The organism is Bradyrhizobium acaciae (assembly GCF_020889785.1).
In the GTDB taxonomy this organism is placed as follows: domain Bacteria; phylum Pseudomonadota; class Alphaproteobacteria; order Rhizobiales; family Xanthobacteraceae; genus Bradyrhizobium; species Bradyrhizobium acaciae.
In genome coordinates, this window is sequence record NZ_JACMYK010000051.1 from 1 (window position 1) to 46,202 (window position 46,202).

A 46,202-nucleotide genomic window follows, 5' to 3' on the forward strand; every position below is an offset into this window, starting at 1 on the left:
CCGCCGCCAAGCTCGCGCCGGTGGCGCCGCCGCCGCTGCCGGCCGCGCCTGACAAGTTGCCGCTCGCCAAGCTGAAGGTGCCGGCCGGCTTCAATGTCGAGGTCTATGCCGCAGGGATGGCCAATGCGCGCTCGCTGGCGCTCGGCGACAAGGGCACCGTGTTCGTCGGCAGCCGGCTCGTCGACAAGGTCTATGCAATCGTCAACAAGGACGGCAAGCGCTCGGTCAGGGTGATCGCCTCCGGCCTCTATCGCCCGAACGGCGTCGCCTTCAAGGACGGCACGCTCTACATCGCCGAGCTGTCGAAGGTCTCCAAGATCGACAAGATCGAGGACAATCTGGACAACCCGCCGAAGCCGACCGTCATCTACGACAAGCTGCCGAAGGACGAGGCGCATGGCTGGAAGTTCATCGCCATCGGTCCCGACAACAAGCTCTATGTCCCGGTCGGCCAGCCCGGCAACAACGTGCTGCATGACGCCGACCACGGCCAGATCCGCCGCATGAATCTCGATGGCTCCGGCGCCGAGGTCTATGCGCTCGGCGTGCGCAACTCGGTCGGCTTCGACTGGAATCCCGAGACCAAGCAGATGTACTTCACCGACAACGGCCGCGACTGGCTGTCGGAGACGGTGCCGGAAGACGAGCTCAACCGGGTCACCAAGGCGGGCGAGGATTTCGGCGCGCCGTTCTGCTACCAGGGCAACATCATCGACCAGGAGCTCGGCTGGGGCAAGAACTGCAAGGACTATACGCCGCCGGTCGGCCTGATGGGCCCGCATACCGCCTCGCTCGGCATGCGCTTCTACACCGGAAGCATGTTCCCGAAGACCTACAAGAACGTGATCTTCGTCGCGCGTCACGGCTCCTGGAACAAGTCGCAGAAGCAGGGCGGTGACGTCGTCGTCGTCAGGCTCAACAAGGACGGCACCGTGAAGTCGATCGAGCCGTTCATGACCGGCTTCCTCGAGGACAACAAGTATGTCGGCCGCCCGGTCGACGTGATGCTGCTGAAGGACGGCTCGCTGCTGGTCTCCGACGACTGGAATGGCGCGGTCTATCGCGTCAGCTACGGCAAGCCGAAGGTCGCCAACCAGTAAGTTGAAACCAGCGATCGGGGGCAGCGCGTGCTGCCCCCGATTTTCTTTTTGAACTGCATGCAAGGATGGACCGATGCGCAAGCTCGCAATCGTCGCGGCGCTGGCCGCTCTCAGCTTTTCCGCCAATGCCGAGACCATCCAGGAGCGTGCTGCTGCGTGCTTCGCCTGCCATGGCGAGCACGGCACGTCGGAAACCGAGAACACGCCGTCGCTCGGCGGCCAGCAGGCGCCCTATGCGCTGATCCAGCTGTTCATGTTTCGCGAGAAGCTCAGGGTGTTCGACCCGATGAACGAGATGGCGAAGTCGATGACCGACGACGATCTGCGCGCCTTCTCCGATTTCATCGCCACCTTGCCGAAGCCCACGCCGCCCACGGATGCCGGCGATCCCGCGCGGATGGCGCGTGGCCAGGCGCTGGCGCAGCAGAACCGCTGCAACACCTGCCACAACACCGATTTCTCCGGCAAGGAGAACGTCCCGCGGATCGCCAACCAGCGCGAGGATTACCTCGCCAAGACGCTGGCCGAATACAAGGACAACAGCCGCCACGGCTACGACGCCACCATGGCCGACGTGATGCAGACGGTGGCCAAGGAGCAGATCGGCGACCTTGCCCATTACATCGCGCATGTCCGCTGAAACATCGGGCGGCGGGAAGCTGGCCTTGCCCTTCGTGTGGGGCTAAAACGCCTGCGTCATACGGAGTGTCTCATGCAGGATATTTGGCGTCTGTCGGCGGCCGAGCTCGCCTCCCTCATCAAATCCAGGAAGGTCTCGGCGAAGGAGGCGGCGGAGGCCGGGCTCGCCCGGCTCGACGCGGTCAATCCGAAGATCAACGCGGTGGTCGATCACCGGCCGGACGACGTGCTGGCGCAGGCTGCGAAGATCGATGCGGCAATTGCGCGCAATGAGGCGGTCGGGCCGCTCGCCGGCGTGCCGATCACCATCAAGGTCAATGTCGACCAGGAGGGCTACGCCACCACCAACGGGCTGAAGGCGCAGCGCGACCTGATCGCCAAGGTCGACAATCCGGTGGTCGCCAATCTGCGCAAGGCCGGCGCGGTGCTGCTCGGCCGCACCAATTGTCCGGCGGTGTCCTATCGCTGGTTCACCACCAACCTCATTCACGGCGACACCAAGAACCCGCGCGATCCCGGCATCACGCCCGGTGGCTCGTCGGGCGGCGCGGGCTCCGCGGTCGCGGCCGGCATCGGCCATATCGCGCACGGCACCGATATCGCGGGCTCGGTCCGCTATCCGGCCTATGCCTGCGGCGTGCACGGCCTTCGGCCGAGCATGGGCCGCATCCCGGCCTTCAACCCGGCATTGCCGGAGCGGCCGATCGGGCCGCAGATCAGCGCGGTCTCGGGCCCGCTGGCGCGAACCGTCAACGATCTGCGGATCTCGCTCGCGGCGATGTCGGCGCCTGACTATCGCGACCCCTGGTACGCGCCGGTGCCGCTCGAGGGACCGCCGCGCGAGAAGCGCGTTGCGATGTGCCTCAATCCTGACGGCCTCAACCCGGTGCCGGAAGTGGTCGCCGCGGTGGCCGATGCCGGCAAGCGACTGCGAGAGGCAGGCTGGATCGTCGAGGAGATCGACGACACCCCGTCGCTGCGCGAGGCGGCCGAGATCCAGACCCGGCTCTGGCTCGGCGACGGCTACGAGGCCCAGCTCGCCTTCGCCGAGCGCGAGGGCGATCCCGGCGCGCTGGCCTGCCTCCGCGGCGTTCGCGCCCGCGTGCATCCGTTCGACCTGTCGCAGGCGCTGACCCGGCGCGCCACGCTGACGCGCGACTGGTTTACTTTCCTCGACAAATATCCGGTGCTGCTGATGCCGGTCTCCGGCGAGCTGCCGTTCCCCGATCATCTCGACCGCAAGGACGAGGCGTCGTTCGCGCGGGTGTGGCACGCGCAGCTGCCGCAGATCGCGATCCCCTTCATGGGGCTTCCCGGGCTCGTCGTCTCCACCGGCTTGGTGGGACGGATTCCGGTCGGCGTGCAGTTGGTGGCGGGCCGCTACCGCGAGGATCTCTGCCTTGCGGCAGGCGAGGCGATCGAGGCCGGCGGCACGCCGTCCTCTCCAATCGATCCGGTGGTCTAGCGCATGATCCGGAAAAGTGGGTACCGGTTTTCCCTCGCGACAAACGCGGAACGCGTTTGCGCGGAGATCATGCGCAAATAAGAGAGGAACGATGGCGACGGTCTACGATTTCACCGCAAAATCGCTCGCCGGTGAGGACATGCCGCTGCGGCAGTTCGAGGGGCAGGTGCTGCTGATCGTCAACACGGCGAGCGCCTGCGGGTTCACGCCGCAATACAAGGGCCTCCAGGAGCTGTACGCCGGTCTCTCACCGCGCGGCTTTGCCGTGCTCGGCTTTCCCTGCAACCAGTTCGGTGCGCAGGAGCCTGGCGATGCGAAGCAGATCGCCACGTTCTGCGAGACCAACTACGCCGTGACGTTTCCGATGTTCGCCAAGATCGACGTCAACGGCAGTGGCGCGCATCCATTGTACGAATACCTGAAACGTGAGAAGTCGGGCCTGCTCGGGCCGTCGATCAAATGGAACTTCACCAAGTTCCTGGTCGATCGCTCCGGCAAGGTCGTGGCGCGGCATGCGCCGACCGCCCGGCCCGAAGGATTGAAGAAGGACATCGAGGCGCTGCTATGAGCGACGACACCACCAACGACGAATTCCCCGACCGCCTCTCGGTCGATCCGAACAGCCCGTATTACAACGCGGAGATTCTTGCCCGCGATGTCGGCATCCGATTCAAGGGTGCCGAGAAGACCAATGTCGAGGAGTACTGCATCAGCGAAGGCTGGGTGCGGGTCACCGCTGGCAACGCCAAGGACCGTTACGGCAATCCGCTGACCATCAAGGTGCACGGGCCGGTCGAGCCGTATTTCAAGGACAAGGCGAAGTCCTGATTACTCGCTTTTTGACGTCATCATGGCCGGGCTTGTCCCGGCCATCCACGTCTTGGGACGTCACCGGCGAAAGACGTGGATGCCCGGGACAAGCCCGGGCATGACGAGAAGCTAAGCACTCACGCGTCAAAGGATTGAGCCCATGTCCGTCCGCATCGTCGACGTCCGCGAGGTGACGAAACCGATCTCCTCGCCGATCCGCAACGCCTATATCGACTTCACCAAGATGACCACGAGCCTGGTTGCCGTTGTCACCGATGTGGTGCGCGACGGCAGGCGGGTGGTCGGCTATGGCTTCAATTCCAACGGCCGCTACGGGCAGGGCGGTCTCATCCGCGAGCGCTTTGCGGCGCGCCTCCTGGAAGCCGATCCGAAATCGCTGCTCGATGCTGATGGCGCCAACCTCGATCCGGACAAGGTCTGGTCGACGCTGATGTCGAACGAGAAGCCGGGCGGCCATGGCGAGCGTTCGGTCGCGGTCGGCACCATCGACATGGCGGTGTGGGACGCAGTCGCAAAGATCGCAGGCAAGCCGCTGTTCCGATTGCTCGCCGAGCGCCACGGCCTGACTGCCAATCCGCGCGTCTTCGTCTACGCCGCCGGCGGCTATTACTATCCGGGCAAGGACCTCGGCGCGCTGCGCAAGGAGATGCGCGGCTATCTCGACCGCGGCTACAACGTCGTGAAGATGAAGATCGGCGGCGCGCCGCTCGCCGAGGATCGCGAGCGCATCGAGTCCGTGCTGAAGGAGATCGGCACCGAGGCGCAGCTTGCGGTCGATGCCAACGGCCGTTTCGATCTGGAGACCGCGATCGCCTACGCCAAGATGCTGCGGGAGTATCCGCTGTTCTGGTACGAGGAGGCCGGCGATCCGCTCGATTATGCATTGCAGGCCGCGCTGGCCGAATTCTATCCCGGCCCGATGGCGACCGGCGAGAACCTGTTCAGTCACCAGGATGCGCGCAATTTGATCCGTTACGGCGGCATGCGGCCGGACCGCGACTGGCTGCAATTCGACTGCGCGCTGTCCTACGGACTCTGCGAATATCAGCGCACGCTCGCGGTGCTGAAGACCCACGGTTGGTCGCCGAGCCGCTGCATCCCGCATGGCGGCCATCAGATGTCGCTCAACATCGCGGCCGGCCTCGGCCTCGGCGGCAATGAGAGCTACCCCGACCTGTTCCAGCCCTATGGCGGGTTCCCGGACGGTGTGCGGGTCGAGAACGGCCACATCGTGATGCCGGAGCTGCCGGGCATCGGCTTCGAGAGCAAGTCCGACCTCTATGCGGAAATGAAGGCGCTGGCCGACTGATCCAGCCCGGCCGGTGCGGATCGGCGGCCGCAGGAGGGTTGAGTTCGCTCGCAAAATTATGTGAGCGGCGCTCAAGAAATAATTGAACGTTGCTCACGTTGCGCTATACTCATTCGGGAGGGCGTGCTGTCCGGATCCCCGGAAGGCGCCTGGAACCGGTCATGAGGATCGCCGCATGCCATATTCAGCAAAGAATCTCCGGGAAGCCGCAGATGCCGGGGTGATCAGCGCGGCTGATCTGGAGCGGCTGCTCGCCTTCCTCGCCGGCACTGCCGGGCAAGGCACGGCCGATGACGCAAGCCCGCCAGCCAGGTTCGATGCCGCTCACGTGCTCTGGTATGCCGGCGCGCTGATCGTGATCGGCGCCATGGGCCTGTTCTCGACCCTGGCCTTCACCCAGATGGGCGGTCGGGCGCTCACGGCCTGCGCGATCGCCTACGCCACTGCATTCGCCGTGGCGGGTCATCACCTCTGGTACGGCAAGAATTTGCGGGTTCCCGGCGGACTGCTGATCGCGATCGCGGTCTCGATGGCGCCGCTCGCGGTCTACGGCATCCAGGACGAACTCGGCTGGTGGGGCAAGTTCGGCAAGCCCGGAACCGTGCAGGACTTCTATGTCTGGGTGAAGGGCAGCTGGATATTCATGGAGATCGCAACAATTGCCGCCGGCATCGTCGCGCTGCGCTACTACCGCTTCGCCTTCATCGTCGCGATCATCTCGGTCGCGTTGTGGTTCATGTCGATGGATCTGGCGCCGTGGTTCAGCGGCACCGCCTATGCCGATTTCGAGATGCGGCGTCGGGTGTCGGTGTGGTTCGGATTGGCCGTCCTCGCGGTGGCGTGGATCGTGGATTATCGCAGCCGCAACGGCGACTTTGCGTTCTGGCTGCATCTGTTCGGCCTGATGGCATTCTGGGGCGGCATCAGCGCCTCCGAAGGCTCGACCGAATTGAGCAAGGCGATCTACTGCCTGCTCAACATCGGTCTCGTCGCGATCGCCGTGATCCTGATGCGGCGCGCCTATGCGGTGTTCGGCGCGTTCGGCATCTGCCTCTATCTCGGACACCTCGCCGACGTCGTCTTCAAGGACTCGCTGTGGTTTCCGTTCTCGCTGTCGCTGATCGGAATTGGCGTGATCGCCGCGGGCCTGCTCTACCATCGCAACGAGCGCGCGATCGCGGCCTGGCTCGAAGCGCATCTGCCGGCGGGGTTGCGGCCGCGATCCGCGACCGCGTGATGCAGGCGGCTGCTTACGACAACCGCATGTCCAGCAGCCGCCGGCCTTCGCCCTTCAAGAGCTTCTTCACCGCGCTCGAGGCGATCACCTCGCCGTTGTTGGCATAGGCCTCGTGGTTCTTCTCGATGTCGTCGAGGCGGTAGAGGTAGTTGACCATGACGCCGGCGGATTCGCGCAGGCCCTTGGGCGAGAGGTCGCCGAGCCAGTTGATCCGCTCCAGCCGCGCGCCATTGCCGAGATGGAAGCGCGCGACCGAATCGATCAGCCGGCCCTTCGGCGTGCGCGCTCTCAGGAAATAATAGGCGGCGAGTGGCTCCAGCACGGCGCGCAGCTGCGTGGCGAGCTCGGCGTTCTCGAACCAGTCCGGCTTGCCGAGGCTTTCCAGCAGCTGGCGGTCCTCATCGGTGAGCGGCACGTCGTCGGCCTGCTTGACCCACTGCATGAAGCCGGGCACCGGCGACAGCGTCACGAAATTGTCGAGCTTGGGCAATTCGCGGCGCAGCTCCTCGACCACCTGCTTGATCAGGAAGCTGCCGAACGAGATGCCGCCGAGGCCGCGCTGGGTGTTGGAGATCGAATAGAACACCGCGGTGCGGGCCTTCTCGACCGGAACCGGCTCGCGCTCTTCGGCAAGCAGCGGTGCGATCGCGCCCGGGATGGCCTCGGTCAGCGCGACCTCGACGAAGATCAGCGGCTCGTCGGCCAGCGCCGGATGGAAGAACGCGTAGCAGCGGCGATCGATCGGATCGATGCGGCGGCGCAGGTCATCCCAATCGCGGATCTCGTGCACGGCCTCATAGCGGATGATCTTCTCCAGAATATTGGCCGGAGACGACCAGTCTATCCTGCGCAGCACGAGGAATCCCCTGTTGAACCAGGACGAGAGCAGATGCACCACGTCGCGATCGAGCGCGGCGAGGTCCTTGTTGCCCTTCATCAATGAAAGCAGATCCGAGCGAATCGACACCAGCTCGCCGGTGCCGCCCGGCGCGCGATTGAGTCGGCGGATCAATTCCTGGCGGCGCGGCTCGGAGGCGAAATGCAGGTCGCTGGCGTCCTCGCCATCGGTTTTGGCGCGCCAGGCGTCGATCGCCTGCGCCAGCCGGGCGTGATCGGGTCCGAAATCGCGCGCCAGCGTCTGGAAGAACGACAGCCGTCCGGCGGCATCGAGGTGGTGGTACCGGTCGAGCACTTCGCGCGCCATCGCGGTGCCGGAGGCCTCGCCGCGGCCGGACAGCAGCGCCTCGCACAATTCCAGAAGTTCGGAAGCATCCTGCTTGTCGTCGGCCGGGCTGGCGCGGCCGAGCAGGACGCGGCCGCGTTCGGAAATCGTCGAGAGCAGGTCGGAGAAGAAGGCGTTGGCCATGTGTCGGTCGTATCCAGCAGGTCGTATCCAGTGAAGCCGGACCTTACACGGGATTTAAGGTCGGGAGGACTGCAATCAAGCGCATGGATCGTACGGAAATATGTCGCAGCTAGATAGCTCGTCATGGCCGGGCTTGACCCGGCCATCCATCTCTTTGGAAAGAATTTCTTTGAAGGTTGATGGATACGCGGGTCAAGCCCGCTATGACGAGCGTCACTGCTTCTCCGCGAACGCGGTCGGTGTCTTGCCGGTAACCTGGCGGAACGCGTGCGAAAATGCCGGCACGCTGGCATAACCGAGGTCGGAGGCGACCTGCTTGACCGAGACGTTCGCGCCGGTCGACAGGCGTTCGATCGCCGCTGCGATCCGGGCGCGCTGGCACCAGCTCTTGAAGGAGAGTTGCGTCTCCGCCGAGAACAGGCGTGACAGCGTCCGCGCCGAGGTGCCGACCATGCGTGCCAGTGCATCGATCTCATGGTCCCTGGTCGGATCGGCCAGCACGATGTCGGCGGCGCGGCGGCAGCGCGGTTCCTGCGGCAGCGGGATGAAGGTCGCGGAATCCTCGGCCTGGTGCAGCTCCAGCATCACGAGCCTGATCAGCAGGTCGGTGCGCTCGCGTCCGCATGAGGCGTCGAACAGCGCTAGGATCGCCTGATGCACCAGCGGCGAGACCCGCACCACGAATTCATGGTCGAGGCTGCCGCTGCGTTGTTCGCGCGCGAGCCAGGCCTGGTCGAAATACAGCGTGCGCATCTCGATGTCGGCGAGCACGTCGATCGCGTGCGGGAGCAGGGCTGGGACCCACACCGCGCGATCCGGCGGCACAAGCCAGCGGCCCTTCGGTGTCGTCACCTGCATGGTACCGCTGGCGGCATAAACCAGCTGCGCCTCGCGATGCATGTGCGGGTCGAGGCGGATGCCCTTCGGGTAGTTGCGCGCGACCATGTGGACGCCGTCGCCGGTGACGCGCCGGTCCTGGTGCAGGGCTCTTATTGGCGGCTCAGCGATAGTCATTGGCGACATCCCGTCAGGACAAGCACCTATAACCTATTTTCGAGCAATGGAAGAATCGCGTGAGAGACGTGCCATGAATAGTCCCAGCCGGGTGATCACCTTCGTCAACGCCGGCCATTTCATCGATCATTATGCGATGCTGATTTTCGCCGCCGCCGTCATCATCATGGGCCCGGCGCTCGGCATGGCCTATTCGGAGCTCCTGCCCTATGCGACGCCTGGCTTCATCGCCTTCGGCGCCGGCTCGTTGATCACGGGCTGGCTCGGCGACCGCTGGAGCCGACGCCACATGATGGTGATCTTCTTCGTCGGCATCGGCCTGTCGATGATCTCGGTCGGTTTCGTGCAGACGCCGCTGCAGCTCGGCGCGGCGCTGCTCGCGATCGGCATCTTCGCCTCGATCTACCATCCGGTCGGTACCGCGATGATCGTGTCCTACGCCGAGAAGCTCGGCGCCCAGATGGGGATCAACGGCGTCTGGGGCAATCTCGGGGTTGCCTCCTCGGCGCTGGTCACCGGCGTGATCGGCCAGTATCTCGGCTGGCGCTGGGCCTTCATCGTGCCCGGCGTGGTCACCGTGCTGATCGGCATCGCCTTTGCGATGACGGTGGTGCATGAGGACCGCAAGGGCTCAAGGCAGGCCGCAGCGCAGGCGCGGGTCGCCAAGGAAGACATGTGGCGCGTGGTGCTGTCGCTCGTGATCGTGGTGATCGCGATCTCGACCACGTTCAACGCGGTGACGGTGGCGTTGCCCAAGCTGTTCGCGGAACGGCTCGCAGATCTGACCAGGAGCCCGGCGCTGCTCGGCGTGATCGCGGCCGGGGTCTATGTGTTCGGCGCGATGACGCAGTACACGATCGGCAGGCTGCTCGACAAACATTCGCTGAAGACGGTGGCGCTGCCGCTGTCGTTCATGCTGGCGCCGTTCCTCTATTTCGCGGCGAGCCTGTCCAATCTGCCGCTGATCGTGGTCTCGATCGGCATCGTGATGGGCGCGTTCGGCCAGGTCACGGTGAACGATGCCATGGTCGGAAAATACACCACCGAGGAATGGCGCTCGCGTGCCTATGCGGTGCGCTATTTCGTCGGCTTCACCGCGGCGGGGGCATCCGTCGGCCTGGTGGCCTGGCTGTATGACCAGGGCGGCTTCTCCATGATGCTGCGCGCGTTCGCGGGGCTATGCCTGCTGGCGATTGCGGCCGCGATCATCCTGCCGCGCGAGATCCGCACGCCGGCCGCGCAAGGGGGCTGATACCGAGCGTTTTGCGCCCACTTGCCATGGCGCGATGCGCACCCGCCGGCTGGCGGGCGCGCTGCTCTGTGCTGCGGTATCCGTGACTTGGTCACGCTTCAACAACTTTGTTCCGACCCGCAGCTGTGGTAAATTGAGCCGGGCCTCGGGGACGAAGGCGCCGGTTGCGCCGCGAGCACGTAATTTGTGGAGCAGCCGGAGCGCCATGGGCGAAATTCGCGATTTCAAGTCAGGCCGGTCACAGTCCGACAATACACAGCCGCCCGGAACTTCGATGCCGCGGCGCCTGGCGGCGATCGTTGTCGGCGATATCGCCGGCTACAGCCGGCTGATGCAGCTCGATGAGGAGGGGACGCATACCCGCGTCAAGCGGGCCGAGCGCGATCTGATCGAGCCGACCATTGCCGAGCACCATGGCAAGCTGGTCAAGACCACCGGCGACGGTTTTATCGCGATGTTCGACAGTCCGGTCGAGGCGGTCCGGTGCAGCATCGTGATCCAGCAGAACATGATCGGCCGCAACGCGGCGGTCGCGCGAGATCGCTGGATCGAGTACCGGATCGGCGTCAACCTCGGCGACGTCATCATCGAGGCCGACGATATCTATGGCGATGGCGTCAACGTGGCTTCGCGCCTGGAAGGGATCGCAGCGCCGGGTGAAGTCTTCATCTCCGGTGGCATCTACGAGCAGATCAAGCACAAGATGGTCTGCGGGTACGAATCGCTCGGTGACAAGAAGGTCAAGAACATCACCGATCCGGTCCGGGTCTATCGCGTGTTGCCGGACGCTGCCGCGTACCAGAGGACGCGCCGGCGCCGCGAGTCGATCCTGCTCACGCTGCTCGGACTGGCGGTCTCAGTCATCGCGGGCGGCGTGCTGTGGTACATGCTGGCGCAACCGCGCAGCAAGCCGATCGACGTCGCGCAGGCGCCTCCGGCATCGACCGCCGCGCCGCAGGCGGCACCGAGCCCGGCGCCGGTGCAAACCGCAAGTCCGAGCCCAAGCGCCGCACCGACCCAGCAGGCGTCACCCCAGGCCGCCCCCTCGGCCAGTCCCGCACCGTCCGTGCTGGAGCCCGAAATGGTTGCGCTGCAGGGCGGCAGCTTCTCGATGGGAAGCAATGACGATCCCTCCGAGCGGCCGATCCGAAAGGTTACGGTCAAGCCGTTCGCGATGGGCAAATATCCGGTCACCGTGCGGGAATGGAATGCCTGCGCGGCAGCCAAGGCCTGCGGCTTCACGGCCAGTGGCAAGGACGACCTGCCGGTCACCAATGTGAGCTGGAGCGATGCGAAGCAATATGTCGCCTGGCTCGCCGAGGGGACCAAGAAGGCCTATCGGCTGCCGAGCGAAGCCGAATGGGAATATGCGGCGCGTGGCGGAACGCAATCGAAATACTGGTGGGGCGACCAGGTGCAATCGGGCCACGCCGGCTGCAAGGATTGCGGTGGTGATGCTGCCGCCGAACAGCCGGTCAAGGTCGGCAGCTTCAAGCCGAATCCGTTTGGTCTTTACGACATGGGCGGCAGTGTCGATCAGTGGGTCGAGGATTGCTGGCACAGGAACTACCAGGGCGCGCCGGCCGACGGTGCGGCGTGGCTCGGTGGCGACTGCGGCTCCCATGTCATTCGTTCCGGCTCCTGGAAGAACGACGCGCGCTATGTCCGTCCGGCCAATCGCGACAATTACGACACCAATGTTCGCTACCCGACCCACGGTTTCCGGGTCGCGCTGTCGCCCTGACAGATCGTCTGTAACCGCCAGGTTTCATGGAGGGGCTATGAAGAGTGCATGCTTGATCACCCTGGCTGCGGCGCTGACATTGTTCGCCGGTCCGGGCACAGCGCAGAACAAGCCGGCGGGGAAAGACACCAAGCTGTATTTCATCTGGCCGCACAACGGAACCAAGCTCAAAAGCCCCTTCGCGTGCCGCTTCGGGCTGCGCAACATGGGCGTCACCCATGCCGGCGACGAATATCCGAACAGTGGCCATCACCATCTTCTGATCGATGTGGATGAGCCGTTGAATCCGAATGAGCCGATCCCGTCGGACAAGTCTCACCAGCACTTCGGTGCGGGCCAGACCGAGACGCAGCTCGATCTGGCGCCCGGCAAGCATACCTTGCAGCTGGTGCTGGGCGACGCCAAGCATTATCCATTCAACCCGCCGGTGGTCTCCGAAAAAATCACCATCCGCGTCAAATAGGCCGATACGGATAGCTTCCTTGCGCGAACCGCCGCTTGCGCAAAGCGGCCTCGTGCGGTTTGTTGCGCGCCGGCCGGGTGCAAGACCCGGCGTGGAGGACGTCCGATGTTGTCTCGACTGATGCGTCTGGCCGGCCTCGTTCTGGGAGTGATTGTCATGGCCACGTCCGCCAACGCCGATGCCTTGAAGGATCAGATCGCACCGACCGGAAAGCTCCGGGTCGCGATCGCGATCAGCCCGGCGGGCGGCGCGTTCTGGTGCACCAGGACCGAGAACGGTTATGCCGGCGTGCCGGTCGATCTCGGCCGCGAGATGGCGGCGCAGCTCGGTGTTCCCGTTGAATACGTCGTGCACCAGAATTCCGGCCAGATCAGCGAGGCGGCGGCCAGCAACACCTGGGACATCACCTTCCTGCCCCGGGATCCCGAGCGCGAGACCAGGATGACCTTCGGGCCGATCTACGAGGTCGCCGATGCCACCTATATCGTCAAGCCGGGCTCGACGATTGCGAATTTCGCCGCGCTGGATCAGGACGGCGTCAAGGTCGCGGCCGTCAATGCCACCACCACGATGCGCGGTGCGATCGCGCATCTCAAGCACGCCAAGGTCACCGGCTATCAGACCTATGACGAGATCTTCAATCTGTTGAAGAGCGGCGAGGTCGATGCGTTCGCGTTGTCGCGCGATCAGCTCAATGCGATGGCCAGGAAGATCCCGGGCACCCGCGTGCTCGACGAGACCTTCAAGCAGACCGTCACCGCGGTCGCAGTGCCGCTCGACCATCCGCTGGCTGCGGCGTTTGCCACGAAATTCATGACGGATGCGATCGCCAACGGCACGCTGCGCAAGGCCTACGACAATAACGGGCTGAAAGGCTCGCCGGTCCGCACCGAGGTGAAGTGAAGTAGCGGCGCGCATCGACCTATCTGACCTTTCTCCCCGTCATCCTGAGGTGCGAGCGGAGCGAGCCTCGAAGGATGAATCGGCCCCGCTGGTGGCCGTCGATCCTTCGAGACGCCGCTTCGCGGCTCCTCAGCATGGCGGGGATGGAGAGGCGCGTCCCTTGGGTGACATCTGGGCATGCTGCATAATTCCGCGCCATCGCGCCGAATGGTTCTCATGCCGGTTATCTAACTCATTGTATTGACGTAGATTTCAAGCCTGTCGCCGGTTGGCATATCCATTGCTTTTGATTGCATTGGTCAATGACGACTGCCGTCCTCCGGATTGCCGAAGCCAGCGAAGGCCGAGGTGAGGGGATCAAGGCGCCCGGCCCGGGCGTCTCGAGCAATCGTTGCACCCCATCTCCCCGAACGGACGAGCATTTCAACCAACCCGCGTCGCTTCCGGCAGGCAGCCGGCGCGGCCGAATTGCGCAAGGGGACTTTACGAATGGCCTATCTCGCACCGTCCGAATTCGTCACCAAGATGGTGGACGCCGGCGAATCCAAGATCTTCATGTCGACGCGCGACACCGTGATCCGTGCCTACATGGCCGGTGCGATCCTGGCGCTGGCGGCCTGGTTTGCCGTGACGATCAACGTCAACACCGGCCAGCCGCTGGTCGGCGCATTGCTGTTTCCGGTCGGCTTCGTGATGCTCTATCTGCTGGGCTTCGATCTCTTGACCGGCGTGTTCGTGCTCTCGCCGCTCGCGCTGCTCGACAAGCGCCCCGGGGTCACGCTCGGCGGCGTGCTGCGCAACTGGGGCCTCGTCTTCGTCGGCAATTTCGCCGGCGCACTCACGGTGGCGTTCATGATGGCGTTCGTGACGACCTTCGGCTTCACGCAGGAGCCCGACAAGGTCGGCATGACCATCGGAAATGTCGGCGAGGCGCGAACGCTGGGCTACGCGGCGCATGGCGCGGCGGGCATGGCGACCCTGTTCATCCGCGGAATGCTCTGCAACTGGATGGTCTCGACCGGCGTCGTCGGCGCCATGATCTCGACGACCGTGCCCGGCAAGGTCATCGCGATGTGGATGCCGATCCTGGTGTTCTTCTACATGGTGTTCGAACATTCGGTGGTGAACATGTTCCTGTTCCCGTCCGGACTGATGCTGCATGCGAAGTTCTCGATCATGGACTATTTGATCTGGAACGAGATCCCGACCGTGCTGGGCAACCTCGCCGGCGGCCTCGCCTTCACCGGGCTGACGCTCTACACGACGCATGTGAAGACGGCGCCGAAGCGCCAGCGCCTCGCGGCTTGATCCTGGCCGGCTTATGGGTCTCTCCTGTCAGGGAGAGATCCACTGGGCCTGCATGAGGCGATGCCGCGCGCGCTGAACATATCGGTCGGGCAATTCACTGATCAGGGCCGCAAGGACACCAATCAGGATTTTCACGGCGTCTTGATCCCAGAGGAGCCGCTGCTCGGCTTGAAAGGCATCGCCGTGGTGCTCGCCGACGGCATCTCCTCGAGCAGCGTCAGCCGCGTCGCCGCCGAGTCCGCGGTCAAGAGCTTCCTGACCGACTACTACTGCACCTCGGAATCCTGGTCGGTGAAGACCTCGGCGCAGCGGGTGCTGGAGGCGACCAATTCCTGGCTGCACGCGCAAACCCGGCGCAGCCAGAATCCCTACGACAAGGACAAGGGCTACGTCTGCACGCTCAGCGCGCTGGTGATCCGTTCGACCACCGCGCATCTGTTCCATGTCGGCGACAGCAGGATCTACCGTGTCGCCGGCAGCAGCCTCGAGCTACTGACCAACGACCACCGCGTCGTGATCTCGTCGCAGCAGAGCTATCTCGGCCGCGCGCTCGGCGTGAACCCGCAGCTCGAGATCGACTATCAGAACCTTCCGCTCGAGCGCGGCGACACCTTCCTGCTGGTGACCGACGGCGTCTACGAGCACGTTCCGGCGCGGCAGCTCGCGAAGACGATCAGGGACGGCGCTGCCGACCTCGATGCTGCGGCGAAATCGATCGTCGAACAGGCCTATGAAAACGGCAGCGCGGACAATCTCACCGCGCAGATCATCCGGATCGACGAATTGCCCGACGGCGATGCCAGCGAGGTGTTCGGCCAGCCCACCGAGCTGCCGCTGCCGCCGCTGCTCGATGCACGGATGCTGTTCGACGGCTATCGCATCGTGCGCGAGCTGCATGCCTCGCACCGCAGCCATATCTATCTCGCGGTCGACGAAGAGAGCGGCAGCACGGTCACGATCAAGATCCCCTCGATCGACCTGCGCGACGATCCGGCCTACCTGAAGCGCTTCGTGATGGAGGAGTGGGTCGCTAGAAGAATCGACAGCGCGCATGTGCTGAAGCCGTTTCTCCCGCAGCGCAGGCGCAACTTCCTCTACGTCACGATGGAATATGTCGACGGCCAGACCCTGACGCAGTGGATGACGGACAATCCGGCGCCGGCGCTGGAGACGGTGCGCGACATCACCGAGCAGATCGCGAAGGGCCTGCGCGCGTTCCACCGCAAGGAGATGCTCCACCAGGACGTCAGGCCCGACAACATCATGATCGACAGCACCGGCACGGTGAAGATCATCGATTTCGGCTCGACGCGAATCTCTGGTGTCGCCGAGGCGGTACCTGTGGGCGTCGAGGATATTCTGGGCACCCAGCAATACACCGCGCCGGAGTATTTTCTCGGCGAGGGCGGCACCGCGCGTTCCGACCTGTTCTCGCTCGGCGTCGTCACCTATCAGATGCTGACCGGCCGCTTGCCCTATGGCGCACGGATCGCGCGTGCGCGAACACGATCCGATTTCAACCGGCTGGTCTACCATTCGGCCGCACATGGCGGCCGCGCGATCCCGAACTGGGTCGACGGCACGCTGGAGCGCGCCGTGCACATCAATCCGCTCAAGCGCTACGAGAGCTTTTCCGAGTTCTTGTTCGACCTGCGCAATCCCAACGTAAAATATCTGACGACGTCATCGACCCCGCTGATCGAGCGCAACCCGGTGCTGTTCTGGAAGTCGACCACGCTGCTGCTGGCGCTGGTCGTGGTGCTGCTGCTGGCTTACGGCGCGCACCATTTGCGGTAGGGGCTCGACTCCGTCACCAACACCGTCATCCTGAGGAGCGCGTAGCGCGTCTCGAAGGATGAATCGGCCTGGCTGGTGGCCGTGCACCCTTCGAGGCTCGCCCAGCGTCGCAAGTGCGCCGCTAGGCTCGCACCTCAGGGTGACGGGGAAACAGTGGCGCTACGCGCGGCTAATGCGTCGCACCCGCTGCGATCGGATCCAGCCCGCTCTTGACCAGCGCGTCATGTGCGTCCGGCGAGGCGAGGAAGCTGATCAGCGCCTTGCCGGCGTCGGGCTCTTTTGAAACCGACGCGATGCCGGCGGAGAACACCGTGATCTTCTGCAACGGCTCCGGCAGCGGACCGACGATGTCGATGCCGCTGACCGGCTTCAGCTCGGAGATCTGTTGCAGGCCGATCTCGGCCTCGCCCTTGGCGACGATCTCGCCGACTGGAGTTGCCGGGATCATCCGCGCCTTGTCCTTCATCTGGTCGGCGATCCCTAGCTTCTGGAACATCTCGGTCGAGACATAGACGCCGCTGGCGCTGTCGGAATAGGCGACCGATTTCGCCGCTAGCAGCGCCTGCTTGACGGTGTCGGCCGAACTGAGGTCCGGCTTCGGTGCGCCTGATTTGACCGCGATCCCGATCGGCGATTTCACGAGGTCGACGCGGCTGTCGGCCGCCACCTTGCCCTGCTTGATCAGGTCACCCAGCGCATAGCCGACCATGATCAGCACGTCGGCCGGTTCGCCGCGCGCCAGCCGCACGGGAATGGCGTTGGTCGTCGTCCCCATCGATGGCCCGAAGGCGGTCACCACCTTATGCCCGGTCTTGCGCTCGAATTCCGGCACCAGCGCCTTGTAGGCCGCGGTCAGCCCGCCCGAGATCATGACATGGACTTCGGCGGCAGACGCGGCTGACGTGAACGCGAGGGCGCCGACGAAGGCGAGCGTGAGGGCACGTAAGGCGGTCAAGGCGCGCATGGAGTTTCTCCCTGGACGATTCTTGGGAAGGGGTCGTCGTGGGCGGGGAGACTATCGCTCGGGAGAAGACGTGGCTAGTCGCCACTCGTCATTGCGGGAGCGTAGCGACGAAGCAATCCATCGTTCCGCATGCATGGACCGATGGATTGCTTCGCGGAGCCTGTCATCGGGCGCGCGTTCGCGCGACCCGTTGGCTCGCAATGACGGGAAAAAGCGTCGCGTAGCGCTCACGAATTCACATGCACGAAATCGCGCAGCAGCGGATAGATCTCGTTGTTCCAGCGCTTGCCGGAGAACACGCCGTAGTGGCCGACGCCAGCTTGCATGTGATGCACCTTGCGATAGGTGCGGACGCCGGTGCAGAGGTCCTGGGCGGCGAGGGTCTGGCCGATCGAGCAGATGTCGTCCTTCTCCCCCTCCACCGTCATCAGGCCCATGCGCCGGATCGCCGCCGGGTTCACCGCACGGCCGCGATGCATCAGCATGCCCTGCGGCAACAGATGTTCCTGGAACACGTCGCGCACGGTCTCGATGTAGAACTCCGCCGGCAGATCCATGACTGCGAAATATTCGTCATAGAAGGTCTTGATCAATTCGGCCTTGTCGGTCTCGCCCTTGGCGAGATGGTCGGCGAGGTCGATGTGCTGCTTGATGTGGCGCTCCAGGTTCATCGACACGAACGCCGTGAGCTGCACGAAGCCGGGATAGACCTGACGCAACGCGCCCTTGCACTGCATCGGCACGTAATTGATCAGATTGTCCTCGAACCACTTGATCGGCTTGCTCTTGGCGAATTCGTTCACCTTGGTCGGCTGGATCCTTGTGTCGATCGGCCCGGCCATCAGGGTCAGCGACGCCGGCCGCGCCGGATGATCGTCTTCCGACATGATCGCAGCCGCCGCCAGCGCCGAGACGGAAGGCTGGCAGATCGCCACCATATGCGCGCGCGGGCCGAGCTGGCCGAGGAAGTCGATCAGATGGTCGGTGTAGTCCTCGAGCCCGAAGCGGCCCTCGCTGCGCGGGATGTCGCGCGGATTGTGCCAGTCGGTGATGTAGACGTCGTGGTCCTGCAGCAGCGTCTTCACGGTGCCGCGCAGCAGGGTGGCGAAATGCCCGGACATCGGCGCCACCAGCAGCAGCCGCGGCTGCTCCGGTCCGTCCACCTTCCTGAAATGCAGCAGCGAGCCGAACGGCGTCGCATAGGCGACCTCCTCGGTCACCTCGTATTCCCGGTTGCCGGAGGACACGCTGCCGATGGCGTAGTCGGGGCGGGCGTAGGTCAGGGTGGAGCGGGAGATCAGCTCGAGCGCGGCGGCGAGCCGGCCGTACACCCGGTCGGCGGCGCCCTGCGGCACCAGATTGAGGTATTTCAGCGCCGCTGCGGCCCCGGTCCGCCACGGCGCCGTGAGGTCCATGTGGTTCTGATAGGCTTGGTACATCATTGACATCATACGCATCCGCCCCTGGCCCGGCTGGATATGCAATATCGACGCCAGAGAGGGGGCGGGCTGCCCGGCAAATTGGCACGTGGCTTGCTGCAAAAACGAAAGGCTCCGGGGCGCGGCGGCTTGGAAAGACGTGCGGCGGCCGGGAGCGGGATGTGTTCAGGGCGTGAGGCAAGGGCATGGCGAAAGCGACACTCACCATCAGCAGCAAGAATTACTCGTCCTGGTCGCTGCGCGGCTGGCTGCTGGCGAAATTCGCCGGGCTGGAGTTCGAGGAGGTGGTCACGGCGCCCGATGACCCCTCGGCGCGGGCCGAGCTGCTGCTGCTGTCCTCGTCGATCCTGGTGCCCTGTCTGCGCCACGAGGGCGCGACGGTCTGGGATACCTTGGCGATCGGCGAGTATCTCAACGAGATCATGCCGCATGCCGGGCTGCTGCCGGAGGACCGCATCCAGCGCGCCCATTGCCGCTCGATCTCGGGCGAAATCCACTCCGGCTTCACCACGTTACGCTCGTCGCTGCCGGTCAACCTCAAGGGGCATTTTCCCGGCTTCAAGATCTGGTCGCGGGCGCAGGCCGACATCGACCGTGTCTGCACGATCTGGGCCGATTGCCTAGGCAAGTCCGGCGGGCCGTTCCTGTTCGGCGAACGCCGCACCATGGCGGACGCGATGTATGCGCCGGTCGTGACCCGCTTCATGACCTATGACGTCAAGCTCGATCCTGTCCTTGCGGCCTATGCCAGGACCATCATGGCGATGCCCGAGATGCAGGAATGGGTGGAGGCTGCGAAGGCGGAGCCCGCCGACGTCGAGGAGCTCGAGGTCGAATATTAGGCAGTGCGCGCGCCGGCCTGCCTGGGCCGGCGGCTCAAGCTCAAGGCAAGCCTTGCTCAATGGGCGTGCCGCCGGCGTCGGGAATCGGTGACGCGCCGTCGGCGTGGCCGATCGACGCCAAACGCAAATTCGCGCCTCGCGCCAAATGCTTCCGCCGCGGCGGCCGCGCGTGGCGAGACCGATCGCCGCAGCACAACCGGGCTGGCAAGGATTTCGCATAGCAACAATCGAGCTGTGACCGCGACGATGCGACGCTGCCGAAAATTTGGACGCTGAGCCGCGCCGCGATCTCGCAAACACGAGAACCGTGGAGGCTTGAAATGAACCAGCACGCCGTCGTCGGCAAATTCTCCCACGTCAAACCCGGGGATACCGAGTTCAAGGGCGGAGGTCTGCGCGACTTCTTCCTGTATCGCGATCTCGGCATCGCCGATGCTACCGGCGGGCAGGTTATCTGCCATCTGGTCAAGGCCAATCCCGACCTGCCGCCGGAAGAGGGCACCGGCTGGCACAAGCATCTGTGCGATTTTCAGATCGTCATCATGACCAAGGGCTGGGCGCGCTTCATGTATGAGGACAAGGAGACGCTGGTCGAGGCCGGCGACGTCATCCATCAGCGTCCCGGCATCACCCACTATCTGTTCGATTACTCGAAGGACATGGAATACCTCGAGATCGTCAGCCCCGCCGATTTCAAGACCGTGGACGTGCCGCCGGCGACCGAGACCGTGCCGCCGACCACGCCGTGGAAATGATCGCGAGGAGGATCAGAGAAGGGATCGCAAATGTCGTCGGCGGAGGAATTAACCTTTGTTATCGGCCGCTGGCTGCGGCCGATCGTCATGCTTCTGTATGTGGTGCGCCGCCTCGGGCTGATAGCCACATCTAGCCGTGAACAACGGAGTACGCTGCTCAATCAGTGATTCGGGCGCGATTCGTTCCATCCGCGTTCCAAATCTTAAAGCACGGCGCGTGCGCGTCGCGTTTTGAAACAGCATGCATGGTCCGGAAGGACCATGCGCAAGCGCGGCGCCTGATGCACTCAGGCCAGGCCCGGTTGCTTCTCGCGCGGCTTCCGCCAGGCGATGACGTTGGCTTCCAGCGCGCCACCTGTCGTGTCATTGCGCCACTGGCCGTTGACGAAGCGGCAGGCGAACGGCAGCTGATACGTTCCGCTATGATCCTCACAAAGCACTTCCACGCGTTGTTCCGGCGAAGGTTCGCCATTGCCATCGAATTGCGCCAGCCGTTTTTCGCGCGTTGCCATGCGATCTGTCTCCACTGCCCAAGGTCGAGCCAAAAGGGGTCGAACCAAACAAGTTCCGAAGGCCCCCGTCCCCACGAGTAGTCCCCGTAATGGGTGAAGCACACCGCTCGAATACGGTTTCAGTGTGGTATGTCTGCCCGGCTTTCAGCGTCGCGCGCACAAAACTGTGAATGACGCGTTTGATTGGGGATGCCGATGATCGCTCGTTTCGCTGTTGTCCTGCTCATGCCGCTCGTGTTCGTCGTCGGAACCGCGCGTGCGCAGGACGTTCCCGGCATCGAGATCTGCACCGTCGAGAAGACGATGGAGCGGCGCACGAGCTGTCTGCAGAGCAACGTCGACTTCCTGCAGAAGACGATCGGCAAGCTCACGACAGATCATCAGCAGAAGCTCGAAGCCGCCAACCGGCAGATCGCGAGCTTGCAGAGCGCAATTGCGGGCCTGCAGAAGCTCGTCACCGATTTGCAGGCGGCGCAGCTCAAGCTGACCGAGGATCTGAAGAAGAAGGCCGATGCGCCCGCGGCGAAGGATACGACGCCGGCTGCGAAGGACGGGACGAAGTAGAGATCGTCATTGCGAGCGCAGCGAAGCAATCCACCTCTCAGCTTGCCGAGATATGGATTGCTTCGTCGCTTCGCTCCTCGCAATGACGGTGGAAGGCCGGACCCGTCACGCCACCCGATATTTCTCCATCACGTCGCGATCCGGCTCGTAGCCGAGCCCGGGGCCCTGGGGCACGGCGACATGGCCACGGGCGTCGACGTCGATGCGGTCGCCCCACAGGCAGGCCGGGCGCTTCATGAAGAACATTTCGATCAGGCCTTCGTCGCGGATCGCCATCAGATGCAGGGTGGCGAGGAAGCCCGGCCCGAAATACGGCGAATGCGGAATCACCTGGACGCCGAACTCGTCGGCGAGCACCGCCACGCGCAGGAATTCGGTGACGCCGCCGACCTTGATCACCGACGGCTGCGAGTGACTGACCGCGCCCGCGGTCATCATCTGGCGGAATTGATGCACGGTGCAGGCGTTCTCGCCGGCCGCGATATCGAGCCGGCCCTCTCTCCGCACCTCCGCGAGCGTCGCAAAATCCTCCGGCGGCCAGACCGGCTCCTCAAGGAACATCGGCGCGGCCTGCTTGCAGTCGCGCGCGAACTGGATTGCCGCCGGTCCATCCAGCGGGCAGTTCATGTCGACCATCAGCGGCACGCCGGGGCCGATCGCCTCGCGCGCGGCGGCAACTGCGGGCACAGTGGTCTCGTGCAGCTTGATCGCAGCGTAGCCGAGCTTGATCGCCTTCTTGCATTCGGCGGCGATATGGCCGGGATTACCGATCCGCATCAGGCTGGCATAGGCCGGAATCGCGCTGCGCCTGGCGCCGCCGATCAATTGATGCAGCGGCACGCCCTTCACCTTGCCGGCGAGATCCCACAACGCGACGTCGAGCGCGGAGATCGCAAACATCGTGATGCCGTAGCGGCCGAACAGATGCAGATTGCGCTGGATCTGCTCCATCACGGCGGGGATTTTGGCTGCGTCCGGCACCTCGAGGCCGCGGGCCTGCGGCGCGATCATCTCGGTCACCGCCATGCTGCTCGTCTTCGGGCAGACATAGGCGAAGGCATCGCCCCAGCCGGTCAGGCCGGCATCGGTCGACACCTCGACCAGCACCATGTCGAGCGCCGAGATGGCGGATGCGCCCTGGCGGAAGCTCGCCGGGCCTGCGTCATAGGGAATGCGGATGTGGTGGGCGCGGACGTCGGTGATTTTCATTGTTGTTGTCCTTCCGATCGCAGGATGGGCCGCGAGCGCTTGATTGCCGGATACTCTAGCCCAAGTGCGGCGAGCTTGCGTGCAGCTTCGCTTCGGCTCGCCTGGGTTCCGGCTGCTCCAAGTCTGCTTGTGACAAGTCTGCTTGTGACCAAGTCTAGCTGGTAAGAATCTTGCGCGTGAATCGTGTCGAAGACGTGGATGCCCGGCGCAGGGCCGGGCATCATGAAGCCCAAAGAGGAAAGCCCTAGCTGCTCTTCTCGCCGCTCATGATGGGACCGAACCGCTCCCAGCTCTCGCCCTTGAAGCGCATCATCTGCAACTGCTCGATCGGCGCGTAGTCGTCCGGCCCGGTCTTGATCTTCGTCCCCGGCAGATAGATGCCGATCTCGAAGTTGAGGCTGGCCGCCTGCTTCATCAGGTTCTCGCGGGTGAGGTTGTCGCCGCATTGCCGCAACACCTGCTCCAGCCCCTTGGCGACGCCGTAACCGAACACGGTCGAGGCGTCGTTCTGGTCGCCCTCGGGATACCACTTGGTCATGAACGCGCGCCACTCGTTCATGGCTGGATCGTTCTTCCACTCGTGGTCCGCCGGGTCCTTCAGATACTGGGTCGACAGGATGTCCTGGCTCGCCTCATAGCCGGCCGGCTTCATCACGCCGCCGATCGAGACCGAGACGTTGGTCAGGAACTGGACCGGATGCCAATCGAGCTCAGCGGCCTTCTTGATCGCCTGCGCCGCGAATTTCGGCGTCGCGATGTTGACGAAGATGTCGGGGTTGGCGCCCTTGATCTGCACGATCTGCGAATCCACCGTCGGCGACGTGGTCTCGTAGGAGGATTCGACGACGATCAGTTTCTTGGCCGCATCGCCGAGCCCGTCATGCAGGCCGATCAGGTAGTCCTTGCCGAAATCGTCGTTCTGGTAGAGCACGCCGATGGTCTTGCCGGGATATTTCTGCAGGATGTATTTGGCATAGATGCGCGCCTCGACCTGGTAGCTCGGCTGCCAGCCCATGGTCCAAGGAAAATTCTTCGGATCGTTCCACTTGGCGGCGCCGGTGGAGACGAACAGCTGCGGCACCTTCTTGGAGTTCATGTATTTCTGGATCGCGGTGTTGCCCGGCGTGCCCAGCGGATTGAAGATCAACAGCGCCTCGTCGCTCTCGACCAGTTTGCGGGCCTGCTCGACCATCTTCGGCGGTGAGTAGCCGTCGTCGTAGGAGACGAAGTTGACCTTGCGGCCGTTGATGCCGCCCTCGCTGTTGAGCTTGTTGAAATAGGCCGCTTCGGTCTTGCCGATCGTGGCGTAGGCGGATGCCGGGCCGGAATAGGGCATGATGTTGCCGACCTTGATCTCGGTGTCGGTCGCACCCGGATCGTATTTCTTCTGGGCGTTGGCGGCGCCGGCGAGGGCGATCGTCAAAAGCCCCGCAAGCGCCGCTGATATGACGCAGTTGACATAGCTCAGGCGTTGGTGGTGCATCATTGTCCTCCCTGACATGCTGGCCGCGGCTCGTGCAGTCTTGATTTTCGGGCAGCTTGGTGAGCCGTCGGATCGATGCGGCTGCGAGTATGCACGATTGCAACATTGTTGCCAGCGGCGGCTTTGGGCTAAAATTTCGCTGAGCGGAACCACGGTTGCGCCGCTGCGCAGCAAGGACTGTCAAATGCCGTGCGCGGCAGCCATGCATGATGCCGGAGCCTTGCAGGAAAGCCGTCGTCCATGAATCCAGCCCAGAAGGCGCTCTGGTACATCGAAAGCCACCTCCGCACGTCGCTGACGCTCGACGATATCGCCGTCGTTGCCGGGGTCTCGCGCTTCCATCTGGTGCGGGCGTTCGCGGAGGCGACCGGCTTTTCGGTGATGCGCTACGTGCGGGCGCGCCGCCTCAGCGAGGCCGCGCGCGAACTCGCCGCCGGTGCGCCCGATATTCTCAGCCTCGCGCTGGATGCCGATTACGGCTCCCACGAAGCATTCACCCGCGCGTTTCGCGACCATTTCGGCGTCACGCCGGAAACGGTGCGCGCGACGACGTGCCTGACGACGCTCAAGCTCCAGGAGCCGATCACCATGATCTCGACCGCTCTCGATCATCTCGATCCGCCGCGCATCGCGTCCGGCAAGGCGTTTCTCGTCGCCGGCGTCGGCGAGCGTTACAACCACGCCAATGACAGCACGGCCGGCATTCCGAACCAGTGGCACGGCTTCCACCAGCAATGCGTCCATATTCCGCGTCAGGTCGGCAATGGCGCCTATGGCGTCTGCTGCAACGGCGACGACGCCGGCAATTTCGACTACATCGCAGGCGTCGAGGTCGCCGATTTCTCCGACCTGCCGCGCGAGTTCGCACGTGTCAGGATCCCGGCGCAGAAATACGTGGTGTTCACCCACAAAGACCACATCTCGACCATCCGCCGCACCGTCAACACGATCTGGAACAGGTGGCTGCCGCAATCCGGCATGAAGGTCGCGGACGCGCCGAACTTCGAGCGCTACGACGAGAAATTCGACAAGAACACCGGCAATGGCGGACTGGAGATCTGGGTGCCCGTGGAAGAGTAGAGGGCCGACACGTCATTCCCCAGATCACGGTTGCGACAAACCCGATGTCGTCCCTGCCTAGTGCGCAATTGCGCACAGGAGCAGGGACCCATAACCACTAATGACTATGCCGCGCGAATCCGGAACGACGAGTGACGTTCACCACACTCGCTGCGGAGTATTGGTCCCTGCTTTCGCAGGGACGACACTGTTGATGTGGCGAGTTTAGTGTGAGCGCGCGAGGCAGAACGCGACGACCTGTTCCAGCGCGGTCTTCATCGGTGACGACGGGAACAGCGCCAGCGCGTCGACCGCCATCGCGCCGTAGTGCTGGGCGCGGCTGATGGTGTCTTCCAGCGCACGGTGCTTGGTCATCAGCCCGATCGCGTGATCGAGATCGGCCGATCCGATCTCGCCGCGCTCCAGTGCGCGGATCCAGAACTGGCGCTCGGTGTCGTTGCCGCGGCGGAAGGCGAGCACCACCGGGAGCGTGATCTTGCCCTCGCGGAAGTCGTCGCCGACATTCTTGCCGAGCTTGGCGGATTTGCCGCCATAGTCGAGCACGTCATCGACGAGCTGGAAGGCGATGCCGAGATTCATGCCGACCGAGCGGCACGCGGTCTGCTCGGCTTTCGGACGGTTGGCGATCACAGGACCGACCTCGCAGGCGGCGGCGAACAGCTCGGCGGTCTTGCCGCGGATCACGGCGAGATATTCATCCTCGGTGGTCGCGGTGTTCTTGGCGGCGGCGAGCTGCATCACCTCGCCCTCGGCGATGGTGGCGGCGGCGGCCGAGAGAATGTCGAGCGCGCGCAGCGAGCCGACCTCGACCATCATGCGGAACGCCTGGCCGAGCAGGAAGTCGCCGACCAGCACGCTGGCCTCGTTGCCCCACAGCATCCGCGCGGACAATTTGCCGCGGCGCAGCTCGCTCTCGTCGACCACGTCGTCATGCAGCAGGGTCGCGGTGTGCATGAATTCGACCGCGGCGGCGAGCTTGATATGGCCGTCGCCTGTGTAGTCGGCGAGCTGGGCCATCGCGAGCGTCAGCATCGGGCGCAGCCGCTTGCCGCCGGAGGAGATCAGATGGTTGGCCACCTCGGGGATCATGGTGACCTCGGAGCCGGTCCGCGAGAGGATGGTCGCGTTGACGCGTTCCATGTCGGCGGCGACAAGTCCCACCAGCCCGTCGATCGAAGCATTGGACGGGCTTTCGAAGGGTACAATAACCGCCACGCTGGTCTCCAATTTTGCCGAATACGCATTATGCTCAGCTATAACAATAGAAACTGCGAAGGTTTGCGGCAAGGCCATCAAGTTGTTGACATGTGGCGCAAGTGCCGCACTGCCGGGACGACAGGAGAGTGGATTTTGCGGGAATTGGTACGGACCAACGACATGGTGCTGGTCTCGGCCGTCGGCGCGCTGCTCGACAGCGCTAACATCCATCATTTGGTGCTGGACCAGAACATGAGCATCATCGAGGGCTCGCTCGGCGTGCTGCCGCGGCGGATCCTGGTGCATGAGGACGACAACCATGAAGCCCGCCAGCTCCTGACCGATGCCGGCCTCGGCCACGAATTGCGGGCCGATGAGTAGGGCGTTTTCAAGCGAAGTGGGCTCCGGTTCGCGTGAAGAAAACGCGTCAGAAAAGGAGTCTCCGGCCGCTGAGATCACCGAGGACGGATTCCTCGGTGGGCAATTGCGGCTGCGGCAGCCCCGCAGCGGCCACCGTGCCGGCCATGACGCGATCCTGCTGGCCGCGGCGACGCCGGCGCGATCAGGTGAGCGCGTCGTCGATCTCGGCTCCGGTGTCGGCGCGGCGGGGCTTGCGGTGGCGCGGCGGGTCAGCGGGATCGACCTCGTTCTGGTCGAGATCGATCCTGGCTTGGCCGAGCTTGCGCGGAATAACGCCGCTGCCAATGCGATCAAGGCCGAGGTGGTCATCCTCGATGTCGAGGCCGGCGCCGCCGCTTTCGATGACGCCGGCCTTGGACCCGACAGCGCCGACGTCGTGCTGATGAACCCGCCGTTCAACGATTCCACCCGGCACCGCGCCTCGCCGGACGGCATGCGGGAGCGTGCCCATGTCGCGACCGCGACCACGCTTGCCGCCTGGGTTCATGCCGCGCGGCGGATTCTCAAGTCGAACGGGCAGCTAGCGATGGTCTGGCGGGCCGACGAGATTGCCGACGTGCTGGCCGCGCTGGACCGCGGCTTCGGCAGCCTCGAGATCCTGCCGGTTCACGGCGAGGCGACGTCGCCGGCGATCCGAATCCTGGTGCGGGCCACCAAGGGCGGCCGGGCGCCGACACGGCTGCATGCCGCGCTGTTGCTCAAGGAAGAGTCAGGTGTGCCCAATAAATGGGTGCAGGAGATATTGGCTGGAAGGGGAGAATTGCCGCTGGCGCGGCGCTAACGGGCAGTGTCTGCCCGCCTCGGGACTGGCACTAAATCACTGCGAAGCCGTTTCCGACTGGCGTTCCGGCGTCGATGTGAACCGGATCGCCGTCAGGAGCGTACCGATCAGCAAGATCAGCAGATAGATCTTCATGAGTCCCTCTCCGCCGCGAATTGCATCCCCAATGACAAAATGCAAAACGCGTTCCACGGAAACCAATGACAGTGGCGTGATAAAAAGTGGTTAATTCGAGGTAACGGCATGAGTGAACAAATAAGTGATCGCCACGGAGATTCCGGAGGACGTTCGGGACTGCTCGAGCGCGTGCAGGGAATGTTGCCGGCACGTTTCCGGCGTGGCGCGGCCGTCGTGCCGGTGGTGCGGCTGTCGGGCGTGATCGGTGCGGTGACGCCGCTGCGGCCCGGCTTGACGCTCTCGGGTGTCGCCAAGATGCTGGAGCGCGCCTTTGGCACAAGGAATGCCAAGGCGGTGGCGCTGGTGATCAATTCGCCGGGCGGCTCGCCGGTGCAGTCGCGCCAGATCTATCTGCGCATCCGGCAACTGGCGGCCGAGAAGAAGCTGCCGGTGCTGGTGTTCGTCGAGGACGTCGCGGCCTCCGGCGGCTACATGATCGCCTGCGCGGGCGACGAGATTTATTGCGACCCGTCCTCGATCCTGGGTTCGATCGGCGTGGTCGGCGGCAGCTTCGGTTTCCAGGAGGCGATCAAGAAGATCGGGGTCGAGCGGCGGCTCTATACGGCGGGCAGCCACAAGGCGATGCTCGATCCGTTCCTGCCCGAAAACCCCGACGATGTCGCGCGGCTGAAGACGATCCAGCGCGAGATCCATGCGATCTTCATCAACCTGGTGAAGCAGAGCCGCGGCAGCCGCCTGAAGGGGCCTGACGACGAATTGTTCACCGGCGAATACTGGGCGGGCGAGACCGCGATCGGCCTCGGGCTCGCCGATGCCATCGGCGACCTCCGCTCGACCCTGCGGGCCCGCTATGGCGAGAAGGTGCTGACCCCGGTGATCGCGCCCGCGAGCGGCATGCTGTCCGGCCTGCTCGGCCGGCGGGCGCCGGGGGCGGGATCCATGGCGGCGCTGGATGGAATCGGCGCCCTCCCGGACCATCTGATCTCGGCGGTGGAAACCCGGGCGATTTGGGCCAGATTCGGGCTCTGAACACGGGGATTTGAGCGCGCCATTTAGCCCCAAAAGGGCGATTGCGGCGCAGGGCCGGTTGCGCGAGAATGGCTGTCATTGGGGGCCTGACAGACGTGAACGACAAGGATCGACCGATGCCGCCGCTGATTGCATTCGCAGGCGTCCTGGGTGGCCTGGCCGTGGTCCGCTGGGCATACAAGACGGCCGTCCGGATCAACCAGGAACTGGAAGAGGCGCGATTGTCTCGCGTGGCCGAGACCACGCGTGCGAGCGAAATCAAGACCCTGCGCCGCGACCCCGTGACCGGGGCCTACCGCCCGGGCTAGCGCTAGGATCTTCTCAATTTGCCGCGCAGGGATTGTGCTTCCTCTCCCGCCTGCGGGGGAGGTGAGAGAGAGCGCACGAAACCTCCCCATCGCCTTGATTCCATTGGCCGCCGCCGATACGGTCCCGCGCGCTTCAAAACCCCCTCGCGAGACCGATTCTGACGATGGACGCCCTGCCTGACCACATGCGCCCGGAACGTTCGTTCCAGGGCTTCATCCTGGCTCTCCAGCGGTTCTGGGCCGAGCAGGGTTGCGTCATCCTGCAGCCCTACGACATGGAAATGGGCGCCGGCACCTTCCATCCCGCGACCACGCTGCGTGCGCTCGGGCCCAAGCCCTGGAACGCGGCCTATGTGCAGCCGTCGCGGCGGCCGAAGGACGGCCGCTACGGCGAAAATCCCAACCGGCTCCAGCACTATTACCAGTTCCAGGTGATCATGAAGCCGTCGCCGCCGAACCTTCAGGAGCTGTACCTGAAGTCGCTGGCCGCGATCGGCATCGATTCCGCCGTCCACGACATCCGCTTCGTCGAGGACGACTGGGAGAGCCCGACGCTCGGCGCCTGGGGCCTGGGCTGGGAATGCTGGTGCGACGGCATGGAAGTCAGCCAGTTCACCTACTTCCAGCAGGTCGCCGGCGTCGAATGCGCGCCGGTTTCGGGCGAGCTCACCTACGGGCTCGAGCGGCTCGCGATGTATGTGCAGGGCGTCGACCGTGTCTACGACCTCAATTTCAACGGCCGCGAGGGCGCCGAGAAGGTCACCTATGGCGACGTCTTCCTGCAGGCCGAGCAGGAATATTCGCGGCACAATTTCGAAGTTGCCGACACCGCGATGCTGTTCGAGCAGTTCAGGATGGCGGAAGAGGCCTGCCGCAAATATCTCGCCGCCGGCTGGCGCGAGGGTGGCAACAGTAAGGAACATCTGATGGCCCTGCCGGCCTACGACCAGTGCATCAAGGCGAGCCACGTGTTCAATCTGCTCGACGCCCGCGGCGTCATCTCGGTGACCGAGCGGCAGAGCTATATCGGCCGCGTGCGCGATCTGGCGAAGGCCTGCGGCGAGGCATGGATCCACACTGAAACGGGCAGGGCGGTCTGATGCCCGATCTTCTCCTCGAACTGTTCTCCGAAGAAATTCCCGCGCGCATGCAGGCCAAGGCGGCGGACGATCTGCGTCGTATGGTGACCGACAAGCTCGTCGCCGAAGGCCTCGTCTATGAGGGCGCCAAGGCGTTCGCGACCCCGCGCCGCCTCGCGCTCACCGTGCACGGCATTCCCGCGCGGCAGCCAGACCTGAAGACCGAACGTCGCGGCCCGAAGATCGGCGCCCCGGATGCGGCGGTGCAGGGCTTTCTGAAAGCGACGGGTCTCAACTCGCTGGATGAAGCGAAGATCCAGAAGGATGCGAAGGGCGACTTCTACATCGCGCTGATCGAAAAGCCGGGCCGAGCGGCGATCGACGTCATCGCCGAAATCCTGCCGGTCATCATCCGCACCTTCCCCTGGCCGAAATCGATGCGCTGGGGCGCGCGCTCGGCCAAGTCGGGCTCGCTCACCTGGGTCCGGCCGCTGCATTCGATCGTTGCGACCTTTGGTCTCGAGACCGAGGAGCCCGATGTCGTGAAATTCTCGGTCGACGGCATCGAGGCCGGGCAGACCACCTACGGCCATCGCTTCATGGCGCCGGGTGCGATTTCGGTGCGCCGCTTCGAGGATTACGAGGCCAAGCTGAAGGCCGCGAAAGTGATCCTCGATCCGCAGGCGCGCAAGGACATCATCGTCGAGGACGCCAAGGAGCTGGCGTTCGCGCAGGGCCTCGAGCTGGTCGAGGACCAGGTGCTGGTCGACGAGGTCTCCGGCCTCGTCGAATGGCCGGTCGTGATGATGGGATCGTTCGAGAAGGAATTTTTGGTCATCCCGGATGAAGTGATCCGCGCCACCATCCGCAACAACCAGAAGTGCTTCGTGGTCAGGGATCCCAAGACGGGCAAGCTGACCAACAAGTTCGTGCTGACCGCCAACATCGAGGCGCCCGACGGCGGCAAGACCATCGTCGCTGGCAACGAGCGCGTGATCCGTCCGCGGCTGAGCGACGCGAAATTCTTCTACGAGACCGACCTCAAGACGAGGCTCGAGGACCGGCTGCCGAAGTTCGAGCAGATCGTGTTCCACGAGAAGCTCGGCACCCAGGCGGAGCGGATCAAGCGGATCGAGCGCTTGGCCGCCGAGATTGCGCCGCTGGTCGGTGCCGATGTCGAGAAGACCAAGCGCGCCGCGCGCCTCGCCAAGGCGGACTTGCTGACCGAAGTGGTCGGCGAGTTCCCGGAACTTCAGGGCCTGATGGGCAAGTACTACGCGCTGGCGCAGGGCGAAGACACCTCCGTCGCCGCCGCGAGCGAGGAGCACTGGAAGCCGCAAGGACCGACCGATCGCGTGCCGACCGATCCGGTCAGCGTCGCAGTCGCGCTGGCTGACAAGCTCGACACGCTATCGGGCTTCTGGGCTATCGACGAGAAGCCGACAGGATCGAAGGATCCGTATGCGCTGCGTCGCGCGGCGCTGGGTGCGATCAGGCTTATCGTCGAGAACACGCTGCGTCTACCGATCCTGAAGGCGGCGAAATCCGCGTTGCTCGGGTTGTCGGTCAAGGCTGATGCCGAAACACTGCCGAACGATCTGCTCGCCTTCTTCGCCGACCGCCTGAAGGTCCAGCTCCGCGAGCAGGGTGCGCGTCACGATCTCGTCGACGCCGTGTTCTCGCTCGGCGGCCAGGACGATCTGCTCCTCGTCGTCCGTCGCGTCGAGGCGCTCGGCAAATTCCTCGACAGCGACGACGGCAAGAACCTGCTCGCGGGAACCAAGCGCGCCAGCAACATCCTCAGCATCGAGGAGAAGAGAGACAAGCGCACCTTCGACGGTGCGCCCGATGCCGCGCTCTACAAGCTCGACGAAGAGAAGGCGCTGGCTGCGGCGATCGATCAGGTGAAGACCGATGCCTCCGCTGCCGTCGCCAAGGAAGACTTCGCCGCCGCGATGACCGCGATGGCCAAGCTGCGTCCCGCGGTCGATGCGTTCTTCGACAAGGTCAAGGTCAACGACGACGATCCGAAGGTGCGCGAGAACCGCCTGAAGCTGCTCAACGAGATCCGCGCCGCGACGCGTGCGGTGGCCGATTTCTCCCGGATCGAAGGCTGATCGATGGACCGCGCAACGCTCGCCGCTTACGACAAGGAAGCGGCGGCGTTCGCGCAGGACTGGCACGAACAGCCGGCCCCTCGCGATCTGCAGGAGATCGTCGGGCAATTCTTCATCAAGGGCGGTGTGACCGCCGACATCGGCTGCGGCAGCGGCCGCGAGGTCGCCTGGCTGAGCACCAACGGCTTTCCGGCCGAAGGCTTTGACGCCTCCGAGGGCCTGCTCGCGGAGGCTCGCTCTCGCTACCCGAAGCTGCGCTTTACGCGCGCCGAACTGCCTGATCTCCGCGGCATCGCCTCCGGCAGCTTCGACAATTTGCTGTGCGAGACCGTGATCATGCATCTCGACCCCACGCTGATCGCGCCGTCGGTCCGCCGCATGTTCGAGCTCGTGAAGCCGGGCGGCGTGTTCTATTTGAGCTGGCGCGTCACCGCGGGTGACGATGCACGCGATGCGCACGGCCGGCTCTATGCCGCGTTCGATGCGGCACTGGTGCGGGCCGAACTGGCGAGCGCCGAATTGCTGCTCGACGCGGAAGTCGTCAGCGCCTCGTCCGGCAAGGTCATCCACCGCATCGTGGCCCGGCAGCGCGACTGATACGTTCGGAAATATTCAGACACAATTTGCGATTTGTTAACCATGCCCTGCGAAGGTCCCGCCGGATCAACGATTTCTTAAGAAATCGCCCCTCGCGCCAATGCAGGGACCTCCCCGATGACCTCGATCGGCACCACGCCCAATCCCTACGCCCAATATGGCTCGGCCTATGCGCGGGCCGCGGCGACGCCCTCGCTGGCGGCGACCTTGTCGGGCGATGGCACGGCAGGCGATCTTTCGGCGTCCTCAACGCCGAACACGGCCACCAACCTCACGCTGTCGGACGCCGCCCGCGCGCAGCTAGCCAAGGCGCCGCTGCCGGATTTCGCGACCGTCACCAATGACGCGCGCACAACGCTCGACCGGCTCTACACAGCCGCGGGGGTGAAGAAGCCGATCGTCGACGGCAAGACCGCGATCGATCTCTCGACCCTGGACCGCCGCTCGCTGTTTGCGATCTCGACCCACAATGGCGGCAAGTTCACGCCGGACGAGCAGGCGGTTGCGGCCACCGAACTGAAGCAGCGCTTCGACAAGGCCTTGGCGCCGTCGCTTGCGACCACGCGCCTGACCGGCGACTACAGCGTCAGCTACAAGGCGGCGCTCGACTATCTCGACGGCGCCAGCGACGAGGAGAAGGCCACCGCGACCTGGGCCAACCAGCGCGCCGCGGTGCTCAACGGTGTTCAGGCGACGCAGCAGGATCCGAACGAGGCGCCGACGGGAATCGCGGGCGACCCGATTGCAGCAGCACTGGCGGGAACCACGACTCCCACGACGGGGAACACGCGTGACTTCTCTAGCGTGGCAAGCGACGTGCGCGCCTTCCTCGATCGACAGAAGAGCGACGCGGCGAAGAGCGGCAAGGAACTGGTCTACGATGTCAGGCGCAAGACCGGGCAGCTCGCCGACCTGTCCTCGCTCGACAACCGCTCGCTGTCGGCGATCTCGCTGAACCAGGACAAGAAGTTTTCAGGCGAGGAGATCTTCGCGGCCAAGCAGGCGCTCAACACGCGGACGCGCCTTGCCGTGCTCGACGCGCTGAAGCAGAGCCAGTCCGCCGGCGATCCGCGCCAGTTCTCACTCGGCATCCTCAAGCAATATTCCTCGATGAGTGCGGAGGAGCGCCAGGCGGCCAACTGGACGCAGGATTTCCAGGACGCCGCGATCAAGAGCTACAAGTCGACCTCGACGCTGCTCTCGATCCTGAAATCTTAAGTTCGAGCGACATTCCGATTGATCGACAGAAAAGCCCCGCCCGGTGGGGAGGCCGGGCGGGGCTTTCTGGTCCGGTCGATCTTCGCGCACATCCGCTTGCACGGCGCCCGGACTGTTCGTTCAGGCTGTCGCGCTGAATTTGCTCTAGTCGACCACCTGAACGATCCGTCGCGAACGCGGCTCGACCAGAACGGTTTCGCCATTCACGACGGTGTAACGATACGGCGTCGCGCCGAACCGTTGCGGCACGTCGTATGTGGTCACGCCGGCGTCCGGCAGGATGGTGCCGACCACGACGCGATCCGGAACGGTGTAGTTCGGAACGCGCTCGCGCACGATGTATTCGCGGAATGCCGGGCGCTGCTCGACTGCAATGCCTTCGTCATCCTCGACTGCAACCGGCGGGCCACCGCGGACAACGCCAACGGTCTGGGCCTGTGCGGCAACAGCCGGCACCGTGATCGCAGCAGCAACCGCTGCAACGGCAAGTATTCTGTTTCGCATGGCTCGCTCCATTCTTTTCACGCGCGCGCCGGCCTTCGCCGATGCGCACGGCGAGCCAATGCATCGGCTGCGGCGATGTTCCGAAAAACCACCGCCACATACGCGGCAATTTGGAGCAATTTTCGTGAGTTGCGGGAACTCTCAGGCCGTGCAGACGTCTTGATGTGGGAACCCCCGCAGCGGATAAACTGCCGCTCGATTCGCTCCTCCAAAAACTGCCGGAGAAAACTTCAATGACCATCACCGCTGGGCATCTGCCTGCCATCGTGGCGCTGGCTGCAGGCGTCCTGATCCTGATCATGCCGCGGCTCCTCAACTACATCGTCGCGATCTACCTGATCTTCGTCGGGCTCGTGGGAATGGGCCTGCTGCGCTGGCTGCACCTGTAGCGGGAAAGCGGGGTTTCGCGGCTTGCGCGGAACCCCCCAAAATGGTGTAAGGCGCGCATCTTCGACCCCTCCTTCCGGATTGTTGTCTGACATGGCCAAAGCCGTCGCGAAGTCCAAGAAAACTGCAGCGAAATCAAAGTCCTCCGCAGCGGCCCGCAAGGCGGTACCGCAGGCCCGCAAGGCGCTGAAGAAGAGCGCCCCGAAGCCGGCGCCGAAACAAGCCGCCAAATCGACTGCCAAACCGGCCACAAAGCCCGCCAGCAAGGCGCCGGTGAAGGCCGTTGCGAAGAAGGCGGCCCCGGTCGCGATCAAGGCCGGCAAGTGGGTCTATACGTTCGGCGACGGCAAGGCCGAGGGCCAGGCGACCCTGCGCGATCTGCTCGGCGGCAAGGGCGCCAACCTTGCGGAAATGGCCAATCTCGGCCTGCCGGTGCCTCCCGGTTTCACGATCCCGACCTCGGTCTGCACCTACTTCTACGAACACGACAAGACGTATCCGAAGGAACTGAAAGCCCAGGTTGAGAAGGCGCTCGACTATGTCGGCAAGCTGACCGGCAAGACTTTCGGCGACGCCAAGAACCCGCTGCTGGTCTCGGTGCGCTCCGGCGCGCGCGCCTCGATGCCTGGCATGATGGACACCGTGCTCAATCTCGGCCTCAACGACCGCACGGTCGAAGCGCTCGCCGAACTATCCGGCGACCGCCGCTTCGCCTATGACAGCTATCGCCGCTTCATCACGATGTATTCCGACGTGGTGCTCGGCTTCGAGCATCATCACTTCGAGGACATCCTCGACACCTTCAAGGACGGCCAGGGCTACTCGCTCGACACCGATCTCACCGGCGACGACTGGGTCGAACTGGTCGGCAAGTACAAGGAAGCGGTCGCCAAGGAGACCGGTCACGACTTCCCGCAGGATCCGCATGACCAGCTGTGGGGCGCGATCGGCGCGGTGTTCTCATCCTGGATGAATACGCGCGCGGTGACCTACCGCAAGCTGCACGACATTCCGGAATCCTGGGGCACCGCCGTCAACGTGCAGGCGATGGTGTTCGGCAACATGGGCGAGACGTCGGCGACCGGCGTTGCCTTCACCCGTAATCCCTCGACCGGCGAGAGCAAGCTTTACGGCGAGTTCCTGATCAACGCGCAGGGCGAGGACGTCGTCGCCGGCATCCGCACGCCGCAGGACATCACCGAAGAGGCGCGCCAGGAGAGCGGCTCCGACAAGCTGTCGATGGAAGCCGCGATGCCGGCCGCGTTCAAGGAGCTGACGCGGATCTACACGCTGCTCGAGAAGCACTACCGCGACATGCAGGACATGGAGTTCACGGTCGAGCAGGGCAAGCTCTGGATGCTGCAGACCCGCGGCGGCAAGCGCACCGCGAAGGCGGCGCTGCGCATCGCGGTCGAACTCGCCAATGAAGGCCTGATCTCGCGCAAGGACGCGGTGACGCGGATCGATCCGGCTTCGCTGGATCAGCTGCTGCACCCGACCATCGATCCCGCGGCCAAGCGCGACGTGATCGCGACCGGCCTGCCGGCGTCGCCCGGTGCCGCCTCCGGCGAGATCGTGTTCTCGTCGGACGAAGCGGCCAAGCTCCAGGCCGACGGCCGCAAGGTCATCCTGGTCCGCATCGAGACCAGCCCGGAAGACATCCACGGCATGCACGCCGCCCAGGGCATCCTGACCACCCGCGGCGGCATGACCTCGCACGCGGCGGTGGTCGCGCGCGGCATGGGCAAGCCCTGCGTCTCCGGCTGCGGCACCATTCGTGTCGACTACGGCCGCGGCACCATGAGCATCGGCTCGCGCACCTTCAAGACCGGCGACGTCATCACCATCGACGGCTCGGTCGGCCAGGTGCTCGGCGGTCGCATGCCGATGATCGAGCCGGAGCTGTCCGGCGAGTTCGGCACGCTGATGGGCTGGGCCGACGAGGTCCGCAAGCTCGGCGTCCGCGTCAATGGCGATACGCCCGATGATGCGCGCACCGCGGTGAAGTTCGGCGCCGAAGGCATCGGTCTCTGCCGCACCGAGCACATGTTCTTCGAGGAGACCCGGATCCGCACCGTGCGCGAGATGATCCTCTCCGAGGACGAGCAGTCGCGCCGTGCTGCGCTGTCGAAGCTGCTGCCGATGCAGCGCGCCGACTTCGTCGAGCTGTTCGAGATCATGAAGGGCCTGCCCGTCACGATCCGCCTGCTCGATCCGCCGCTGCACGAGTTCCTGCCGCACACTCAGGCCGAGATCGAGGAAGTGGCGCGCGCCATGAACACCGACCCGCGCAAGCTAGCCGATCGCGCCCGTGAACTGTCCGAGTTCAACCCGATGCTCGGCTTCCGCGGCTGCCGTCTCGCGATCGCCTATCCGGAGATCGCCGAGATGCAGGCGCGCGCGATCTTCGAGGCCGCCGTCGAAGCGGGCAAGCGCACCGGCAAGGCGGTCGGTCTCGAGGTGATGGTGCCGCTGATCGCGACCAAGGCCGAGTTCGATCTGGTCAAGGCGCGGATCGATGCGACCGCAGGCGCGGTGATGAAGGAAACCGGCGCCAAGCTGACCTACCAGGTCGGCACCATGATCGAGCTGCCGCGCGCCTGCCTGATGGCCGGCGAGGTGGCGGAGACTGCGGAGTTCTTCTCGTTCGGCACCAACGACCTGACGCAGACCACCTACGGCATCAGCCGCGACGACGCCGCAAGCTTCCTCGGCACCTATGTCGCCAAGGGCATCCTCGAGATCGATCCGTTCATCTCGGTCGATCGCGACGGCGTCGGTGAGCTCGTGAGGATCGGCGTCACCCGCGGCCGCAAGACGCGGCCGAGCCTCAAGGTCGGCATCTGCGGCGAGCACGGCGGCGATCCCGCATCGGTCGCGTTCTGCCATGAGGTCGGGCTCGACTACGTCTCGTGCTCGCCCTATCGCGTGCCGATCGCGCGCCTTGCCGCAGCGCAGGCCGCGCTCGGCAAGGAGATCGCCAACCAGGCGTAAGCGATCACGCAGTTCAGAGAGTGCAATGGCCGGGACCAAGTCCCGGCCATTCTTGTTTTGTCGAGGCAGTCAGCAAATAGCGTCATTGCGAGCGAAGCGAAGCGAAGCAATCCATCGTGCCGATTGCGGTACATGGATTGCGTCGTCGCTTCGCTCCTCGCAATGACGGCTATGTTGGCCGTCCACGCGTCTTCAACACTTTGTTCACCATCTTTGTTGACGTGTCGTTTACGACTTTCATGCGCCGCACATTTACCAACGCGAGTGATACGACACGCGGTACGCACGCGACCGCTTGAGTGTAGCGCGCGTGCAACGCTGATTAACTCCGCGGCAACCTAAACAAGTTAGCAACGAGAAAGGTCGAATTGCGCGGATGTACCGCGTTCGATTGCACTCAGTAAGCGTTGCGTGAGCGTACGATGTTTGTGTCGCGTAACCAGCCGAAGGGCGCACGTCTCGCGCTCTTCGGTCTCGGTCTTGGCATCTTCGCTTTGATGCCGACCGAGCTCGGATATCAGGATATTGCCTCGCTCCTGGCCCGGCAGCCCGGCGTCGCCGAGCGCTGGCAGAAGCGCGTCTTCGCCTCCGCGGTCGGCTCGATCCAGGTTGCGACCTACAGCTTCGGCCGTCCGATCGGAACCTCCGCGCCGCAAGATCCGCAAATCCTGCTCGCACGGCTCGACAATTCGAGCACCGACATCACCGGCGCCGTGACGCGCAATCCGATCGCCGTGCCACCGCCGCGCTATGCGGCATCGGATTTCCCCAAGGTCGATCGCACCCTGAAGGGCGATCGTCTCGTCGTCAGGCGGCCGGGCCAGGTTGACCCGGCAGAGCCCGCAAGCACGGCTCCGGCGAACGAGGATCCCGCGACATCGAATTCGTCGGTCAAGGGCATGAAGACCGCGACTGCGCCGGCCGACAACGCGCCGCTCGATCCCGAATTGCAGGAAGCGCTGCGCGCGCCGCCCTTGCCGCAATATGCGAAGCCGACGGCGCAGCAATACGACGTGTCGATGTCGCTCGAGGCCAACCCGCTCGACGATCTGAAGCCCGCGCCGGCGAAGCCCGCTGCTTCCGCGCCGGCGGAAGCCGCACGCGAGCGCGACCCGTTTGCGTTCAAGACGGCGAGCCTGTTCTTCGGCTCGTCGCTCGGCGCGCCCGAGAATCTGGAGCGCTGGCAGCCCGGCGAGGCGCCGGTCGTCGTGACGCCGGCCGCTCAGCCCGATCCCGACATGAAAGTCATGACGTCATTGCCGGTCGATGCCGACGGCCCGGTCAAGGCCGGGGAGATGGGCGAGAGCATCGCGCCGAAGGGTGAGGTCAACGCCGACGACCAGCACACCAAGACGCCGGCGGAACGGCTCGGCCTGTTCGACGACAAGTCGCGCGCCAAGTCGGAGAAGTGCCTCGCGGAGGCGGTTTATTTCGAAGCGCGCGGCGAAGCAGTGCGCGGCCAGATCGCGGTCGCCCAGGTGGTGCTGAACCGCGCCTTCTCCGGCAAATATCCCGAGACGGTGTGCGGCGTGGTCTACCAGAACAAGAACCGCCACTACGCCTGTCAGTTCACCTTCGCCTGCGACAACATCCCTGACGTCGTGCGCGAGCCCGACATGTGGGACCGCGCCAGGAAGATCTCGAAGGCAATCCTCGACGGCAAATTGTGGCTGCCGGAAGTCGACCGCTCGACGCACTACCATGCCTATTGGGTGCGGCCGTCCTGGGTCAGCGAGATGAAGAAGACCTACAAGTTCGGCGTCCACACCTTCTATCGCCCGCGCGCCTGGGGCGACGGCAGCGACGCGCCGAGCTGGGGCAACCCGGCCGAGACCGCCAAGATCTCGGCCCAGCTCGCCGAGGCCGCCCAGAGCTCGGCTGAGCAGGCCAGTGCCAAGCGGTAGTGTTTGCACGTCATTCCGGGATGGCCCGCGGGCCCAGACCTCAGATGCGCGATCGCGCATCTGCGGTTCGCGTGAACTCGGGTTTCACTCGAGTTCGGCAGACATAATGGCCAAGTCGGCAACAGCCGACTTCGCTGGTGCCCCGGAACGACAGTCGCATAATCTGCAGGGCAGCCCTGCAAGCGAATATTTTTCCCCTGTTTTTGTCCTGCCCCTCTTGGGATTTTCATGCAACTGCATTAACTCCCCGTAACGTTTCGCGGGGCGGTTCCCCCGCCAGTCGCGGGGGAAGACAGCATGGCCGTTACCACCGGGGATCTTCGACCGAAGTCGGGCAACTGGCGTACGCCGCTCGTGATCATCGTCTGCGGCTGCGCGATCGCGCTGCTGAGTTTCGGCCCGCGTTCCAGCCTCGGCTTCTTCGTGCAGCCGATGGGTCGCGAATTTGCCTGGGGCCGCGACGTGTTTGGTCTTGCCATCGCGCTGCAAAACCTGTTGTGGGGTCTCGGCCAGCCGATCGCAGGCGCCATTGCCGACCGCTTCGGCTTGCTGCGCGTGATGATCGTCGGCGCGTTGCTGTACGCCGCCGGCCTGCTGCTGATGCGATACTCCACCACCTCATTGTCGCTCGACATCAGCGCCGGCGTGCTGATCGGCTTCGGCCTGTCGGGCTCGTCGTTCAATCTCGTGCTGGCGGCCTTCAGCAAGCTGCTGCCGCCCGAGAAGCGCGGCATCGCGCTTGGCGCCGGCACCGCCGCCGGCTCGTTCGGCCAGTTCCTGTTTGCGCCGTTCGGCGTCGCCCTGATCGACAATTTCGGCTGGCAGACCGCGCTCGTCGTGTTCAGCGCGCTGATGCTGTTGATCCTGCCGCTCTCGCTCGCGCTGGCAACGCCGCCGACGGAGACCAAGGATGCCGCGCCGGCCGATCAGCAATCGTTCAAGACCGCGCTGGCGGAGGCCTTCGGTCACCGCTCCTACGTCCTGCTGGTGCTCGGCTTCTTCACCTGCGGCTTCCAGCTCGCCTTCATCACCATCCATCTGCCGGCCTATCTGGCCGACCGCGGCATTCCGGCGACCACCGGCGGTTGGGTGGTTGCAGCGATCGGCCTGTTCAACATCGTGGGCTCGCTCAGCGTCGGCTGGCTGCAGAACTATTTTCCGAAGCGCTATCTGCTTTCGGTGATCTACTTCTCGCGCGCGCTGGCGACGGTTGCCTTCATCACGTTCCCGGTCACGCCGTTCTCGGCGATTGCGTTCGGCGCGGTCTCGGGGCTGCTGTGGCTGTCGAGCGTCCCGCCGACCTCGGCGCTGGTCGCGCTGATGTTCGGCACCCGCTGGTTCTCGACCCTCTATGGCTTCGCCTTTGTCAGCCATCAGGTCGGTGGCTTCCTCGGCGTCTGGCTCGGCGGCATCGTGTTCGAGCAATACGGTTCCTACACCCCGATCTGGTGGCTGTCGGTGCTGTTCGGCTTGCTGTCGGCGCTGATCAACCTGCCGATCGTCGAAGCGCCGGTCGCGCGCCCGGTTGCGCAGCCTGCCTGATGAGATAAAAACTCCCCGAAACCAAGATTACGGGGAGTGCACATCGTGGCAACGTTCAAGGCAATCAGGATCGACAAGGCGGACAAGGGTACCACCGCCGCGCTCACCCAGTTCGACGAAGCCGAGCTGATGGACGGCGACGTCACCGTCCGCGTCGAGTGGTCGACGCTGAACTACAAGGACGGTCTCGCATTGACCGGCAAGGCGCCGGTGGTGCGCCGCTTCCCGATGATCGCCGGCATCGATTTCGCCGGCACGGTCGAGCAGTCCAGCCATCCGGACTGGAAGGCGGGCGACAAGGTCGTCTGCAACGGCTGGGGCATGGGTGAGACCCATCTCGGCGCCTATGCGGAGAAGGCCCGCGTCAAGGGCGACTGGCTGGTGCGGCTGCCTGACGGCATCTCGGCCCGCGACGCGATGGCGGTCGGCACCGCCGGCTACACCGCGATGCTCTCGGTGCTGGCGCTGGAGAAGCATGGTCTCACCGCGAAGAGCGGCCCGGTGGTGGTCACGGGCGCCGCCGGCGGCGTCGGCTCGGTTGCGATCGCCGTGCTGTCGAAGCTCGGCTACCACGTCATCGCGTCGACCGGGCGGACGTCGGAGACCGATTATCTCAAGGGGCTCGGCGCCAGCGAGGTGATCGACCGCGCCGAGCTGTCGGGTGCCCCGAAGGCGCTTGCGAAGGAGCGCTGGGCCGGCGGCGTCGACAGCGTCGGATCGACCGCGCTCGCCAATCTGCTTTCGATGACCAAATACGGCGGCGCGATCGCGGCCTGCGGTCTGGCAGCCGGCATGGACCTGCCCTCGTCGGTCGCGCCCTTCATTTTGCGGGGTGTGTGCCTTCTCGGTATCGATTCAGTGATGTGCCCGATCGAGCTCAGGCGGACCGCCTGGGCCCGCCTCGCCAGCGATCTGGACAAGGCGAAACTGGCTGATATCACTCACGAAATCGCCTTGGACGAGGTCATGCCCTATGGCGCGAAAATCCTTGGCGGCGAGGTCCGCGGCCGCATCGTGGTAAAAATAGTCTGAGGACGTTCAGACTTTACCAACCAAGCTGCTCCAATGTTGCCACGGTTGGTATGGTAAGCAGCGGGTAAAGAGGCTTGCAGCGTGATCCCGGGGGGCCGGGTTTCCTCGCGCAGACGTCGAGAAACGTCGGTGCGGGGATCATGCTCAACAAGGAGCGGGTGCCCGCGCTCGTAAGTGGAGTAGCTCATGCTTGCGCGTTTGGTGTTGGGGGCCGTCACGGCCGGAGCAATGGTCGTGCCGGCATTCGCAGGCATGATGAACGCCGATGAGGCCCGCAAGTTCGTTGCCGGCAAGGTGTTCGCTTTCACCTGTTTCGATGGCACCCGCGGTGCCGGCCGCATCCTCGACGACATGGGCGCCGCGGGCTCGATCCAGTTCTCCGGCTCCGGCCCGATCCGCCATGTGCGCCTGCCGGGCAATACGCTGCAAATCCGTGGCCAGAGCGTTTGCGCTTCGCTGAAAGGCATTCCGTTCGAGCCGTGCTTCAACCTCGACAAGCAGGACGAGCGCTCGTTCCGCGGCTCGGTCTCCGGCATGGGCTTCGCCTATTGCGAGTTTCGCCACCAGGGCGGCCAGCAGATGCTGATGGCGCGCGCAGTGGCGCGTCCGCGCTCGCTGCACCCGCGCACCCGTTCCGCGGATGCCTCGCAGACCGAAGTCTCGCGCGTTGAGACGCCGCAGGTCGGAAGCGCGAAGCTCGAGCCGGTCAAGGCCGAGCCCGCCAAGGTCGAGAGCGCCCCGGAATTGCGCCGCTCCACCGACTAGAGCCAATCCGTTCCGATTGAATCGGAACGGGCTCTAGATTCATGTTTTGACGCGTTTCTTCACGCGAACCGGTATCCGCTTCGCTCGAAAACGCTCTAACGTCTCATCTGCGTGCTAGCGGGAATAGCTGCCGAGCCGTAGTCATACGGATGGCGGTCGCCACACGTTGATAGCTACTCAATAGCCTATCGTTCGCCGAGAGGCGGGATGGTGGGGACACCGATTTGAGTAGTCATATGGCGCAATATTTTTTTCGTATCAGTGATGGCGATTACGCTGGTGCGTCCGACCACGCGACGGAGTTTGAGAGCCGTGACGTGGCGTGGGCCGAGATGACCAAGGTCTGCGGTAATTTCCTTGGCAGCATTTCGCGCAACATGAAGCAGGACAGCGAATGGCACATGGAGCTGCTCGACGAGGGCAGGAAGCCGGTGTTCAGGATTCGCCTGGTCGCTGAATCGGTCGACTGAGGCTCTCGCTTGCAGGACAACAACACGCGCTAAGCCTCAGCCTGTGGCGCGGTCGGAGTAGCGCGCCTGCGGAACAGGATCCGCTGATACAGCCAACCGATCGCGACCAGCACGATGCCGAGGCACATGAACGACAGCGCCCGGTAAACACCGGTCAGTGTCGACATGTCGACCAGGAACGCCTTCAGGATCGTCAGGCCGATCACCGCAGCGGATGCAAGCCGCGCCCGCTGCGAGTTGACGACGATGCCGACGCCGAGCAGCGCGACGCCGAACATCAGCCAGGCGATCGAATAGGTGTATTGCTCCGCGCCCGTGGTCTCGCCGCGCGTCAGCACCGGTCCGTGATAGAGCCTGCGGATTTCGAACGTGACATAAGCGAGCGCGAGCACCAACGCGCCGGCTGCGATCGTGTTGGCATATGCCGCCGGACGATGGCCCGCTACCGCGTAGGACAATAGCAGCGCCAGCACGGTCGGCAGTGCATAGCCGAGCAGCAGCAGGTTGAAGAAGCTGCCGCCGACGTCCTGCCACCACAGCATCGGATTCTCCAGTCCGAGCAGCCCGAACAGGCTGGCAAGCCCGGCGAACGCGGTGAGCAGGACCGCGCCGACATTGTGCACGATGCTGCCGCTGCGCAGCAGCAGCCGCTCCAGTCCGATCGCCATCGCGAGCGTCACGCCCACCTGCAGCGCGACCTCGGTCAATCCTGCACTATCGTAATAGACGTTGCCGCCATTGACTGCATGGCGGATCTCCATGAAGGCGAGCAGCACCGTGAACAGGATCGCGGCGGATTCGACCATGCGCAGCGGCACGTCGTCGCCGTTGCGGCGCAGGAAATGCCCTCCCACCCAGAATGACAGCGCCGGAACGCCATAGCCCCACAGCAGCCAATTGAAGATCGGCGTGGTGCCGACGGCATCGCCCGCGATCCGCGGCTCGTAGCCGATGCGCAGCACCACGATGCCGGCCAGGATCGCAGCGAGCCAGCGCAGGAACGGGATCGGCCGCTGCACCGACAGCCACGCCGTGCCCATCGACACCAGCGCCAGCGCGATGGTGAGCCAGCCCTTGTCGAGCGCGAAGGTCAGCGCCAGCGCCAGCGAGGCGAGGGCGCCGGTGGCCGACAGCGCGATCGAGGGCGACAGCGCCGGCCGCTCGCCGCGGCGGGTCAGCGCTTCGGTCGCGGCGGCGTAGGCTGCGGCGAGCAGCACGGCGAGGACCGCGAACGGGATCGAACGATCGAGATGCGCGATGCGCGCATAGAGCGCGACCAGCAGCGCGATCGGCGTGAACACGGCGGCCGCAGCCCAGGTCACCGTGATCTTCGTCGTGGCAAAACGGAATTGTGCGAGGAAACCTGCGATGCCGAAGGCGGCCGCGAACAGTGCCGCGGTGACGAGATGCAACGAGACCGAGCCATCGGTCGCGGACGGGCCGATGCCCGGGATCGCGCCGCCCGGCAGCACCAGCATGTCGACGTTGCGGCGGACGGCCCATTCGCCGAACACGATGAAGACGAAGATCGACGCCGCGCCGATCGCACCGACAGCGGCCGGCGCGCGCCAGGCGACGACAAGGCTGGCGGCGGTCAGCAGCGCAAAGCCGATCATCGCGGTGTCGGCATGAGCGCTGTTGAGCACGATCAGCATCGCGCCGAACAGATAGGCCGCGACAGAGCCGGAGGAGATCGGCTCGATCTCTTCGCCATCACCGTCGGGGCCGAACATGAAGCCGCAGACCACGAGCAGCGCCGCCAGCACGAAGCCTGCGATGACGTGGAAGACATGCGGCGCGATCATCTCCGGGCCGCATTGCAGGCAGGGGAAGGTCCATAGCAGCGCGAAGACGATGGTCGTGACTGCAAGCCAGCGCCACAGCCGGATGCGCGCGAGGCCGAACGATGCCGCCGTGACGATCGCAAGATAGACATAGAGCGACCAGAAGTCGGGCTTGTCCGAGGAAACCAGGATCGGCGTGACGAAGGCGCCGACGATGCCGAGCCCGGCCAGCGCAGGCCCGTGCAGCAGCGCCGCCGCAAGCGTGCCGAGCGCGACCATGCCGAGCAGAATGAAGGCGGTTGCCGGCGCGAGGAAGTCGTACAGCGCGTAGGCGGCGTAGACGGTTGCGAACGCGACTGCGGTGCCGGCCGCGGTGAGGATCGCCGGAATGTTGGCGATCGGCAGCGCTTCGATGCTGGAGATGCTCTCCTGGCGCCGCGTCCATTCACCGGCGCCGAGCAGCGCCAGCGCGAACAATCCGCCGAGCATCGTGCGCACGCCGGGGCCGAGCAGCCCGGCCTCGATCGAATAGCGCACCATGAAGAAGCCGCCGAGCGCGAGCGTCAGGCCGCCGATCCACACCACCCAGCGGGTGCCGAGCGTTTCCTCGAAACCGGGGGCCGGCTGCGGCGGGGCCGGCGGCTCCGGCAGCGGTGGCGG

General features: G+C 64.7%; 43 protein-coding genes. 33 read left to right on the forward strand and 10 right to left on the reverse strand.

The features are described 5' to 3' along the window. The 7 genes from H8A92_RS20115 to H8A92_RS20145 all read left to right on the forward strand — a co-directional run. Positions 1–1,100, forward strand: a 1,100-nt coding sequence (locus tag H8A92_RS20115) for a PQQ-dependent sugar dehydrogenase (RefSeq protein ID WP_229197373.1), incomplete at its 5' end; no start/stop codon positions are given. A gap of 73 nt (positions 1,101–1,173) precedes the next feature. Continuing rightward, on the forward strand, positions 1,174–1,740 hold the full coding sequence (locus tag H8A92_RS20120) for a c-type cytochrome (protein ID WP_229197374.1): 567 nt from the start codon (positions 1,174–1,176) through the stop codon (positions 1,738–1,740). Between the two features lie 72 nt (positions 1,741–1,812). Then, positions 1,813–3,204 (forward strand): amidase family protein, encoded by a 1,392-nt coding sequence (locus H8A92_RS20125; protein ID WP_229197375.1) that lies wholly within the window; start codon positions 1,813–1,815, stop codon positions 3,202–3,204. Positions 3,205–3,295: 91 nt separating this feature from the next. After that, on the forward strand, positions 3,296–3,772 hold the full coding sequence (locus H8A92_RS20130) for a glutathione peroxidase (protein WP_229197376.1): 477 nt from the start codon (positions 3,296–3,298) through the stop codon (positions 3,770–3,772). Further along, entirely contained in the window at positions 3,769–4,032 is a 264-nt protein-coding gene (locus tag H8A92_RS20135; protein ID WP_229197377.1) for a DUF3297 family protein, read from the forward strand. Before H8A92_RS20130 ends, H8A92_RS20135 begins: the two co-directional genes overlap by 4 nt. Positions 4,033–4,174: 142 nt before the next feature. Next, positions 4,175–5,344 carry a mandelate racemase/muconate lactonizing enzyme family protein gene (locus H8A92_RS20140; protein WP_229197378.1) on the forward strand — a complete coding sequence of 390 codons (1,170 nt, stop codon included), beginning with the start codon at positions 4,175–4,177 and terminating at the stop codon, positions 5,342–5,344. A gap of 175 nt (positions 5,345–5,519) precedes the next feature. After that, positions 5,520–6,581, forward strand: a complete 1,062-nt coding sequence (locus H8A92_RS20145) for a hypothetical protein (protein ID WP_229197379.1) — start codon at positions 5,520–5,522, stop codon at positions 6,579–6,581. A gap of 13 nt (positions 6,582–6,594) precedes the next feature. Here the strand turns inward: H8A92_RS20145 and H8A92_RS20150 are convergent, their stop codons facing one another. Beyond that, entirely contained in the window at positions 6,595–7,947 is a 1,353-nt protein-coding gene (locus tag H8A92_RS20150; protein WP_229197380.1) for a malonyl-CoA decarboxylase, read from the reverse strand. A gap of 213 nt (positions 7,948–8,160) precedes the next feature. Further along, on the reverse strand, positions 8,161–8,961 hold the full coding sequence (locus H8A92_RS20155) for an AraC family transcriptional regulator (protein ID WP_229197381.1): 801 nt from the start codon (positions 8,959–8,961) through the stop codon (positions 8,161–8,163). Between the two features lie 73 nt (positions 8,962–9,034). On the opposite strand from H8A92_RS20155, the gene H8A92_RS20160 reads away from it, so the two are divergent. The 6 genes from H8A92_RS20160 (at position 9,035) to H8A92_RS20185 (ending at position 16,428) form a co-directional block, all read left to right on the forward strand. After that, complete coding sequence (locus H8A92_RS20160) at positions 9,035–10,213, forward strand: MFS transporter (protein WP_229197382.1); 1,179 nt, start codon at positions 9,035–9,037, stop codon at positions 10,211–10,213. Positions 10,214–10,418: 205 nt separating this feature from the next. Then, entirely contained in the window at positions 10,419–11,957 is a 1,539-nt protein-coding gene (locus tag H8A92_RS20165; protein ID WP_229197383.1) for an SUMF1/EgtB/PvdO family nonheme iron enzyme, read from the forward strand. Between the two features lie 37 nt (positions 11,958–11,994). After that, the gene (locus H8A92_RS20170) at positions 11,995–12,420 is read left to right on the forward strand and encodes a DUF4399 domain-containing protein (protein ID WP_229197384.1); all 426 of its coding nucleotides are present in this window, start codon (positions 11,995–11,997) and stop codon (positions 12,418–12,420) included. A gap of 156 nt (positions 12,421–12,576) precedes the next feature. Beyond that, the gene (locus H8A92_RS20175) at positions 12,577–13,323 is read left to right on the forward strand and encodes a transporter substrate-binding domain-containing protein (RefSeq protein WP_229197385.1); all 747 of its coding nucleotides are present in this window, start codon (positions 12,577–12,579) and stop codon (positions 13,321–13,323) included. 489 nt (positions 13,324–13,812) lie between these two features. Continuing rightward, positions 13,813–14,631: a formate/nitrite transporter family protein gene (locus tag H8A92_RS20180; protein ID WP_212310650.1), complete on the forward strand. Its 819-nt coding sequence runs from the start codon at positions 13,813–13,815 to the stop codon at positions 14,629–14,631. 60 nt (positions 14,632–14,691) lie between these two features. Then, positions 14,692–16,428 carry a bifunctional protein-serine/threonine kinase/phosphatase gene (locus H8A92_RS20185; protein ID WP_229197386.1) on the forward strand — a complete coding sequence of 579 codons (1,737 nt, stop codon included), beginning with the start codon at positions 14,692–14,694 and terminating at the stop codon, positions 16,426–16,428. A 169-nt stretch (positions 16,429–16,597) separates the two neighbouring features. Here the strand turns inward: H8A92_RS20185 and H8A92_RS20190 are convergent, their stop codons facing one another. After that, positions 16,598–17,392 (reverse strand): substrate-binding domain-containing protein, encoded by a 795-nt coding sequence (locus H8A92_RS20190; protein ID WP_229197387.1) that lies wholly within the window; start codon positions 17,390–17,392, stop codon positions 16,598–16,600. Between the two features lie 227 nt (positions 17,393–17,619). Beyond that, positions 17,620–18,843, reverse strand: a complete 1,224-nt coding sequence (locus H8A92_RS20195) for a polyhydroxyalkanoate depolymerase (RefSeq protein ID WP_229197388.1) — start codon at positions 18,841–18,843, stop codon at positions 17,620–17,622. A 173-nt stretch (positions 18,844–19,016) separates the two neighbouring features. Here H8A92_RS20195 and H8A92_RS20200 point away from each other — a divergent pair, with 173 nt between their 5' ends. From H8A92_RS20200 to H8A92_RS20210, 3 genes are all read left to right on the forward strand, one after another. Next, positions 19,017–19,673 carry a glutathione S-transferase gene (locus H8A92_RS20200; protein WP_229197389.1) on the forward strand — a complete coding sequence of 219 codons (657 nt, stop codon included), beginning with the start codon at positions 19,017–19,019 and terminating at the stop codon, positions 19,671–19,673. A gap of 320 nt (positions 19,674–19,993) precedes the next feature. Continuing rightward, positions 19,994–20,428: a cupin domain-containing protein gene (locus tag H8A92_RS20205; protein ID WP_229197390.1), complete on the forward strand. Its 435-nt coding sequence runs from the start codon at positions 19,994–19,996 to the stop codon at positions 20,426–20,428. A 30-nt stretch (positions 20,429–20,458) separates the two neighbouring features. Next, complete coding sequence (locus H8A92_RS20210) at positions 20,459–20,596, forward strand: hypothetical protein (RefSeq protein ID WP_229197391.1); 138 nt, start codon at positions 20,459–20,461, stop codon at positions 20,594–20,596. 119 nt (positions 20,597–20,715) lie between these two features. On the opposite strand, the gene H8A92_RS20215 is transcribed toward H8A92_RS20210, so the two are convergent. Continuing rightward, positions 20,716–20,940 (reverse strand): hypothetical protein, encoded by a 225-nt coding sequence (locus H8A92_RS20215; protein ID WP_163160485.1) that lies wholly within the window; start codon positions 20,938–20,940, stop codon positions 20,716–20,718. A gap of 195 nt (positions 20,941–21,135) precedes the next feature. Between H8A92_RS20215 and H8A92_RS20220 the strand changes: the two genes are divergently transcribed. Further along, positions 21,136–21,504 (forward strand): hypothetical protein, encoded by a 369-nt coding sequence (locus H8A92_RS20220; protein WP_229197392.1) that lies wholly within the window; start codon positions 21,136–21,138, stop codon positions 21,502–21,504. 105 nt (positions 21,505–21,609) lie between these two features. Here H8A92_RS20220 and H8A92_RS20225 read toward each other — a convergent pair whose 3' ends face one another. Then, on the reverse strand, positions 21,610–22,713 hold the full coding sequence (locus H8A92_RS20225) for a mandelate racemase/muconate lactonizing enzyme family protein (RefSeq protein WP_229197393.1): 1,104 nt from the start codon (positions 22,711–22,713) through the stop codon (positions 21,610–21,612). Positions 22,714–22,957: 244 nt separating this feature from the next. Then, positions 22,958–24,199, reverse strand: coding sequence for an ABC transporter substrate-binding protein (locus tag H8A92_RS20230; RefSeq protein WP_229197394.1), 1,242 nt, complete (start codon positions 24,197–24,199; stop codon positions 22,958–22,960). 237 nt (positions 24,200–24,436) lie between these two features. On the opposite strand from H8A92_RS20230, the gene H8A92_RS20235 reads away from it, so the two are divergent. Then, entirely contained in the window at positions 24,437–25,276 is an 840-nt protein-coding gene (locus tag H8A92_RS20235; RefSeq protein WP_229197395.1) for an AraC family transcriptional regulator, read from the forward strand. Positions 25,277–25,480: 204 nt separating this feature from the next. On the opposite strand, the gene H8A92_RS20240 is transcribed toward H8A92_RS20235, so the two are convergent. Beyond that, entirely contained in the window at positions 25,481–26,491 is a 1,011-nt protein-coding gene (locus tag H8A92_RS20240) for a polyprenyl synthetase family protein (RefSeq protein WP_163160480.1), read from the reverse strand. A gap of 135 nt (positions 26,492–26,626) precedes the next feature. On the opposite strand from H8A92_RS20240, the gene H8A92_RS20245 reads away from it, so the two are divergent. The 8 genes from H8A92_RS20245 to H8A92_RS20280 all read left to right on the forward strand — a co-directional run bounded on the left by H8A92_RS20245 (position 26,627) and on the right by H8A92_RS20280 (position 34,160). Beyond that, positions 26,627–26,854, forward strand: coding sequence for a putative signal transducing protein (locus tag H8A92_RS20245; RefSeq protein WP_163160479.1), 228 nt, complete (start codon positions 26,627–26,629; stop codon positions 26,852–26,854). Next, complete coding sequence (locus H8A92_RS20250; RefSeq protein WP_229197396.1) at positions 26,847–27,674, forward strand: tRNA1(Val) (adenine(37)-N6)-methyltransferase; 828 nt, start codon at positions 26,847–26,849, stop codon at positions 27,672–27,674. The genes H8A92_RS20245 and H8A92_RS20250 overlap by 8 nt, the downstream gene beginning before the upstream one ends. A 243-nt stretch (positions 27,675–27,917) precedes the next feature. Then, positions 27,918–28,841, forward strand: a complete 924-nt coding sequence (locus H8A92_RS20255) for a S49 family peptidase (protein ID WP_229197397.1) — start codon at positions 27,918–27,920, stop codon at positions 28,839–28,841. A 116-nt stretch (positions 28,842–28,957) separates the two neighbouring features. Further along, on the forward strand, positions 28,958–29,149 hold the full coding sequence (locus tag H8A92_RS20260; RefSeq protein ID WP_050403245.1) for a hypothetical protein: 192 nt from the start codon (positions 28,958–28,960) through the stop codon (positions 29,147–29,149). Between the two features lie 164 nt (positions 29,150–29,313). Beyond that, the gene (locus H8A92_RS20265; RefSeq protein WP_229197398.1) at positions 29,314–30,249 is read left to right on the forward strand and encodes a glycine--tRNA ligase subunit alpha; all 936 of its coding nucleotides are present in this window, start codon (positions 29,314–29,316) and stop codon (positions 30,247–30,249) included. Beyond that, on the forward strand, positions 30,249–32,345 hold the full coding sequence (gene glyS, locus H8A92_RS20270; RefSeq protein ID WP_229197399.1) for a glycine--tRNA ligase subunit beta: 2,097 nt from the start codon (positions 30,249–30,251) through the stop codon (positions 32,343–32,345). Before H8A92_RS20265 ends, glyS begins: the two co-directional genes overlap by 1 nt. 3 nt (positions 32,346–32,348) lie before the next feature. Further along, positions 32,349–32,942, forward strand: a complete 594-nt coding sequence (locus H8A92_RS20275; protein WP_229197400.1) for a class I SAM-dependent methyltransferase — start codon at positions 32,349–32,351, stop codon at positions 32,940–32,942. A 117-nt stretch (positions 32,943–33,059) separates the two neighbouring features. Next, positions 33,060–34,160 (forward strand): hypothetical protein, encoded by a 1,101-nt coding sequence (locus tag H8A92_RS20280; protein ID WP_229197401.1) that lies wholly within the window; start codon positions 33,060–33,062, stop codon positions 34,158–34,160. 144 nt (positions 34,161–34,304) lie between these two features. Here H8A92_RS20280 and H8A92_RS20285 read toward each other — a convergent pair whose 3' ends face one another. Next, positions 34,305–34,664: a DUF1236 domain-containing protein gene (locus tag H8A92_RS20285; protein ID WP_163162424.1), complete on the reverse strand. Its 360-nt coding sequence runs from the start codon at positions 34,662–34,664 to the stop codon at positions 34,305–34,307. Between the two features lie 233 nt (positions 34,665–34,897). Between H8A92_RS20285 and H8A92_RS20290 the strand changes: the two genes are divergently transcribed. The 7 genes from H8A92_RS20290 (at position 34,898) to H8A92_RS20320 (ending at position 43,758) form a co-directional block, all read left to right on the forward strand. Next, complete coding sequence (locus H8A92_RS20290; protein ID WP_021080009.1) at positions 34,898–35,053, forward strand: DUF3096 domain-containing protein; 156 nt, start codon at positions 34,898–34,900, stop codon at positions 35,051–35,053. A gap of 91 nt (positions 35,054–35,144) precedes the next feature. Further along, positions 35,145–38,045 (forward strand): pyruvate, phosphate dikinase, encoded by a 2,901-nt coding sequence (ppdK, locus tag H8A92_RS20295; RefSeq protein WP_229197402.1) that lies wholly within the window; start codon positions 35,145–35,147, stop codon positions 38,043–38,045. Between the two features lie 422 nt (positions 38,046–38,467). Next, the gene (locus H8A92_RS20300) at positions 38,468–39,949 is read left to right on the forward strand and encodes a cell wall hydrolase (protein ID WP_229197403.1); all 1,482 of its coding nucleotides are present in this window, start codon (positions 38,468–38,470) and stop codon (positions 39,947–39,949) included. Between the two features lie 297 nt (positions 39,950–40,246). After that, complete coding sequence (locus tag H8A92_RS20305; protein WP_229197404.1) at positions 40,247–41,491, forward strand: MFS transporter; 1,245 nt, start codon at positions 40,247–40,249, stop codon at positions 41,489–41,491. Between the two features lie 45 nt (positions 41,492–41,536). Then, positions 41,537–42,523, forward strand: coding sequence for an acrylyl-CoA reductase (NADPH) (acuI, locus tag H8A92_RS20310; RefSeq protein WP_229197405.1), 987 nt, complete (start codon positions 41,537–41,539; stop codon positions 42,521–42,523). A gap of 186 nt (positions 42,524–42,709) precedes the next feature. Further along, a complete protein-coding gene (locus tag H8A92_RS20315; RefSeq protein WP_163161150.1) occupies positions 42,710–43,288 on the forward strand; it encodes a hypothetical protein in 579 nt (192 codons plus the stop codon). Positions 43,289–43,524: 236 nt separating this feature from the next. Beyond that, complete coding sequence (locus tag H8A92_RS20320; RefSeq protein WP_163161152.1) at positions 43,525–43,758, forward strand: DUF6894 family protein; 234 nt, start codon at positions 43,525–43,527, stop codon at positions 43,756–43,758. A gap of 29 nt (positions 43,759–43,787) precedes the next feature. On the opposite strand, the gene H8A92_RS20325 is transcribed toward H8A92_RS20320, so the two are convergent. After that, positions 43,788–46,202 (reverse strand): DUF2339 domain-containing protein (locus H8A92_RS20325; protein ID WP_229197406.1); only part of this gene is annotated, 2,415 nt, incomplete at its 5' end.

Coding starts and splice junctions, on each gene's coding strand:
- H8A92_RS20120 (WP_229197374.1), top strand. CDS start 1,174: ATGCGCAAGCTCGCAATCGTCGCGGCGCTGGCCGCTCTCAGCTTTTCC.
- H8A92_RS20125 (WP_229197375.1), top strand. CDS start 1,813: ATGCAGGATATTTGGCGTCTGTCGGCGGCCGAGCTCGCCTCCCTCATC.
- H8A92_RS20130 (WP_229197376.1), top strand. CDS start 3,296: ATGGCGACGGTCTACGATTTCACCGCAAAATCGCTCGCCGGTGAGGAC.
- H8A92_RS20135 (WP_229197377.1), top strand. CDS start 3,769: ATGAGCGACGACACCACCAACGACGAATTCCCCGACCGCCTCTCGGTC.
- H8A92_RS20140 (WP_229197378.1), top strand. CDS start 4,175: ATGTCCGTCCGCATCGTCGACGTCCGCGAGGTGACGAAACCGATCTCC.
- H8A92_RS20145 (WP_229197379.1), top strand. CDS start 5,520: ATGCCATATTCAGCAAAGAATCTCCGGGAAGCCGCAGATGCCGGGGTG.
- H8A92_RS20150 (WP_229197380.1), bottom strand. CDS start 7,947: ATGGCCAACGCCTTCTTCTCCGACCTGCTCTCGACGATTTCCGAACGC.
- H8A92_RS20155 (WP_229197381.1), bottom strand. CDS start 8,961: ATGACTATCGCTGAGCCGCCAATAAGAGCCCTGCACCAGGACCGGCGC.
- H8A92_RS20160 (WP_229197382.1), top strand. CDS start 9,035: ATGAATAGTCCCAGCCGGGTGATCACCTTCGTCAACGCCGGCCATTTC.
- H8A92_RS20165 (WP_229197383.1), top strand. CDS start 10,419: ATGGGCGAAATTCGCGATTTCAAGTCAGGCCGGTCACAGTCCGACAAT.
- H8A92_RS20170 (WP_229197384.1), top strand. CDS start 11,995: ATGAAGAGTGCATGCTTGATCACCCTGGCTGCGGCGCTGACATTGTTC.
- H8A92_RS20175 (WP_229197385.1), top strand. CDS start 12,577: ATGGCCACGTCCGCCAACGCCGATGCCTTGAAGGATCAGATCGCACCG.
- H8A92_RS20180 (WP_212310650.1), top strand. CDS start 13,813: ATGGCCTATCTCGCACCGTCCGAATTCGTCACCAAGATGGTGGACGCC.
- H8A92_RS20185 (WP_229197386.1), top strand. CDS start 14,692: ATGCCGCGCGCGCTGAACATATCGGTCGGGCAATTCACTGATCAGGGC.
- H8A92_RS20190 (WP_229197387.1), bottom strand. CDS start 17,392: ATGCGCGCCTTGACCGCCTTACGTGCCCTCACGCTCGCCTTCGTCGGC.
- H8A92_RS20195 (WP_229197388.1), bottom strand. CDS start 18,843: ATGATGTCAATGATGTACCAAGCCTATCAGAACCACATGGACCTCACG.
- H8A92_RS20200 (WP_229197389.1), top strand. CDS start 19,017: ATGGCGAAAGCGACACTCACCATCAGCAGCAAGAATTACTCGTCCTGG.
- H8A92_RS20205 (WP_229197390.1), top strand. CDS start 19,994: ATGAACCAGCACGCCGTCGTCGGCAAATTCTCCCACGTCAAACCCGGG.
- H8A92_RS20210 (WP_229197391.1), top strand. CDS start 20,459: ATGTCGTCGGCGGAGGAATTAACCTTTGTTATCGGCCGCTGGCTGCGG.
- H8A92_RS20215 (WP_163160485.1), bottom strand. CDS start 20,940: ATGGCAACGCGCGAAAAACGGCTGGCGCAATTCGATGGCAATGGCGAA.
- H8A92_RS20220 (WP_229197392.1), top strand. CDS start 21,136: ATGATCGCTCGTTTCGCTGTTGTCCTGCTCATGCCGCTCGTGTTCGTC.
- H8A92_RS20225 (WP_229197393.1), bottom strand. CDS start 22,713: ATGAAAATCACCGACGTCCGCGCCCACCACATCCGCATTCCCTATGAC.
- H8A92_RS20230 (WP_229197394.1), bottom strand. CDS start 24,199: ATGATGCACCACCAACGCCTGAGCTATGTCAACTGCGTCATATCAGCG.
- H8A92_RS20235 (WP_229197395.1), top strand. CDS start 24,437: ATGAATCCAGCCCAGAAGGCGCTCTGGTACATCGAAAGCCACCTCCGC.
- H8A92_RS20250 (WP_229197396.1), top strand. CDS start 26,847: ATGAGTAGGGCGTTTTCAAGCGAAGTGGGCTCCGGTTCGCGTGAAGAA.
- H8A92_RS20255 (WP_229197397.1), top strand. CDS start 27,918: ATGAGTGAACAAATAAGTGATCGCCACGGAGATTCCGGAGGACGTTCG.
- H8A92_RS20260 (WP_050403245.1), top strand. CDS start 28,958: ATGCCGCCGCTGATTGCATTCGCAGGCGTCCTGGGTGGCCTGGCCGTG.
- H8A92_RS20265 (WP_229197398.1), top strand. CDS start 29,314: ATGGACGCCCTGCCTGACCACATGCGCCCGGAACGTTCGTTCCAGGGC.
- glyS (WP_229197399.1), top strand. CDS start 30,249: ATGCCCGATCTTCTCCTCGAACTGTTCTCCGAAGAAATTCCCGCGCGC.
- H8A92_RS20275 (WP_229197400.1), top strand. CDS start 32,349: ATGGACCGCGCAACGCTCGCCGCTTACGACAAGGAAGCGGCGGCGTTC.
- H8A92_RS20280 (WP_229197401.1), top strand. CDS start 33,060: ATGACCTCGATCGGCACCACGCCCAATCCCTACGCCCAATATGGCTCG.
- H8A92_RS20285 (WP_163162424.1), bottom strand. CDS start 34,664: ATGCGAAACAGAATACTTGCCGTTGCAGCGGTTGCTGCTGCGATCACG.
- H8A92_RS20290 (WP_021080009.1), top strand. CDS start 34,898: ATGACCATCACCGCTGGGCATCTGCCTGCCATCGTGGCGCTGGCTGCA.
- ppdK (WP_229197402.1), top strand. CDS start 35,145: ATGGCCAAAGCCGTCGCGAAGTCCAAGAAAACTGCAGCGAAATCAAAG.
- H8A92_RS20300 (WP_229197403.1), top strand. CDS start 38,468: ATGTTTGTGTCGCGTAACCAGCCGAAGGGCGCACGTCTCGCGCTCTTC.
- H8A92_RS20305 (WP_229197404.1), top strand. CDS start 40,247: ATGGCCGTTACCACCGGGGATCTTCGACCGAAGTCGGGCAACTGGCGT.
- H8A92_RS20315 (WP_163161150.1), top strand. CDS start 42,710: ATGCTTGCGCGTTTGGTGTTGGGGGCCGTCACGGCCGGAGCAATGGTC.
- H8A92_RS20320 (WP_163161152.1), top strand. CDS start 43,525: ATGGCGCAATATTTTTTTCGTATCAGTGATGGCGATTACGCTGGTGCG.